The organism is Streptomyces racemochromogenes (genome assembly GCF_044129415.1).
GTDB lineage: Bacteria > Actinomycetota > Actinomycetes > Streptomycetales > Streptomycetaceae > Streptomyces > Streptomyces racemochromogenes_A.
The window spans coordinates 1-50,731 of the sequence record NZ_JBBDHD010000046.1 but is presented as its reverse complement, the minus strand read 5'-3'; the positions used below and the strand labels follow the sequence as shown (position 1 = coordinate 50,731).

The following is a 50,731-nucleotide window of genomic DNA, read 5'->3' as shown; positions in this document are numbered from 1 at the left end:
TGTGAATACGAGACCGGGCGAGGGGCGCGGGCCGGGGGGGGCCCGGGGCCGGCGGCGCCACCGCCGCGGGGGCGGCCGGCTCCTCGTCGACGGAGACGCCGAAGTCGGTGGCGATGCCCGCGAGCCCGTTGGCGTACCCCTGGCCGACCGCGCGCACCTTCCAGACGCCGCCGCGCTGGTAGACCTCGACGACCACCAGGGCGGTCTCCGTCCCGAGCCGGGGCGGGGTGAAGGTCGCGATCACCGCGCCGCCGCCCGCGGCGTCCCGCACGGTGGCCGTGGGCTCGATGCCCTGGAAGCTCTGCCCCGCGGCGTCGGGGCTGGCCGTGACCACGATCCGCTCGATGCCGGGCGGCAGCGCGCCGGTGTCCACGGTGATCGAGTCCGGCGCCGTACCGCCGCCGGACCGGTAGCTGACACCGGGCCCGGTGGGCTGGTTGTAGAAGATGAAGTCGGCGTCGGAGCGCACCTTGCCGTCCGCCGCGAGCAGCAGGCCCGACACGTCGAGCCGGACCGGCGCGGCCACGTCCACCGTCACGCGGGTGGTGTGGAGCGGCAGGTTGGAACCAGGGGTCATAGCGGTCATGCCGGGAGAACGAGCGGCGCCGCTTTGCCGTTCCCTTACCCTCGGCGCGATTTCAGCGACGGTTGCGGGGGTGCTCGCGGGCCGTACGCTCGTTGCCGAACCGGTAGGAACCGGTCCAGCGCGCCATCACCAGCTGGGCGTCCCCGGACTCCGCCTCGGCGAGGAACTTCGCGGCCCGGCCGCCCCGCAGGGTGGCCGCGGCGCGGCCCCGGTGCGTGATGACGACCGTGCCGTCGCCGTGTACCGCGTACGCGAATCCCTGTGGTCGGCCCATGGGGCGCAGCCTGCCCGGCCGGGGGCGGGCGGGCAACGGGTTTACCGGGGCCCGAGCGCCGCGCCCCGCCCGGGCGGGGGCCGTCTCAGCCGCCGGTGACCCGGCGCGGCACGCCCAGCGGATTGCCCTCGCGCAGCTCCGGCGGGAGCAGCGCGTCCGGCACCGACTGGTACGCCACCGGGCGCAGCCAGCGCTCGATCGCCGTGCCGCCGACGGAGGTGGAGTGCGAGGTGGCGGCCGGGTACGGGCCGCCGTGGTGCTGGGCCGGGGCCACCGCGACCCCGGTGGGCCAGCCGTTCACCACGACGCGTCCGGCGAGTTCCGTCACCTGCGCGATCAGCGCGGCGGCCGGGCCCGGGGCGCCCTCGGTCTCGGCCCGCGACAGCTGGAGGGTGGCGCTCAGGTTGCCGCCGAGCCGGGCCAGCACGGCGGCGGCCTCGTCCGTGCCGCGGTAGCGGACGACGACGGTCACGGGCCCGAAGCACTCCTCCAGGAGCAGCTCGTACGGGCCGCCTTCCAGCAGCCGCGCCGCCGCGACGCCCAGGTAGCCCGCGGCGACGGTGTGCTCCCCGCCGGCGCCGGGCGGGACGGGGGCGGTGACCCCGTGGAGGGCGGAGCGCTCGCGGACCCCGGCGACGAAGCCGTCCCGCATCCGGTGGTCGAGCAGTACCCCCGGTCCGGATTCTCCGAGCTGCTTGGCGAGCGCGGCGGCGAGCCGGTCGCCGTCCGCGCCCTCCGGCACCAGGACCAGGCCGGGCTTCACGCAGAACTGGCCGACGCCCAGGGTGACGGAGGCGGCGAGTCCGGAGCCGATCTCCTCCGCGCGCTCGGCGGCGGCCGCCGGGGTGACCACGACGGGGTTGAGGGAGCCGAGCTCGCCGTGGAAGGGAATGGGCACCGGCCGGGCGGCGGCCGCGTCGAACAGGGCCCGCCCGCCCCGGACGGAACCGGTGAAGCCGGCGGCGGAGACCAGCGGGTGGCGGATCAGTTCCAGACCGGCGTCGAAGCCGTGGACCACCGTCACCACGTCCGCCGGCAGGCCGCTCGCCACGGCGGCCCGGCGCAGCAGCTCCCCGCACAGCTCGGAGGTGGCCGGGTGGTCCGGGTGGGCCTTGACCACCACCGGGCAGCCGGCGGCGAGGGCGCTCGCGGTGTCCCCGCCGGGCACGGAGAAGGCCAGCGGGAAGTTGGAGGCGGCGTACACGGCGACCACGCCCAGCGGCACCTTGTAGCGGCGCAGCTCGGGGCGGGGCGGGGTGAGGGAGGGGTCGGCCCGGTCGATGCGGACGTCGAGGTAGGCGCCCTCCTCGACCACGTCGGCGAAGGCGCGCAGCTGGCCGGTGGTGCGGGCGAGCTCGCCGGTGAGCCGGGCGGTGCCCAGGGCCGTCTCGGCGTCCGCGCTCTCCACGACCTGCGGGGCGGCCCCGTCGAGCAGGCCGGCGGCGGCCCGCAGGAAGGCGGCGCGCACGGACGCGTCCGCGAGGGCGCCGCGCGCGGCGTGGGCCGCGCGTACGGCGCGGTCCACGTCCGGGGCTGTGGCTTCCACCGCAACCCGTTCGCGCTGCTTCCCGGTGCGGGGGTCCACACTCCAGACTGGATTCGCCGTCATGGCCCGCTCCTCCTCGGATCGTTCAGTATTCTGAACGCCGTTCCGGTGGATGAATGATCACTTCTGCTGCGGACTCTAGGTTCCGCGTCCACCGGGTGACAAGAGGCGACCAGGGCCGACCACGAGGGGAAGCAGGCGGATGACGACAGCCGAGACGGCGGGGACGGCCGGGACAGCAGGGACGGATCGGGCGGCGGAGGCTGCGGGGACGTCAGAGACGGCCGGCCCTCCGGCACAGGCCGGCCCGGGACTGCCCGCGGCGGCGCCGCCGGTGAAGTCGGCCGTGCGCACGGTCCTCCTGCTGGAGCACTTCGCGGCCCACCCCGGACTGCACAGCCTCGCCGACATCCAGAACGACCTCTCCCTGCCGAAGTCCAGCCTCTACATGCTGCTGCGCACCCTGGTGAACCTGGGCTGGGTCGAGACGGACGCCACCGGCACCCGCTACGGCATCGGCGTACGGGCCCTGCTCGTCGGCAGCTCCTACATCGACGGCGACGAGGTGGTCGCGGCGGCCCGGCCCAGCCTGGACCGGCTCTCCGACGACACCACCGAGACCATCCACCTGGCCCGGCTCGACGGAACGAGCGTCGTCTACCTCGCCACCCGGCCCTCCCGGCACTACCTGCGCCCCTTCACCCGCGTCGGGCGGCGGCTGCCCGTCCACTCGACCGCCCTGGGCAAGGCACTGCTGGCCACGCACACCGACGACGAGGTGCGCAGGATGCTCCCTAGGCGGCTGGAGGCCGTCACGGAGCACACCATCACCGACCGGGAGCGGCTGGTGGAGGAACTGGCGCTGGTCCGGGAGCAGGGGTACGCGGTCGACCGGGAGGAGAACACGCTCGGGCTGCGCTGCTTCGGGGTGGCCGTCCCGTACCGCACGCCCGCCCGGGACGCGGTGAGCTGCTCGGTGCCCGTGGCCCGGCTGACGGAGGACCACGAGCGGACGATCAAGGCCGCGCTGTTCGAGGCGCGCGACCGGCTGTCGGTGGTGACGCGGCGCATGTGAGGCGGCGCATGTGGGGCGGTGGGGGCGGGAGTTCCTCCCCCGTGCGGGGGAGACGGTTCCCCATCGCGGGGGAGGTGGCGCTGTGCCGCGCACGGGACCGTTGACCCATGAGCACACAAGCCGTCCACGCGACGCACGCGATGAGCACGACGAGCACGACGCCGCCGTCGGTCCCCCGGCCGGGGACCGGGCACCGCATCCTGCGGGCCACCGCCCTGGCCGCCACCCTGCCGTACCTGACCCTCAAGGCGGCCTGGCTGGGCGGGAGCCGGATCGGGATACCGGAGGGCAGCGTCCTGTTGAGGGCCGGGGCGGCCCTGACCGTGGGCAACGCCGTCACGCTCGCCATGGACGCCTGCGTGATCCTGCTCGTTCTGGTGCTGACCAGGCCCTGGGGCATGCGGGTCCCCGGGTGGCTGCTGACCGTGCCGGTCTTCGTCGCCACCGGGCTGCTCACCCCCATAGTCCTCGGATACCCGGCCCAGCTCCTCGTGAAGGCCCTGGGCATGGGCGCCGGCGAGGCGGCCAGGGCGGCCCGCGAACCCTTCCTCGAACCCTGGGTGTTCGCCGTGGTCTACGGCGGCTTCATCATCCAGGCCATCGCCCTGGCCGGACTGTTCGTCCCCTACGCGAGGCGGCGCTGGGGCCGGCTCTGGCAGGGCGCGCCGGGGCGGCGGCTCCCGTCATCCACGGGGGTGGTGGCGGGGGCCGCGGCACTGGCGGGCGCGACGGCGGCAGCGGCGCAGGCGTACTGGGCCTTCGGCGGGACCGCCGGGCTGCCCGCCGAGCGGGCGGCGGCGTACTCGGCGGAGACCGGCGTGGTCTCCGGGGTGCACGCGATGTGCGCCGTGGCCGCCGCGGCGGGGGCGGTGATGCTGGCCCGGGGCGGGGCGCGCCGGGCGCGGTGGTCGCCCGCCCTCACCTGGATCGGCTCCTCCGCCGCGCTGAGCTGGGGGGCGTGGACGCTGATCGCCGTCCTGGGCGTGAACCTCGGGGAGGACGAACCGTCCACCACCGCCTTCTTGCTGGCCTACGCTGACCAGATGATCACCGGACTGCTGGCCGGGGCCGTCCTGGTCCGCCACCTCCGCGCCCCGCGCGGGGGGCTGGGCCGGGGAGGGGGCCGGGCGGCCGGGTAGCGGCGCCGGGAGCGCCGGCGGGCCGGGGAGCCTACGGGGAGTGGCATGGACGGGGGAGGGGGACAGCCGTGCGCGGGTCCGGTGGAGGCCGGCCGGTCAGGCCGGGTGCGGCGGCGCCGCGGTGGGCCGGGCGGCTGGTGGGAGCGCGGGCCAGGCTGCGGTGGGTGCACCTGGTGCTCGGCGGCGCCCTGCTCATGCCGTACCTGCTGCTCGCCCAGGTCGGAGTCGGCGCGGCGGTCGGCGGGGCCAATGTCCTGGCCTCCCTCCCGCTGACCCTGCTCTCCTACGCGGCCTCCCTGCCCCTGATCGCGGTGACCGGGCTGTTCGGGCTGGTCAGACCGCTGTCCGTGACGGCCGTGCGGGTCCTGACCGGGGTGCGGGGGGACCTGCTCGCGGACGGTCCGGCCCGGTCCTGGGGAGCCCGCTGGCGGGCCTCCGCCTGGTGGACCCTGCACCTGGGCGTCGGGGCGGTGGTCAGCGGGGTGAGCCTGGCGGTACCGCCCCTGGGCGTCGTGCTCGTCGCCATGCCGTTCTCCGGGGCCCTGCGTGCCTCGGTATGGGGCGCGGGCCTGGCGGGCGAGACGGATCCGTACGTCGCCCCGCTGATCGGGGTCGCGCTGCTGACCGCGCTCGCGGCCGTCTGCGCCGGGGCGGGGGCACTGCTGGCCCGGCTCGCACCCGTGCTGCTCGGGCCGACCGCGGCGGACCGGCTGGCCGCCGCCGAGGAACGCGCCGCCGACCTCGCCGTGCGCAACCGGCTGGCCCGCGAACTGCACGACGCCGTGGGCCACGCGCTGAGCGCCGTCACCCTCCAGGCGGGGGCGGCCCGGCGGGTCCTCGACAGCGACCCGGAGTTCGTCCGCGAGGCGCTCGCCGCGATCGAGGAGACCACCCGGCGCACCGTCGGCGAGCTCGACGCCGTCCTCGGCCTGCTGCGCGACGGCGACCCGGCCCGGGCCGACGCCATGCCGGCCCCGACCCTGGCCGGAGACCTCGACGGGCTGCTGGCCCGCACCCGGGCCGGGGGCACCGCCCTCACCGCCGAGCAGGACCCCGGCCCGGCCGGGGACTGGTCGCAGCTCCCGGCCATCACCTCCCGCGAGGCGTACCGGATCGTCCAGGAGGGCCTGAGCAACGCCCTGCGCCACGGCGACGGCCCCGTCTCCCTGCTCATCCGCGTCCACGCACCCGACGGCCACCGCGAACTGGAGATCACCATGACCAACCCGCCCGCCCAGGACCCGCCCGCCCCCGAAGCGGGCCCACGGCGGACCACCGGCGGCCGCGGACTGCGCGGCGCCGCCGAGCGGGCCGCCCTGCTCGGCGGCCGCGTCGAAGCCGGACCGCACGGCGGCCGCTGGCGGCTGCGGGCCGTCCTGCCGCTCGGCGCCGCCGCCCAGGTCCCGGGAGGCGGGCGATGAGCCGGCCCCCGCTGCGCGTGGTCGTCGCCGACGACGAGCGGATGGTCCGCACCGCCCTGCGCGTCATCCTCGACGCCGAAGCCGATCTGGAGGTGGTCGGCGAGGCCGCCACCGGCGCCGAGGCCGTCTCCCTGGTCCGCTCCCTCGCCCCCGACGTCGTCCTGATGGACGTGCGGATGCCCGAGATCGACGGCATCCGGGCCACCGAGCAGATCCTCGCCACCATGGCCCACCCGCCCAGGGTCGTGGTCGTCACCACCTTCGAGAACGACGCCTACGTCTACGACGCGCTGCGCGCGGGCGCGTCCGGGTTCCTCCTCAAGCGCGCCGACCCGGACGAGCTGATCGGCGCGGTCCGGCTCGTCGCCCGCGGGGACTCCCTGCTCTTCCCGGCGGCCGTCCGCACCCTGGCCGCCGCCCACTCGGCGGCCGCCCCGCCCGCACCCCCGGCCTGGGCGGCCCGGCTCACCGACCGCGAGGCCGACGTCCTGCGGCTGATGGCCACCGGACTGTCCAACCACGAGATGAGCGAGCACCTCGGCGTCGGCCCGCAGACCGTCAAGACGCACGTGGCCGCCGTCCTCGCCAAGACGGGCTCCCGCGACCGCACCCAGGCGGTCATCGCCGCCTACGAAGGGGGCTTCCTCATGAGGAAATCCTGAGAACCCCGCCACAATCGGGGCAGAGCGGAACGCCCGGGGCCTGCCGAACGTCCTTCTGGGGGATGAACAAGACGATCAGGCGTGCGTCGGTCTTCTGTCTGCTTCTGGTGCTGGCCCTCCTGGTGCGGGTCACCTGGGTGCAGGCGTACCAAGGCCAGGCCCTCGCAGACAACAAGAACAACCGCCGCAACCTCATCGGGCAGTACGAGAACCCGCTGGGCAACATCATCGTGGGCGGGACGGCGATCACCGGATCGACCAGGACGGGAGGCAAGGACTTCGGTTACAAGCGCACCTACACCGACGGCCCCCTCTACGCGCCGATCACCGGCTACAGCTCCCAGGCCTTCGGTACGAGCATGCTGGAGGGCGTCTACAAGAACGTGCTCAACGGCTCGGACAGCCGGCTCAAGACGGTGATGGACATCCTCACCAACAAGCGGGCCGCCCCGGGCAACGTCCTGACCACCATCGACAAGGACGTCCAGAAGGCCGCCTACGACGCCCTCGACGGCAAGCAGGGCGCCGCCGTGGCCATCGACCCGGCGACCGGTGAGATCCTCGCCGTGGTCAACAACCCCTCCTACGACCCGGGCCGCATCTCGGGGGCCGGTGACCAGGCCGCCTGGGACGAGCTCTCCGCCGACAAGGGCAAGGCCATGGAGAACGTGGCCCTGCGCAAGCCCCAGGCCCCCGGCTCCACCTTCAAGCTGGTCACCCTGGCCGCCGCGATCGAGAACGGGCTGGTCACGAACATCGACCAGCCGACCGGGGTCCCCGGCAACTACACGATCCCCGGCACCCGCACCAAACTGCCCAGCGAGGCGGGCGACGAGGCCTGCAACAACGCCTCTCCCCGCACCGCCCTCCGGCTGTCCTGCAACAACGTCTTCGCGGAGCTGGCCTCCAAGCTCGGCCAGGACAAGATGCGGGCCATGGCCGAGAAGCTCGGCTTCAACACGCAGATCGACACCCCGGTCCGCACCAACCCGCCGAGCAAGTACCCGACGAAGAAGCTGTCCGTCGACCAGGTCGCGCAGACCGGTATCGGCCAGTTCGACGTCCAGGCCACCCCGCTCCAGATGGCCATGGTGACCGCCGCCATCGAGAACGGCGGGACGCTCGTCGCCCCGCACATGGTCTCGGAGGTGACCGACTCGGGCGGCACCGTGCTGGAGAGCTTCAAGGAGCCCAAGGCCCAGCAGGTCCTGAACCCGAAGACCGCCTCGATGCTCCAGGACGCCATGCGCACCGTCGCCACCGAGGGCGGGGGCAAGCCCGCGCAGGTGGCGGGCGCCGAGGTCGGCGGCAAGACGGGCACCGCCCAGCGCGGCGTGAACAACAACATCCCGCCCCTCGCCTGGTTCACCTCCTATGGCAAGGCGGGCGGCAAGCAGATCGCGGTGGCGGTGATGATCGAGAACTCGGACACCGACCGCTCCGAGATCGGCGGCGGCAAGCTGGCCGCGCCCATCGCCCAGAAGATGATGGCGGCGTGGCTGAAGAAGTAGCCACCGCCTGAAGGGCCGCGACGCGCCGGGAACCGACGGGGTTCCCGGCGCGTTCCCCTTCCCATGATCAGGACCGCACTCCTCGAAGACCTGGACGCCATCGCCGCCCTGCACGCCCGGGCGCGCGCCACCTACTACCGGGGCCGCGTCCCCGAGCAGGCCTACGCGGGCGAGGCCGAACTGGCCCGCTCCCGCGAGGGCTGGTCCCGCGCGGTGAGACGGCCGGAGGCCCAGGGCCGGGTCTTCTGCGCCGAGCGGGACGGGGAGATCACCGGGGTGGCCGCCTTCCTCACCGCCGACGGCGAGACCACCCTCACCCAGCTCCACGTGGACCCCGCCCACTGGCGCCGGGGCACCGGGGCCGCCCTGCACGCGGCCTGCCTCGCCGCCTGGCGCCGGGCCGGGGTCGAACGGGTCCGCCTGGAGGTCTTCGAGCACAACCTCCGCGCGCAGGCCTTCTACGCCTCCCACGGCTGGCGCCCCGACCCCTCGGCCGTCCCCTCCGGCTCCCACCGCACCCTGTGGCTGGAGGTGGACGGGGCTCCGGAGGAATGAGCGCGTCCGACGCATGGAGGCGTCCGGGGTAATGAGGGCGGCCGGGGTAATGAGGGGGTCCGGGGAATGAGACGGAACGGCGAATGGTTGAACCACAAACCGTTTCGCCCGGCGAAACCCCGCCCCACCCCCCACCCGGAATCCGGAGAGAAGAAGGATCATGCGCGTCGAGATCTGGAGCGACATCGCCTGCCCCTGGTGCTACATCGGAAAGGCCCGTTTCACGAAGGGCCTGGCCGAGTTCGCGCACCGCGACGAGGTGGAGGTCGTCTACCGCTCCTTCGAGCTCGACCCCCACAGCGCCAAGGGCGTCACCGCCCCCGTCCTGGAGATGCTCGCCCGCAAGTACGGCCGCACCCTCGACGAGGCGCGCGGCATGGAGGAGCACGTCGCCGCCAGCGCCCGCGCCGAAGGGCTGGAGTACCGGACCGACGGCCGCGACCACGGCAACACCTTCGACATCCACCGCCTCCTGCACCTGGCCGCCGCCCGGGGCCGCCAGGTGGAACTCCTCGACCTCGCCTTCCGGGCCAACTTCGCCGAGGAGCGGTCGGTCTTCGACACGGAGGTGCTGCTCGCCCTCGCGGTGGAGGCCGGTCTCGACGAGGCGGAGGCCCGCGCGGTCCTCGCCGACGACTCCGTCTACGCCGCGGAGGTCCGGGCAGACGAGCGCGAGGCGGCCGAACTGGGCGCCAACGCCGTCCCGTTCTTCGTCCTCGACCGGCGTTACGGCATCTCCGGCGGCCAGCCCGCCGAGGTGTTCACCCGGGCCCTCGAACAGGCCTGGGCCGGACGCGAACTGCCCGAGCCGGCCGCCGACGCCGAGGCCTGCGAGCCGGACGGGGCCTGCGCCGTCCCCGGCGCCTGACCGGCGGCCCCTCGGCCCGGGGCGCCCCCGTACCTCCCGTACCGGGCGCCCCGCGGCCCCGCCCCCGTCCGCCCGGCGCGCTCGCCCCGCGACCCGGCCGTAGGCTGGACGTACACGCGCACGGCGAGCGACCGCGCCTGCTCGCGGCGCGTCAGATCGCTTCCGTTTCAACCAGCTCGGGGAACCCGACTCCTTTGCGGAAGGAGACCCCGATGACCGCCAAGAAGCGTACGTCCGCCGCCTCCGGGGCCGCCACCACGGCGGACGGGCAGGAACAGCTCATCGCCTCGGCCAAGCAGTACATCCGTACCCACGGGTCCGGATTCCTCAAGGACCCCAACATCTCCTCGATCGGCATCGGCTACCGGGAGACGAAGGGCAGGCGGACCAAGGAGCTCACCCTCCAGTTCACCGTCGACACCAAGGTGACCCCGGAGGGCCTGGCCCCCCTCAACACCACGCAGATCCCCCCGGTCATCGACCTCGGCGGCGGCCGGACCCTGCGCGCTGAGCATGCAGGTGGCGCCGTCGTTCTTGTCGAAGACGATGCAGCCGAGGGTGCCCGCGTGCAGGTGGACGCTGCTGACGCTCACTCCGGGGCGGACCGGGTCGACGCGCTTCTGCCGCTCCGGGATCTGTGCCTCGGGGACGACGAGGAAGTGCGGCTGGTAGCTGCGTTCGATCACGTCGGTGCAACTGGCACGTGCTGAACGGCCGCGACGGCAGGACGGGCGACGAGGTCGTCCAGCCGGGAACCGACGACGACAGCCGGTTCGCCGCCAACCGCCTCGGCGTCCTGCGGCGCGCCCACCTCGGCACCGCCGGCGACTGCGCCGTCTCGACCATCACCGAACGCGGTGTCGACGCCGGCATCCTCGACCTCGGTGTCACGCCGAAGCAGCTCGGCGAGCCGCACATCGACGACAAGGTCGTCAAGTCCGGCCGTACCACCGGCGTCACGCACGGCATCGTCACCCGGCCGTTCGCCAAGGTCCGCGTCCCCTACGGTCCGCCGATCGGGACCAAGGAGATCGAGTGCTTCGAGATCGGTCCCGACCCCCGCCACCCCGCGGCCGGCGGGGAGATCAGCACGCACGGCGACTCCGGCTCGGCCTGGATGTTCAAGACGCGGGCCGGCAGGCCCTCGGACGTACTGGCCGGCCTGCACTTCGGCGGCGAGGACGAGTCCGACCCCGTGGACCGGGCGCTGGCCTGCTTCCCGCGCGCCGTCTTCGAACAGCTGAAGATCACCCTGGACCCGCCGGCCGTGGCCTCCCTGGAGTCCGTGGCCGCCGGGTACGACCCCGGGTTCCTCTCCGTGCCGGTGCCCACCCCCTCGCTCAACCCCTCGATCAAGGACACCGCCGTACGCGTCGACGGCTCCGAGGTGATCCCGTACACCCACTTCTCCCTGGCGCTGAGCAAGCCGCGGCGCTTCGCGATCTGGGTGGCCTGGAACATAGACGGCGGCGCGCTCAAGGCCCTGAACCGCAAGGGGATCGACTTCGTGACGGACCCGCGCGTGCCGGCAGGCGACCAGGTCGACAACGCCCTGTACAAGGGCGCCGCCAACCGGCTCGACCGCGGCCACATCGCCCGGCGCGCCGACCTGTGCTGGGGCCCGCTGCCCGAGGCCGAGAAGGCCAACCACGACTCGTTCTTCTACACCAACATCACTCCGCAGATGGACGACTTCAACCAGAGCAAGCGGAACGGCCTCTGGGGAAGGCTGGAGGACGCGGTGTTCGAGGACGTCGACGTCGAGCACCTCAAGGTGAGCGTCTTCGGCGGGCCGGTCTTCCAGGACGACGACCGGGAGTTCCGCGGCGTGCGGATCCCCCGCGCGTTCTGGAAGATCATCGTCTTCTCCGAACAGGGCACGTTCAAGGCCAAGGCGTTCCTGCTGGCGCAGAACCTGGTCCTGCCCGAATCCCTCGAACTGGACGAGTTCCGCGTGTTCCAGGTCAAGGTCGACGAGGTCCAGAAGCAGGCCCACATCCGCTTCCCCGCCGTGATGACCGCCGCCGACACCCTGGTGGTCCCCGAGTCGCTGGAGGAGCGGCAGCCGTTGGAGAGCCTGGCGGACATCGACTGGAGCTAGGGCCTGTCGTCACACTCCCCTCTGGGCGACGAGGGGAGTATGACGACAGGCCCTAGCGCCAGGCCGCCGAGGCCGCCTCCAGCGCCGCCGCCGGATCCGCCGACAGGGCCGAGGCCAGGGCGCGCAGCGATGCCGCGACCGCCTCCGGCGAGGCCGCCCGGCCGTAGTGGTTGACCCGGACCATCTCCTGCGCGAGCGCCCCGCCGCCCGCCGCGAGCGGGGCCGACGCGTCCGCCGCCAGGGCCCGGGCCACCACCGCTGCGGCCTCCGGCACCCGCAGGGTCGTCGCCACCGGGGCGGCCTGCGCCGGGTCCCCGACCCACGGGGCCAGGCCGAGCGCGGCCGCACCCGCCCGGGTGGCCCGGGCCGCCGCAGCGTGCCGGCCGAGGACGCCGTCCAGGCCCTCCTCCGCGATCCGGTCCAGGCAGGCCTCCAGCGCCAGCATCTCCAGCTGCGCCGGGGCGTGCGGCAGCGCCTTGCGGCCCCCGTCGATCCAGCGCTCCTTCCAGTCCAGCAGGGAGAGGTACGAGCGCCGGGGCGCGGCCGGGTTGGCCGCGAACCGTTCCCACGCCCGCTCGCTCACCGACACCGCCGAGACCCCCGCCGGGCCGCCCATCGCCTTCTGGCCGCCGATCACGCACAGGTCCACGCCCCACGCGTCCGGCAGCAGCGGTTCGGCGCCCACCGAGGCGACCGCGTCCAGCATGAACAGCGCCCCGTGGGCCCGGACGGCCTCGCCGATCTCCGCGACCGGGTTGGTGTTCCCGGTGGCCGCCTCGGCGTGCACCAGCGAGACGAAGTCGATCTCCGGGTGCTCGGCCAGCGCGCGGGCCACCTGCTCCCCGCTCACCGCCGTGTCGAAGGGCACCGCCAGGTCCACCACCTTCGCCCCGGCGTCGCGCAGCCAGTTGCCGAACGTGGTCCCGTACGGGCCGGTGACGACGTTCAGCGCGGTCGAACCCGGCCGTGCCCCCGAGCGGATGCACCCCTCCAGCGGCAGCAGCGCCTCGCCCTGGGTGACCACCACGTCGTGCCGGGTGTCCAGCAGCCGTGCGACGCCCCGCTCGATGGCGGCGAAGCGCTCGGCGGTCAGCGGCGGAAGGTCCAGCAGGGGGTGGGTCACGGTGGTGCTCTCTTCGTCCGGGGTCACCGGCCGAGCCTACCCAGCGCGCACGTACAGTGCGGACATGAGTGATCACAAGGGTGTGCTCCATGTGAAGGGACGCGTGCTCGTCGGGCCCCACGAGGTCCGCGACGAGCTCTGGGTCGTCGGCGGACGGATCACCTACGAGCGGCCGGCCGCCGCCCGCGAGGTCACCACCGTCACCGGCTGGGCCCTGCCGGGACTCGTCGACGCGCACTGCCACGTCGGCCTCGACGCCCACGGCCCGGTCGACGCGGCGACCGCCGAGGCGCAGGCCCTCACCGACCGGGACGCCGGCACCCTGCTCATCCGCGACGCGGGCTCCCCGTCCGACACCCGCTGGATCGACGGCCGCGAGGACCTCCCGAAGATCATCCGGGTGGGCCGGCACATCGCCCGGACCCGCCGCTACATCCGCAACTACGCGCACGAGATCGAGCCGCCGCAGCTCGTCGAGTACGTGGCCCGGGAGGCCCGGCGCGGCGACGGCTGGGTCAAGCTGGTGGGGGACTGGATCGACCGCGAGGCCGGCGACCTGACGGCCTGCTGGCCGCGCGCCGAGGCCGAGGCGGCCATTGCCGAGGCGCACCGGCTGGGCGCCCGGGTCACCGCGCACTGCTTCGCGGAGGACTCGCTCCGCGACCTCGTCGAGGCGGGCATCGACTGCATCGAGCACGCCACCGGGCTCACCGAGGACACCATCCCGCTCTTCGCCGAGCGCGGGGTCGCGATCGTGCCCACGCTCGTCAACATCGCCACGTTCCCGAAGCTCGCGGCGGGCGGCGAGGCCAAGTTCCCCCGCTGGTCGGCGCACATGCGCCGGCTCCACGAGCGGCGCTACGACACCGTCCGCGCGGCCTGGGACGCGGGCGTCGGGGTGTACGTCGGCACGGACGCGGGCGGCTCCCTGCCGCACGGGCTCGTCGCCGCCGAGGTGCAGGAGCTGGTGAAGGCGGGGATCCCGTCGCTCGACGCCCTCTCGGCGACGGCCTGGGCGGCCCGTGAGTGGCTCGGCCGGCCCGGCCTGGCCGAGGGCGCGCCCGCCGACCTGGTGGTCTACGGCTCCGACCCGCGCGAGGACGTACGGGTGCTGGCGCAGCCGGAGCGGGTGGTCGTGGACGGGGCGGTCCGCGCCTGAGCCGGTACGGCGGGCGGGCGGCGGCACGGGGTTGACGGAGCGTTACGCGGCGCCCCCGGCCCTCGTTGAAGTTGTCCGAAAAGCGGCGGCGGCCACCCTGATCACGAGACCTGAGGGAACTCGTGTGCCGTGTGGGGCGCAACAAATCGAATACGCGCATGGAAACCACCCGTTGGGGTGAACTCACCTCAGGTGGCCGCCCGTTCACTCAGAGTGCGTAAAGATTTCGGGCGTCGAAGCCGTCGGCGTGCGCGATGTCCCCCATTGGCGCCGCGGCGGCACCCATCTCCCCGGGGGTTCCACCACTTTGAACAGCAACACCTTCCGCCTGCCCGCGGCCGTCCTGCTCGCCACAGGGGCGGTCGCCCTGCTCGCCGCACCCCCCGCCCTCGCCGCCGACGGCGGCGGCAGCGGCAGCGGCAGCGGCCAGGGCACCTCCGGAGCCGTCGTCCTGCGCACCGGACTGGACGTCGGCCTGCTCAACAAGGCGGTGCACGTACCGCTGAAGGCCACCCTCAACGAGGTCAGCGCCCCCGCCACGGCCCAGAAGACGGCCCTCACCGTGACCCTCGACGGAGCCGAGCAGGGTCAGCCGGTGAACGTCCTCACGGCGGACGCCGCCACCGCCAAGGCGACCGCCGACGCCCAGGGCGCCCGGGCCGAGGCGAACCTCGCCCACGCCCGGGTCCACGTCCCGGGCCTGCCCGCGCTCTCCCTCATCGAGGTGCAGCAGGTCACCTCCAAGGCCGTCTGCGAGGCGGGCGCCAAGCCGGTCGCCACCTCCGACGTCCTCGGCACCGTCACCGCCCTGGGCAAGAAGGTGACCCTGACGGCCGGCGGCCCCACCAAGGTCGAGGTGCCCGGCGTCGGCCTGCTCTCCCTGGAGCTCTCCGACACGCAGACCACCTCCACCACCGCCGCGGCGGCCGCGCTGCGCCTGAAGGTGTCGGTGAACCCGCTGAACCTCAACGTCGCGCAGGTCGACGGCGAGGTCGTCCTGGCCGAGGCGCACTGCGAGTCCCCCAAGCCGGCCGCGAAGCCCGCGGTGAAGCCGGACGTGAAGGCGCAGACCGCCGTCTCCACTCCCGCCCAGGCCAACCTCGCCGAGACCGGGGCCGGTTCGGTCACCCCGTGGGTCGCGGGCGGCGCGCTGCTCCTGCTCGGCGCCGGTGCCGGGGCGCTCGTCCTGACGCGGCGCGGGCGCAGCTCGTAACGAGGACGACCTCCTGCTCCACGCGGGCGTACCCGGTCCGCCCGGCGGCCGGGGCGCCGGCGCCGTCCGCCTCCGCGCAGGAGGCGCACACGACGCGGAAGGGCGTTCCCCTGCCCGAGGACCGGGTCGGGCACGCGGCCTTGACCCTCTCCCGGCCGGCCCGGCCGCCGCGCGCCCTCCGGGCCCCGGGCCCCGTAGCGCCGTCGCGCCCGCGGGGTCCGGGACCGAAGCCCCGGCCGCTCCCCGGTCCGCCCCGCGGGGTCACGTCACGGCGCGGCCAGCGCGAGCGCGTGGTCCAGGGCCTGGAGGAGGCGGCCCGTCGTCGCCCGGTCGCGGACCGCCAGCCGCAGCCACGACCCGTCCAGCCCCGGGAACGTGTCCCCCCTCCGCACCGCGAAGCCCAGCGCCCGCAGCCGCGTGCGGACCTCCGTCGCGCCGGCGACGCGGATCAGGACGAACGGCCCCTCGGCCACCCCTACGACCGTGACCTCATCGAACTCCGCCAGCCCCGCCAGCAGGTGCGCCCGGTCCACCGCGATCCGGCGTGCCGCGGCCTCCGCTTCCTCCAGTGCCTCCGGCGCCACACACGCCTCGGCCGCCACGAGCGCCGGCGTCGACACCGGCCACAGCGGCTGCGCCGCCGCCAGCTTCGCGATCACCTCCGGCTCGGCCAGCACGTAGCCGATGCGCAGCCCCGCCAGCCCCCACGTCTTGGTCAGGCTCCGCAGCACCACCAGCCCCGGCACGTCCATCCGCCCGGCCAGCGCCTCCCGCTCGCCCGGGACCGCGTCCATGAAGGCCTCGTCCACCACCAGGATCCGCCCCGGCCGGGCCAGCGAGGCCAGCGTCGCCGCCGGGTGCAGGACCGAGGTCGGGTTGGTGGGGTTGCCCACCACCACCAGGTCCGCCTCCTCGGGCACCGCCGCCGGGTCCAGCCGGAACCCGTCCTCGGCCCGCAGCACCACCCGCTCCACCCGGTGTCCGGCGTCCCGCAGGGCCGCCTCCGGCTCGGTGAACTGCGGGTGCACCACCACCGGCCGCCGCGCGTCCAGCGCCCGCGCGATCAGTACGAACGCCTCCGCCGCCCCCGCCGTCAGCAGCACCCGCTCGACCGGCAGCCCGTGGCGCCCCGCCACCGCGGCCCGCGCCGCCCGGCCGTCCGGGTAGGCCGCGAGGTCGCCGAGGGAGGCCGCGATCCGCTCCTTGAGCCACGCCGGCGGCGTGTCCGACCGTACGTTCACCGCGAGGTCCACGAGCGCGCCGCCCGCGTCGGCCACCTCCGCGTCCCCGTGGTGGCGCAGGTCGTGCTCCTCCGCGGTGGCCACCGCGCAGGTCGCCGCCACCGAACGCCGCTTGGGCACCAGGAGCTCCCCGCCCCCCGCCAGCGCCGCCGCCTCCGCCACCGAGGCGGTCCCGGCGGCCTCGCGCACCGCCGGCGACGGGTGCGGTACGGGGATCCGCGCCAGCTGCTCGGCCGGGTAGCCGATCAGCGGCACGCCGAAACGTTCCGCCGCACCGGCGATCCCGGGCTCCAGGATCTTGGAGTCCACCGTCGCCAGTGCCGCCACCGCCCCGTCGGCCAGCCCTGCCCCGCGCAGGGTCTCCTCGACCAGCGCGCAGACCTCCGCCACGGAAACCCCCGCGCGCCCGCCGACTCCGACCACCAGCCGCGTCACGTACTCGCCCACCGGCGTCCTCCCTCCGTACTGGTGTCCGTCGTCTGTCGTCATCACCGTGACGCCCCCCACCCGCGCGGCGGAAGGGCGCCCGGCGCCGCTGAGCGGACGGACCCGTCCGGGATCACGGCCGGGCCGCTGGAGCCGCCGCGAAGCCCGCCGCGGCCGCGGCGAACCGGGAGGCCACGGACGGCTGCGCCGCCCAGTGCGTGTGCAGGTAGCTGGCGTGCACGTTCCCCCGGACGAAGCCCTCGACGCGGCGTTCGGGGTGCGTGAACCCCCAGGCGGGGGCGGCGCCGGCACCCGGCTCGACCACCGTCCGGTGGAACTCGTGCCCCCGCAGCCGGGTGCCGGCCGCCGCGAGCGGGCTGTCCGACACCGCCACCGCCTCCCGGTAGCCGAGCGTCAGCCGCTCCGACATCCGGGCGTCGGCGTCGAGCACCCCGCACATGGGCTTGCCGTCCAGCGACCGTGCCAGGTACAGCAGCCCGGCGCACTCCGCCGCCACCGGCCCGCCGGCCGCCGCGAAGGCGGCGACGGCCGCGCGCAGGGGCTCGTTCGCCGACAGTTCCGGGGCGTAGACCTCGGGGAAGCCGCCGCCGATCACGAGGCCGCTCGTGCCCTCGGGGAGCGTCTCGGCGTGCAGGGGGTCGAACGTCACGACCTCCGCGCCGGCGGCACGCAGGAGCTCGGCGTGCTCGGCGTAGGAGAAGGTGAACGCGGGGCCTCCGGCGACGGCGACGAGAGGCCCCCCACCCCGCCCCTTCCCGAAACCGGGGGCGCCGCCCCCGGGCCCCCGCGCCTCGAACGCCGACCGGGCCGGATCTGCCCGCCCATCCGGCGAGGCCGGCTCCGCCGCGAGCGCCGCCCCCGGCGACCACGCCTCGCACTCCAGCGCCGGCGCGGAGCGCGCCAGCGCCAGCAGGGCGTCCAGGTCGCAGCCCGCGCGCACCTGGTCCGCCAGGGCCGCCACCGCGGCCAGCGCGTCGGCACGCCGCTCCGCCACCGGGACCAGGCCCAGGTGCCGGGACGGGGTCGCCACCTGCGGAGCACGCCGCAGGACGCCGAGGACCGGCGTCCCCGCCTCCTCCAGCGCCTCCCGGAGCATCACCTCGTGCCGGTCGGAGCCCACCTTGTTCAGGATCACCCCGCCCAGGCGCACCTGGGGGTCGAACGAGGCGAAGCCGTGGACCAGCGCCGCCACCGAACGGGACTGCGAGGAGGCGTCCACCACCAGCACCACCGGCGCCCGCAGCAGCTTCGCCACCTGCGCCGTCGACGCCAGCTCGCCCCGCCCCGCAGCCCCGTCGTACAGCCCCATCACGCCCTCGACCAGCGCGAGGTCGCACCCCGCGGCCCCGTGCGCGAACAGCGGGGCCACCCGTTCCGGCCCGCACATGAACGCGTCGAGGTTGCGCCCCGGCCGGCCCGTCGCCAGCGCGTGGTAGCCGGGGTCGATGTAGTCGGGCCCGGCCTTGTGCGGGGACACGGCCAGGCCGCGCCCCGCGAAGGCCGCCATCAGGCCCGTCGCCACGGTGGTCTTGCCGCTGCCGGAGGACGGCGCGGCGATGACCAGCCGCGGCACACTGGACGAGGTCACCACTCGATGCCCTTCTGGCCCTTCTGGCCGGCGTCCATCGGGTGCTTGACCTTGGTCATCTCGGTGACCAGGTCCGCGAACTCCACCAGCTTCCCGGGGGCGTTGCGGCCCGTGATGACCACGTGCTGGGTGCCGGGCCGGTTCCGCAGCACCTCGATCACCTCGTCGACGTCGATCCAGCCCCAGTGCATCGGGTACGCGAACTCGTCGAGCACGTACAGCCGGTGCGTCTCGGCGGCCAGGTCCCGCTTGACCTGCTCCCAGCCCTCCTTCGCCGCCTGCTCGTTGTCGAGCTGCGCGTCGCGCTGCACCCAGGACCAGCCCTCGCCCATCTTGTGCCAGACGACGGAGCCGCCCTCACCGGAGGCGCCCAGCACCTTCAGCGCGTTCTCCTCGCCGACCTTCCACTTCGCCGACTTGACGAACTGGAACACCCCGATCGGCCAGCCCTGGTTCCAGGCGCGCAGCGCCAGCCCGAAAGCCGCCGTCGACTTGCCCTTGCCGGGGCCGGTGTGGACGAAGACGAGCGGACGGTTGCGGCGCTGACGCGTCGTGAGCCCGTCGTCGGGAACGACGGTCGGCTGTCCCTGCGGCATTACGCGGCCCTCCTGGTGGGTTCGTTGGTCACTGCGGTACGTACGTTCTTGACGAGCCCGGCCAGCGAGTCGGCCCGCAGCCCGTCGAGGGTCACGGCGGGCGCGCCCAGATCGGCCGCCAGCACCCCCGCGAGCCCCAGCCGCACCGGCCCGGACTCGCAGTCCACCACCACCGACGCCACGCCCTCGGCGGCCAGCAGCCGGGCGCTGCGGCCCGACAGCTCGCGCGGGTCGCCGCCGACGGACCCGGCCGAGGTGGCCCGCCCGTCGGTGACGACCACCAGCAGCGGACGGCGCGAGGGGTCCCGCAGCCGCTCGATGCGCAGCACCTCGTGGGCCTTGAGCAGGCCCGCCCCGAGGGGGGTGCGGCCGCCGGTCGGCAGCTTCTCCAGCCGGGCCGCGGCCGCGTCCACCGAGGAGGTGGGCGGCAGCGCCAGCTCGGCACCCGCGCCGCGGAAGGTGATCAGGCCGACCTTGTCCCGGCGCTGGTAGGCGTCGAGCAGCAGGGAGAGCACCGCTCCCTTGACGGCGCTCATCCGCTGCCGGGCCGCCATCGAGCCGGAGGCGTCGACGCAGAACAGCACGAGGTTGCCCTCGCGGCCCTCGCGGGTCGCCTGCCGCAGGTCGTCCTTGCGCACGACGAGACCGGGCCCGGAGCGCCCGCGCGCCTTCTGGTGCGGGGCGGCCGCGTGCACGGTGGCCGCCAGGTGCAGTTTGGTCAGCTGCCCCCGGGGGCGCTGCGCGCCGGTGGTGCGGCCGTGCGCGGTACGGGCCCGCGAGCGCCGGCCGGCCGCGCCCTCACCGAGGCCGGGCACGCTCAGCATCTTGGTGCGGAACGGTTCGGCGGCCGCCACCGCGGCCTGTTCGGCCGCCCCGGCCCCGGCCCCGCCCTGGGGGGCGGAGGGCTGTGTCCCGGCGGACTCCTCCTGCCGCGGTGCGTCGGGGGTGTGCCCGGTCTCGGGACCACCGCCCTGCGGCGGAACCCCGCCGCCGTCCCCGCCCGGGCCGCCGTCCCCGCCGCCGTTGTCGTCCGGGCCCTGCGGCTCCGGGTCGGGCTCGGGCTCCGGCTCCTCGTCGGGGAAGCCGTCCAGGATCTCGTCGAGCTTCTTCTCGTCCAGCCCGGGCGCGTCGAAGGGGTTGCGCCGGCGGCGGTGCGGCAGCGCCAGCAGCGCCGCCTGCCGGACGTCCTCCTTGAGGACGGAGGTCCGTCCTGCCCAGGCCGCCAGGGCGGTGGCCGTACGGGCCATCACGATGTCGGCGCGCATGCCGTCGACCTCGAACCCGGCGCAGGTGGCGGCGATCTGGAGCAGCGCGGTGTCCCCGAGCGCCACCTGCGGGAGCAGCGCCCGCGCGGCCACGACCCGGGCGCGGACCTCGCTCTCGTCGCCGGCCCAGCGGGCGGCGAACCCCGAGGGGTCGTCCTCGTACGCGAGCCGGCGGCGCACCACCTCGACGCGCTGCGCGGGCTCCCGGGAGGCGGCGACCTCCACGGTCAGGCCGAACCGGTCGAGCAGCTGCGGCCGCAGCTCGCCCTCCTCGGGGTTCATGGTGCCGACGAGGAGGAAGCGGGCCGCGTGGCGCACGGAGACGCCCTCGCGCTCCACGTACGAGGCGCCCATCGCGGCCGCGTCGAGGAGGAGGTCGATCAGGTGGTCGTGGAGGAGGTTGACCTCGTCGACGTAGAGGATCCCGCGGTGCGCGTCGGCCAGCAGGCCGGGCTCGAAGGCCTTCACGCCCTCGGCGAGGGCCCGTTCGATGTCGAGGGCGCCGACGAGGCGGTCCTCGGAGGCGCCGACGGGCAGCTCGACCATCCGCGCGGGGCGCCCGGCGCCGGGGCCGGGCTCGTGCGGGCCGTCCGGGCAGGCCGGGTCGGGCGCGGCGGGCGCGCACGAGAACCGGCAGCCGGGGACGACGTCGACGTGCGGGAGCAGCGCGGAGAGAGCGCGCACGGCGGTGGACTTGGCGGTCCCCTTCTCGCCGCGCACGAGCACACCGCCGACCGCCGGGCTCACGGCGTTGAGCAGGAGCGCCAGCCGCAGGTCGGCCTGGCCGACCACTGCGGTGAACGGGTAGGGCGTGCTCATGGGTTGCTCACTCCTCGGATGTGCGTGTGTTCGGGGGCGGAGCCGGGGGTGCCGCTGCGCGGAGCCGCATGCCGGCGGGGCTGACGATCCGGCCCGTCCGGCGTTCGAGGACCGGGGGTCCGGGGGCGGAGCCCCCGGTTTCGGGAAGGGGCGGGGTGGGGACCGGCCGCCCGCCGGGCCGGCCCCCTCACGGGGCGCCCGGGGGGAGGAAGGGGAGGCCCGTGGGGGCGCCTCCCTCGATCAGCCGCAGCAGCGCGTCCGTATCGGCGTGCTCCTCGATCAGATCGCCCAGCAGGTCCAGCTGCTCCTCCCGCAGCGCGGCGAACGAGGTGTCCGGCGCCGGGACGAAGCGGCGTCCCGCGGCGGCGGCGACCTCGCGGAGGAACGCCCGGCGGAAGCCGTCCGACTCCAGCGAGCCGTGCCAGTGCGTGCCCCACACCGCCCCCACCCGGCACCCGTCCAGGAACGGCTCGCCGCCCAGGACGTCGGCCACCCCGTGGTGGATCTCGTAGCCCGAGACCTCTTCGCCCAGGGCGGTGCCCACCGGCCGGGCCAGGGTCTTCTCCACCGCGAAGCGCACGCGCACCGGAAGCAGCCCCAGCCCGGCCACCGAGCCGGCCTTCGACTCGACCTCGTCCTCGATGTGCTCGCCGAGCGCCTGGAAGCCGCCGCAGATGCCCAGCACCGGACGCCCCTCGGCGGCGCGCCGGGCCAGTGCGCCGGCCAGCCCCCGCTCCCGCAGCCACTCCAGCGCCTTCACCGTGCCGCGCGTACCCGGGACGACGACCAGGTCCGCGTCGGCCAGTTCCTCGGCCCGGTCCACGAACCGCACGACCACGCCCGGTTCCGCCGCGAGCGCGTCGACGTCCGTGAAGTTCGACATCAGCGGCACCGCGCACACCGCGACCCGCAGCACGTCCTGCCCGACCGGCGGGGCGACGACCGACTCGCGGACCGCGCCCCGCAGGGAGACCCGCAGGCCGTCCTCCTCGTCGATGCCCAGCCCGTGCCGGAACGGGAGGACCCCGTACGTCGCACGCCCGGTGAGGGACCGCAGCATCTCCATGCCCGGCTCCAGCAGGGACACGTCACCGCGGAACTTGTTGACCACGTACCCGGCGATCAGCGACTGGTCCTCGGGCGACAGCAGCGCCGTCGTCCCGAAGAACGAGGCGAAGACCCCGCCCCGGTCGATGTCGCCGACGACGACCACCGGGAAGCGCGCGGCCCGCGCGATGCCCATGTTCACGATGTCGGTCCGGCGCAGGTTGATCTCGGCCGGACTGCCCGCCCCCTCGCAGATCACGGCGTCATACGTGCCCCGCAGCTGCTCCAGGCAGTCCGTGACGATGCCGAGGAGCTGCTCCTGGCGGCCGCCGTGGTAGCCGCGGGCGCTCATCTCGCCCACCGGCTTGCCCAGCAGCACCACCTGGCTGCTGCGGTCGCTGCCGGGCTTGAGCAGCACCGGGTTCATCAGGGCCGTCGGCTCCACCCGGGCGGCCTGCGCCTGCATCGCCTGCGCCCGGCCGATCTCCGCGCCCTCGCGGGTCACGAAGGAGTTCAGCGACATGTTCTGCGCCTTGAACGGGGCCACCTTCACGCCCCGGCGGGCGAGCCAGCGGCAGATGCCCGCCGTGACCACGCTCTTGCCCGCGTCGGAGGTCGTCCCCGCGACCAGCAGGCCGCCGCCGCGCCGAGTGCCGCTCATGCCCGTCCCCTTTTCGTCTTCGCGGTCTTCACCGCGGCCGCCACGGCGCAGCGGGCCGCCACACAGGCGCCCAGCGCCAGCCAGGTCACCCGCCGCGACAGCCGTACCGCGCGTTCGATGTCGGCGACCTCCACCGGCCGCCCCCGCTCTCCGTTGAGCACGGCCCGGTGCTCGACCCGTCCCGCGTAGGACAGGGTCCCTCCGAGCCGGACGCCGAGCGCACCGGCGAAGGAGGCCTCGACGGGGCCCGCGTTGGGGCTCGGGTGGGCGGCGGCGTCGGCGCGCCAGGCACGTACGGCGCCCCGCCGGTCGGGGCCGGCGGCCACGGCGGCGAGGGCCGTCAGCCGGGCCCCGGGCCAGCCGGCGAGGTCGTCGAGCCGGGCGGAGGCCCAGCCGTAGCGCAGGTAGCGCGGCGACTTGTGGCCCACCATCGCGTCGAGGGTGTTCACCGCGCGGAAGGCCAGCAGCCCGGGCACCCCGGCGGCGGCCCCCCACACCAGGGCTCCGACGACCGCGTCGGAGGTGTTCTCGGCGACGGACTCCACGACGGCCCGGGCCATCTCCCGGTCGTCCAGGGCCTGCGGGTCGCGCCCGCACAGGTGGGGCAGGCGCTCGCGGGCCACCTCGGTGTCCCCGGCGGCGAGCGCACCGCCGATGGCGCGGGCCTCCCGGCCGAGGGTGGTGCCGCCGACGACGGCCCAGGTGGCCGCGGCGGTCAGGGTGATCCGGGCGGCCGCGGGCCGGGAGCGCACGGCGCGCGCGCCCAGCGCTCCGACGGCGGCGGCCGTGCCGGCGCATACGAGGGTGTGCAGGACGCCCCGGGCGCGGTCGTCGCGCCACAGGGCGCGCTCCACGGCGGCGGCGGCTCGTCCGAAGGCGGCCACGGGGTGCCCCCGGCGGGGATCCCCGAGGATCCGGTCGCCGATCAGCCCCGCCGTGACGCCGTACGCGAAGACGCGGTCGGCACGCATGGTGGCAGGTATGTCCTCACTCAGGGTCCGCGCCCTGGTTCGACGTGTCCGGCGGCGAGAGTTCCTGGCTCCCGGGGCGCACGCGCCGCGTGCGTTCCGGTGACAGTGGCGGGACCGCGCCGGATTCGCACCGGACTTCCTCTCCATGCCGCCGTGTTGGCTCGGGCAGTCCACCACGGTCCGAGAACGCCCGTCAACTTACCGTTGACCTGCGGTGGGACGGGGGAGGGCCGGCGAGCGGCCGGGGCCCGGCGGGGCCGCGGGTACGCGAAAACTCCCCCCGGGGATGACCGGGGGGAGTTCGGGTACGCGGGGTCGCCGCGCCGGGGCGGGGTGGGCCTCAGCTGACGATCAGGTAGATGGCGTAGGCCACGGCCGCGGCGCAGAGCGCGAAGCAGGCGTAGGCGCCGCTGCGGGCCAGGGCGGCGGTGCCGCCCTGCTCGGTGGCGGCCTCGTGCTTGGAGAGGCCCACCAGGCCCAGGCTGAACAGGGCCACGAGGGCGACGGTCGCGGAGAGGCTGACCCCGAAGACGGAGCCGAGTGCTGCCCAGTCGATCTTCATACTGCCGATTCCTCTGTCGTTCTCGGGATCAGACCGCGGCGGCCGGAGCCGTCGGGGCGGCCGGGTTCGCCGTGGCGGCCGGGATGGTGGCCTTGAGGTCCTCGTCGGTCACCGCGGCGGTGGTGCCGGCGGCCGCGGCGGCGGTCGGCGGGACGGTGACCGCCGCGATGGCGGTGGTGACCACGCCGGGCTCCTCCGCCTCGGAGACGGCGGCCGTCTCGTTGACGTTGGTGTGGTCGACGACCTGGCGGCGCGAGACCAGCCAGATGGCGAGGCAGGAGCCCACGAGGAAGACGGTGACGGCGGCGACGCCGATGTCACCCGTGCGCATGACCAGCTCGGCGCCCGCGGAGACCAGGGCGGCGGCCGGCAGGGTCAGGCCCCACGCGACGAACATGCGGGTGGCGGTGGACCAGCGGACCACACCGCCCTTGCGGCCCAGACCCGCGCCCATGACCGCGCCGGAGCAGGCGTGGGTGGTGGAGAGGGAGAAGCCGAGGTTGGAGGAGGCCAGGATGACGCTCGCGGCCGAGGTCTGGGCGGCGAAGCCCTGCTGCGGCTGGAGGTCGGTCAGGCCGCTGCCCATGGTGCGGATGATGCGCCAGCCGCCGATGAAGGTGCCGAGCGCGATCGCGGTGCCCGCGGAGACGATGACCCACACGGGCGGGTTCGCGCCGGAGTCCAGGGCGCCGCCGGCGACCAGGGCCAGCGTGATGATGCCCATCGTCTTCTGCGCGTCGTTGGTGCCGTGCGCGAGGGAGACGAGACCGGCGGAGGCGATCTGACCCGCGCGGTAGCCCTTGGTGGCGGTCTTCTCGCCGACCTTGCCGTTGAGCTTGTACGTGACCTTCGCGGCCAGCATCGCGGCCACACCGGCCACGATCGGAGCGGCGACCGCCGGGATGAGCACCTTGGTGACGACGACGTCGCCGTTGACCGCGCCGAGGCCGGCGGAGGCGACCGCGGCACCGATCAGGCCGCCCATCAGGGCGTGGGAGGAGCTGGAGGGGAGTCCGACCAGCCAGGTGACCAGGTTCCAGAGGATCGCGCCGACGAGCGCGGCGAAGATCACCTCGGGCTGGATGCCCTGTTCGTTGACGAGCCCCTTGGAGATCGTCTTGGCGACCTCCACGGACATGAACGCGCCGACGAGGTTGAGCACGGCGGACATGGCCACCGCCGTCTTGGGCTTGAGGGCGCCGGTCGAGATGGTGGTCGCCATCGCGTTGGCTGTGTCGTGGAAACCGTTCGTGAAGTCGAACACGAGAGCGGTGATGATCACGATCCCGAGGAGAAGCGTTATGTGCTCCATTTACCCAGGCTTCTGTTTGGCGTCAGTGGCACGGCGACCGTAGGCAACCTGGGTGAACGGAAGATGAACTGGCTTGGGCGGGGTGGTGTCCCCCGTGGGCCTCCCATCAGGTCCTTCGTCCCGATTCTTTCGTAGTTATCGCCATTCATGCACGTCAGGACCGGGTAAACGGAACCTCTCGGCGGGGCTCGCGGACCCGTTCGCGGCCCCCTGCGCGGCGGTGAAAGAGAGGTAGATCACTCCGCCTCGGGAGCGCCCTCCGGTGGCCGCCGTGACCCCCCGCGCCGACACTGGAACGGTGCGTACCGCCACTGCGACGGCCGCTGCCGTCACCACGACCCTGATCGGTGCCGGAGCGGCCGCGGCCCTGGCCGGCCGGTACGCCGCCGACGCCGCCCTGCGGCCCGCCCCCGGCCGCCCCCTGCCCGGCGGCCCGCGCCTCAGCGTCCACTCCGCCGACGGCGAGCGGGTGGTGCTCACCCGCTCGCTGGGCTCCCTGCGCCCCGGCGTCCACGGGCTGACCGCGCCCGGTGTGCACGCCGCCGTCGGTCCGGTCCTCGACGGGGTCCCGCACGACCCGGACACCGTCGTACGCCGCCTCCTGCGCGTCAGCCACGGCGTCCTCGAACCCGGCACCCGCGTCACCCTCACCCCGCAGGTGTACTCGGGCAACCCGCGCACCGCCCTGGGCCTGGAGCACGCCGACGTGGACGTCCCCGGCGAGCTCGGCCCCCTCCCCGCCTGGTTCGTGCCCGGGGACCGGCAGACCTGGGTGATCACCGTCCACGGCCTCGGCGCCGGCCGGGAGCACCCGATGGTCGTCATGCCCTTCCTGCACCGCCTCCGGCTGCCCGTGCTCTCCCTCGGCTACCGCGGCGACCTCGGCGCCCCCGCCTCCCCGGACGGCCTCGGCCACCTGGGCGAGTCCGAGTGGCGCGACCTGGACGCCGCCATCCGCTACGCCCTGCGCTACGGAGCCCGCCGCGTCGTCCTGCACGGGTGGTCCACCGGCGCCGCCATGGCCGTGCGCGCCGTCGAGCGGTCGGCGCTCGCCGGCCGGATCTCCGGGCTGGTGCTCGACTCGCCGGTCCTCGACTGGCACACCACGCTCCGCAACCTCGCCGCGGCCCGCCACACCCCGGCCCCGCTGCTCCCGCTCGCCGTCCGCGCCGCCGAGGGCCGCGCCGGGCTGCGCGCCGACCACCGGGCGCCGTTCGCGGACCCGGGTGCGCTCCGCGTCCCCGTCCTGCTCTTCCACGGGCCCGACGACACCCTCGCGCCCTGGGGGCCCTCCCGCGCGCTCGCCGCCGCCCGGCCCGACCTCGTCATCCTGCACACCGTCCGGGACGCCGCCCACGGGGCGATGTGGAACGCCGACCCGGCCCTTTACGAGGAGGCGCTGCGGCGCTTCCTCACCCCCCTCATGTGACCTTCACGCGGTACCGCCGAGGCTCCACAGAAGAGGCGTTACGGGAGGCGTCTTGTGGCGCTGGAGTGAAGGCGGTGTGGCGGACGGGACCGGGTGGGTGGTCTGTCCCGGTTCCTCCACCCCGTGACCTGTGGAAATGACCCGTTCCGTTTGGGCTTTCGGCCAGTGACGGGCGAGACTGCTTCCGTGACGTCCCGAAAGCCTGATGAGCAGTTGGCTCGCGACTCCAGACTCCGACTCGTCTCCCCGCGCTCCGTGGCCACGGCGCGCAAGGCGGTGACCGACCGGCGAACCCGGCCGGCCACCCGGCCCCCGGCGGGCACCCCCGCCAGGGCAGACCTGGCGAACCGCGCCCGAACCTCCCTGGCCGACGCGGTACGGCTGGCCCGCTGGGCCGAGGTGAACCTCGGCACCGGCGACGGCGGCCGCCCCGCCCCGGCCGGAGCCCTGCCCGCCGTCGACGTCGAGCGGGCCGCCGCGGAACTGGGCCTGACGCACGGCCAGATCCGCGTCGGCTGGGACCGCGCCCGGCTCTCCGGCCTCGTCGAGGTCCACGGGGGCCAGGCCCGCCCCGGCTGGCGGCTGCGGGCCTGGGACCGGGACGACACCGCCGTGCTGCGCGGCTGGGTCGCCCTCTTCGACGCCTGGTCCCTCGTCCACCCGGCGCCCGCCGACATCACCCCCTCGGCCGTCGCCGAGGTGGTCGAGGCGATGCCCCAGCTGCTCTCGCTGCTCCAGCTGTCGGCCGGCCCGGTCACCGTCCCGGACCTGCTCGACCTCCTCGGACAGCGGGTCACCGAACTGCGCGACGAGCGCTGCGAGGTCCCCTACGAAGCGGAGCCCGCCGCCGCTCCGGCCGCCGCCTCCGCCCCCGCGGAGCAGCGGGCCCTCCCGCTCGCCCGGCTGCTGCGCTGGGCACTGGGCGGACTCGCCGCCGTGGACGCCGTCACCCTGGGCCCCGCACAGGCCGCCCTGACCCCGCTCGGCAGCTGGGCCGTCTGGGTCAAGCTGGAGCAGATCTGCGTCGCCGCCCAGAGCCCGGCCGGGAACATCGAGCAGTCCGCCGCCGCCATGCTCCACGGCTGCGCCGGCCTCACCCCCGGACCGGCCCGCGCCGAGTACCGGGCCTGGCTCGCCGCGCGGCCCGTCGGCCACGCGGTCAGCGAACTGCTGCACGCCGCCCGGGGCGAGGACGCCCTGCTGCGGGGCCTCGCCTTCGAGGCCCTGCGCGTGGTCGGCGCCCCCGCCGAGCCCGAGGTGCGCGCGGCCGTACGGGAACCCGCCCTGCGGCCCTACGCCCTGCTCTGGCTGGCCGAGCACGACGGGGTGGACCCGGAGGACGCGCAGGACGTCCTCACTCCCGAGGAGGCCACCTGGCTCTGGGTGGACACCGCGGCCGCCATCGCCGACCACGGCGAGGCCGATCTGCTCGCCCGCCACCTCGACTCCGCGGTCCGCACCACCGTGCCGCGGCTGCTCGACGAGGTGCGCGCCGTCGGCCATCCGCGCACCGTGCAGGTGCTGGTCGCGCTGGCCGCCGCCCATCCCGACCCGGCCCTGGCCAAGGCCGTCCGGCGGGCCGCGTTCCAGGTCCACACCGGCGGGGTGTGAGCCCTGGCCGGGCGGTTACGGGACCCCGCGCCCCGAGGGGGCTGCGCCGGCCGGCCGGTCAGAGCTGGGGGGCGTAGGTGCCGAAGCTCCAGACGTTGCCCTCGGCGTCGCGGGCCATGTAGTCCCGCGAGCCGTAGTCCTGGTCGGTGGGCTCCATGAGGATCTCCACGCCGTGCTCGGCCGCCCGCCGGTGATGGGCGTCCACGTCGTCGACGACGATGTAGACCCCCGCCGGGCCGGCCGTCTCCATGACCTTGTCGAAGACCCCGCCGCGCCCCTTGCTCCCCAGCATCACCGCGCCGTTCCCGTAGGCCAGCTCCGCGTGCATCACCGAGCCGTCGTCGCCCTCGTAGACCGCGACCTGGGTGAACCCGAAGGCCTCGGTGAGCTGCTGGATCGCTGCCTTCGCGTCGCGGTAGAGCAGGGCGGGGTAGATGGACGGAACGCCTGCCATGACGATCACTCCCTCTCGTGACGGTGGCCCAAGTGACCCGCGTCACAGCATGGCAGGCTCCGCCGACACTCAGCGGAAGGTGTTGCACCGGGCCATGTCGCCCGTGCGGTAGCCCTGGTAGAACCACTGCTGCCGCTGCTCCGCCGAACCGTGCGTCCAGGACTCCGGGGTGACCCGGCCCTGGAACTTCTCCTGGATCCGGTCGTCGCCCACCGCCGCCGCCGCGTCCAGCCCGTCGCGGATGTCCTCGTCGGTCAGGCTCTTGATCAGCGGCCGTCCCGACTCGTCCGGGGTCCGCGTGGCGTGGTGCGCCCACACCCCCGCGTAGCAGTCGGCCTGGAGCTCGACCTTCACCGCGTTGCTGTTCGCGCCCGTCTGGCCGTTCTGGGCCCGCGCGAGCGTCCCCGTCAGGTTCTGGACGTGGTGCCCGTACTCGTGCGCGATCACGTACGCCTGCGCGAAGGGGCCGCCGGTGGCCCCGAACTTGGTCCGCAGGTCGTCGAAGAAGCCCAGGTCCAGGTAGACCTGCCGGTCGGCGGGGCAGTAGAAGGGGCCGACCGCCTTGCTCGCCGCCCCGCAGGCGGTGTTCACCTGGCCGGAGAAGAAGACCGTCGACGCCGGGGAGTACGTGCCGCCGCGCCGCTGGAACTCCTGCCGCCAGAAGTCCTGTGTGCTGTTCACCACGGCGACGAGCCGGCAGTCCTCCCGGGTGTTGGCGTCGCGGCCCTTCCTGCAGGCCTGCTGCACCTGGGCGGCCGAGGAGGTCGTCGAGACCGGCTGCGGACTCCCGTCGGACAGCCCCAGCTGGTCCGGCCCCACCCCGAAGAGCAGGCCCAGGACCAGCGCGATCAGCCCGACGATCCCACCGCCGACCGTGGCCCGCCCTCCCGGGATGCGGCTGCCGCGCACGTCCTTGACCTCGGACGTGTCCAGATCGGCGTCGTCGTCGAACTGCATGCCGCACCGCCTCCAGGCTCGGTCAACCCCTTCATCCTGATACGTGCCCCGCCCGCCCGGTGCGGCCCCTGGGCCGAACGGGTGAGGGCCGGGCCCCGCAAAGTGGTTGCGCACCCCCGTTAGAATGGCTTCATGGCAAATCTCCTCGCGGATTAGCGGCGTCGAAGAACGCGCGTCCGACCCCTCTTCCGCCGTCCATACCGCCCTGGAGTATTTCCGTGATCACCGCCACCGGCATCGAGCTGCGCGCCGGCGCCCGCGTCCTCATCGAGTCCGCTTCCTTCCGCATCGCCAAGGGCGACCGCATCGGCCTGGTCGGCCGCAACGGAGCGGGCAAGACCACCCTCACCAAGTGCCTGGCCGGCGAGGGCCAGCCCGCCGGCGGCACCATCACCCGCTCGGGTGAGGTCGGCTACCTCCCCCAGGACCCCCGCACCGGCGACCTCGACGTCCTGGCCCGCGACCGGATCCTCTCCGCCCGCGGCCTCGACGTCCTGCTCAAGAAGATGCGGATGAACGAGGAGCGCATCGCCAACGGCTCCGGTGCCACCCGCGAGAAGGCCCTGCGCCAGTACGAGCGCCAGGAGACCGAGTTCCTGACCAAGGGCGGGTACGCCGCCGAGTCCGAGGCGGCGACCATCTCCGCCGCCCTCAGCCTCCCCGACCGGGTCCTCGGCCAGCCGCTGCACACCCTCTCCGGCGGTCAGCGCCGCCGCGTCGAGCTGGCCCGGATCCTCTTCTCGGACGCCGACACCCTGCTCCTCGACGAGCCCACGAACCACCTCGACGCCGACTCGATCGTCTGGCTGCGCGACTACCTGAAGAACTACCGCGGCGGCTTCGTCGTGATCTCCCACGACGTCGACCTCGTCGAGACCGTGGTCAACAAGGTCTTCTACCTCGACGCCAACCGCTCGGTCATCGACATCTACAACATGGGCTGGAAGCTCTACCAGCAGCAGCGCGAGGCGGACGAGAAGCGCCGCAAGCGCGAGCGCCAGAACGCCGAGAAGAAGGCCGCGGCCCTGAACTCGCAGGCCGACAAGATGCGCGCCAAGGCGACCAAGACCGTCGCCGCCCAGAACATGGCCAAGCGCGCCGAGCGCCTGCTCTCCGGCCTGGAGGCGGTCCGAGTCTCCGACAAGGTCGCCAAGCTCCGCTTCCCGGACCCGGCGCCCTGCGGCAAGACCCCGCTGACCGCCGAGGGGCTGTCGAAGTCCTACGGCTCGCTGGAGATCTTCACCGACGTCGACCTGGCCATCGACAAGGGCTCCCGCGTGGTCATCCTCGGCCTCAACGGAGCCGGCAAGACCACCCTGCTGCGCCTGCTCGCGGGCGCCGAGCAGCCCGACACCGGCCAGGTCACCCCCGGCCACGGCCTCAAGCTCGGCTACTACGCCCAGGAGCACGAGACGCTCGACCCGGACCGCACCGTCCTGGAGAACATGCGCTCGTCCGCCCCCGACCTGGACCTGGTCGACGTACGCAAGACGCTCGGCTCCTTCCTGTTCTCCGGCGACGACGTGGACAAGCCCGCGGGCGTGCTCTCCGGCGGCGAGAAGACCCGTCTGGCCCTGGCCACCCTGGTCGTCTCCTCGGCGAACGTGCTGCTCCTCGACGAGCCCACCAACAACCTCGACCCGGCCAGCCGCGAGGAGATCCTCGGCGCGCTGCGCACCTACAAGGGCGCGGTCATCCTCGTCACCCACGACGAGGGCGCTGTGGAGGCCCTGGAGCCGGAGCGGATCATCCTGCTCCCGGACGGGGTCGAGGACCTGTGGGGCCCGGACTACCGGGACCTCGTCGCCCTCGCCTGACCCCTCCCGCCGGGTTGATCCAGTCCCGTATGGATCATTCGGCGCAGACGTGATCCATCATCTGAGTGAGACGGTCTCGTACCGTTGCGCTCTGTACAGCGGCCCCGGCCGCATCCTCCGGGATGCGCGACCGGGGCCGGCCGCTTTCCGCGTCCGGCCCCTGACCTGGAGATTCCTCTCGGTGACGGGGGAATGTGACGGAGGTCATGCAGCGGAAGAGGAGATTCCGTTCTGCTCGGGCGTCCACGGGCCGGGAAATGCCGCCGTACCGACCTTGCTGAATGGGTGGCCAGGAAGCCGGGGAGGGGTGATCATGAGAAGCACAGAGCGCACTTCCCATGAGGAGGCACGGGTGGCCGAGACTCTGAAGAAGGGCAGCCGGGTGACCGGCGCCGCGCGCGACAAGCTCGCGGCAGACCTGAAGAAGAAGTACGACTCCGGTGCGAGTATCCGGGCGCTGGCCGAGGAAACCGGCCGGTCCTACGGATTCGTCCACCGGATGCTCAGCGAGTCCGGAGTCACGCTGCGTGGTCGCGGTGGCGCGACCCGCGGCAAGAAGGCGGCCGCGGCCTGACCCTGGCCGCCAGGCCGGGGCCGGTGCCGAGGACCGTCCGACGGCTCCGTTCCGTTCCACGCATGGTTCTTCCGGTGACCCCCGGTCGGCTCCGCGGCCGACCGGGTGGTTACTGTGCAGTCACTTAGGCCGGGCGTCCGGCCACGACTGCACACCGGAGGCACCTGATGGCTCTGCTCGACAAGGATGGCGTACGGCTCACCATCGACGACACGGTCGCCACGGTGACGCTGACCAATCCGGCCAAGCGAAACGCTCAGTCCCCCGCGCTCTGGCGGGCGTTGGCGGAGGCCGGACGGTCGCTGCCCGGCACGGTCCGGGTCGTCGTGCTGCGCGGTGAGGGCAAGTCCTTCTCCGCAGGGCTCGACCGGCAGGCGTTCACCCCCGAGGGCTTCGAGGGCGAGCCGTCCTTCCTCGATCTGGCGCGCGGTTCCGACGAACTGCTCGACTCCACGATCGCCGAGTACCAGGAGGCTTTCACCTGGTGGCGGCGCAATGACATCGTCTCCATCGCCGCCGTGCAGGGGCACGCCATCGGCGCCGGCTTCCAGCTCGCACTCGCGTGCGACCTGCGGGTCGTCGCGGACGACGTGCAGTTCGCCATGCGCGAGACCAGCCTGGGCCTGGTGCCCGACCTGGCCGGCACCCGGCCGCTGACCGACCTGGTCGGCTACGCCCGCGCGCTCGAAATCTGCGCGACGGGGCGGTTCGTGCACGCCGAGGAGGCCGAGCGGGTGGGCTTGGCGAACCTGGTGGTCCCGGCCGGTGAACTGGACGCTGCCGTCCAGGACCTCACCAGCGCCCTGCTGGCGCCGCCGCGGGACGCCGTCATCGAGACCAAGGCGCTGCTGCGGGGGGCGGGGGGCCGTACCTACGACGACCAGCGGGTCGCCGAACGCGCCGCCCAGGCCCGTCGCCTCCGCGACCTGGCGGGGCTCTCCGACTGATTCCTTTCGCAGCGCGCCGCTCGCGCCGCGGCCGGCCTGCCCGGCTTCGCGGCGCCGCGCCGAACTCCGTCCGGCGGTGGCCGGCCGGGGTCCGGTGCCGTCTGCGGACCCTTGCCGCTGCGCGGGGCCTCTCCCCGTCCCGCCCGTCCTGCGTTCCCCGGGCTGGGCCCCGGACCCCGCGCCGGCGCCGCGTCCGCGGCCGCACCGGCGATTGAGGTGGGAACGGAGGAAGGGCGGGGCGGGGACACGGCTCCGCGCAGCGGTACCCCGGGGCCCGCACCCGCGGCAAGGTCAGAAGCCGTGCCGGAAGCCGCCGTCGACCGGGAGCATCACGCCCGTGAGGTACGACGCCGCCGGCGAGAGGAAGAACGCCGCGGTGCGGCCGAACTCCTCCGGCGTCCCGTACCGCCGCAGCGGGATCCGGGACTCGTGCAGCGCCCGGGCCGCTCCCGCGTCGCCGGACAGCGCGTCCAGCTCCCGCACCCGGTCGGTGTCGATCCGCGCCGGCAGCAGCCCGATCACGCGGATCCCGCGCGGCCCCAGCTCCACCGACAGGGACTTGGCGAAGCCCGCCAGGCCCGGCCGCAGGCCGTTGGAGATGGTCAGGCCGGGGATCGGCTCGTGCACCGAGCCCGAGAGGACGAAGCCGATGACCCCGCCCTCACCCAGCTCCGCGGCCGCCGCCCGTGCGAGCCGGACGGCGCCCAGGAACACCGACTCGAACGCCGCCGTCCACTGCTCGTCGGTGGTGTCCGCCGTGCCGCCCGGCGCCGGCCCGCCGACGCTGATGAGGATGCCGTCGAGCCGCCCGAACCGCTCCTTCGCCTCCGCCACCAGCCGCTCCGCGGCCCCCGCGTCGGCGTTGTCGGCCGCCAGGCCCACCGCGTCCGGCCCCAGTTCGGCGGCCGCGTCCGCCGCCCGCTTCCCGTCCCGCCCCGTCAGTACGACCTTCGCGCCCTCGGCGGCCAGTTCCCGTGCCGCGGCGAAGCCCAGCCCGCGCGTGGCGCCGGTGACGAGGTAGACGCGGTCCTTCAGTTCAAGATCCATGCGGGCCAACCTACGCCGAGGCGGGCTCCCGCTCCACCGTGGCCACCGCGGCCGCCGCCTCGCGGTCGCGCCGCTCCCGGCGCACCAGGACCAGCCACCCCACCGGCACGGCCGCCGCGAACAGCCACCACTGCACGGCGTAGGCCATGTGCGGGCCGATCGAGTCGTGGTCCGGCTCCGCCACGGCCTCGGGTCCGCCGCTCGGCGGCAGCGGGGAGGTGAGTTCCAGGTAGCCGCCGAGGACGGGCTTGCCGAGGTAGGCGGACTGCTGCTCGCTGTTGACGAGCATCACCTGGCGGTCGGGCAGGCCCTTGCGGTCCTTGATCCCGCTGCCGCCGCTGGTCTCGTCCGCCTTGAGCCGTCCGGTGACCGTCACCTCGCCCGACGGCGCGGCCGGCACCGGCGGGTAGGCGGTCGGGTCGTCACCGCCGGGCACCCAGCCCCGGTTGACCAGCACCACCCGGCCGTCCCCCAGCACCAGGGGGGTCACGACCTGGAAGCCGACCTTGTCGTCGTTCGAGGTGCGCATCCGGACGACGACCTCGTGCGCGGAGTCGTACGTGCCGGTCGCCGTGACGGCGCGCCAGTAGTCGGCGCGCGGGACGGTGTGGCCGGGCGAGGTGACCTCGGTCATGGGCGCGGGCTTCGCGGAGAGGTTCTTCGCGATCAGCTCGTTCTGGGCGACCCGGTGCTCATGGCGGTGGTACTGCCAGAACCCCAGCTTGATCATCACGGGGATGAGGACGAGGGCGATGAGGGTGAGGCACACCCACTGCCGGGTCAGCAAGAAGCGGTACACGTCCATGACGGTACCCGCAAGGGAAAGGACCCCGGAGGGCGGGTGGCCTTCCGGGGATGGAGGGGGAGGAAAGGGGACGGGTCAGACGCGGTCGACGATGCCCACCTTCCCCTCCGCGCGGGCGCAGTGCCCGCCGCAGAACCACTGCCCCTCGACCTCGACGCCCTGTCCGATGATCTGGACCCGGCAGTGCTCGCAGATGGGCGCCATGCGGTGGATGGCGCAGGAGAAGCAGTCGAAGACGTGCACCGCGCCCTGCGCGTGCACCTCGAAGGACATGCCGTAATCGTTTCCGCAGACCTCACAACGTGCCATGCGCCGCATGGTTCGCGGGCCGGCGGGCCGGAACAAGATCCGCCGGGGTGAGTCGCGGCGCCTGCACCCGCCCGGAGCAACGGCCGCGCTACTTCTCCTCGGCGGGCGCCACGTCCCGCAGCAGCTGGGTGAAGGCCGCCTCGTCCACGACGGGGGTGCCGAAGGCCTTGGCCTTGACCGTCTTGGAGGTCGCGGAGTCGGGGTCGTTGGTGACCAGCAGGCTGGTGAGCCGCGACACGCTCGTCGCGACGTGCAGCCCGGCCTCCACCGCCCGGTCCTCCAGCAGCTCCCGGTCCACGGAGGTGTCACCGGAGAACGCGACCCGCATGCCCTGCTTCAGCGGCTTGCCGTCCTCGAACCGCCCCGGGTTCGGGTAGGGGGAGGGCGTCAGCTTCCGCGAGGCGCGCCAGCTGCCGCCGCCCCGGTACGAGGCCTGGTAGCCGACCCGGGGCGTGGCGGGGGAGTCCGACCACTCCGTCAGCGGGCGGCACTCCAGCAGCGGCAGCCGTACGCCGTCGCGGGCGGCCGCGTGCAGCGACGGGCGGAAGGCCTCGGCCAGCACCCGGGCGTCGTCGAGCGCGTGGTGGGCGCGCTGCTGCACCACGCCGTAGTGCGCGGCGAGGGACTCCAGCTTGTGGTTGGGCAGCGGGAGGTTCAGCTCCTTCGACAGGGCGATGGTGCACAGCCGCTGGCGTACCGGCGCGGCCGACGAGGCCCGCGCGTACTCCCGGGCGATCATCTGCCAGTCGAAGATGGCGTTGTGCGCGACGAGGACCCGGTCCGCGAGCCGCTCGGCGAACTCCCCGGCGATGTCCTCGAAGAGGGGCGCGTCCGACAGCATCTCGCTGGTCAGGCCGTGGATCCAGACCGGCCCCGGGTCGCGGCGCGGGTTGACCAGGGTGTACCAGTGGTCCTCGACGTCGCCCCGGGCGTCGAGCCGGTAGACGGCCGCGGAGACTATCCGGTCGTCGCGAGCGAGCCCGGTCGTCTCCACGTCGACGACCGCGTACCCCTGGGGGTACGCGGTCGGCCACGTCGTGTCTGCGGTCGTACGGTCGTCGAGCATGGTCATAGAGGATACGGGCCCTCACGGACAGTCCCGGTCCGCCGCCGGTTCATCCGCCCGCCAGCAGGGCTTCCGTCAGGGTCCGCACCGAGAGGACGAACAGCCGCTCCGGGTCCGCCGGACGGGCCAGCTCCCGGGCGAGGGCCGGGTCGCCGGGTGCGTCGGCGGGGTCCCACAGCTCGCCCTCGCCGGGGGACTGGACGGGGGAGCGCTCGCGGTTGCGTTCCACCAGGACGAAGCCCACCACCTGGAACTGGACGGCGCGCACGGCGTCGGCCGCGCGGGCGCCGCGCAGTCCCGCCGCGCGCACCTCGGCCACCAGGGCCCGCTGGGCGGGCAGGAACATCCGGTCGGTCAGCCCGCGTTCGTGGACCATCGCGATCAGGTGCGGGCGCTCGCGCAGTTCGCGGCGCAGGCCGCGGGCGATGGAGACGACGCGCTCGGCGGGGGTGCGGCCGACGGGCCGGATGGCCCCCATGTCCTCGACGGTCCGCTCGACCAGGGCGTCGAGGAGCTGCTCGCGGTTGCCCACGTGCCAGTAGATGGAGGTGACCGCGGTCCCCAGCTCGGCGGCCAGTTTGCGCATGGTGAGGCCGTCCGGGCCGTGCTGCCTGACCAGCGCCGCGGCGGCCGCCAGTACCGCCTCGCGGGTGAGCGGGCTCCTCGCCATCGGCGTCCTCCCCGGTCCGATCGATCCGACGCACCGTCAGTTTTCTCTGTGCGGCCCTCTTTACCCTTCATCGGCAGCGGTGTAACTGTGTTACAGAACCCTCCTCCCGGGCTCCGTCCGGGGGGACCCCCAGAAGGGTGGTGCGGAACATGGCACGCGTACGGTACGGAGCGCGCACCGGAGCGGAGATCGCCGCGTCGCGCGAGAAGAGCTCGAACCTCCCCGACATCTGGTCCACCGGAGTCGTGGCCGTCTGGGAGACCGACCCGGACGTGGTGGCGGCCGTCCTGCCGCCGCCCCTGAAGCCCGCCGAACGGCCCCTCGTCCGGGCCAACATCAGCAAGGTCGACCTGCCCGGCTACCCGCTCGGCGCCGGCTCGGTCGCCGTCGCCGCCCGGCACGGCGGGGTCGAGGGCTGGTACCCGCTGGTCATGCCGATGACCCACGAGCGTGCCCTGACCGGCGGCCGCGAGGTGTTCGGCGAGCCCAAGAAGCTGGGCGAGGTCACCGTCGAACGCGAGGGGCTGGTCGTGCGCGCCTCCCTCGCCCGGCACGGCATCGCCTTCGTGGAGGTGCGCGGGGCCGTGGACCGGGAACTGCCCGTGCCCGAACCGGCGAGGAAGACCGACTTCTACTTCAAGTTCCTGCCGGCGGTCGACGGCTCCGGTTTCGAGGACGACCCGGTCCTCGTGCACTGCACGCGCAACGAGAAGGTCCGCAAGCTGGAGCACCTCACCGGTGACGTGGTCCTGCGGGAGTCCATGTTCGACCCGGTCGCCGACCTGTCCGTACGCCGTCTCGTGGAGCTCACCATCGGCGAGAAGACCAGCGACCAGCAGGGCCGGGCCGTCGAACGGGTCAGTGCCCAGGCCCTGCTCCCCTACCTCCACCAGCGCTACGACGACCCGCAACAGGCCTTCGACGGCCCGCCCGAGGGGGGTGCGTGACATGAGGATCGAACCCGGACAGGTGGCCGTCGTCACCGGCGCCGCGAGCGGCATCGGCCTGGCCCTGGCCCGCCGCTTCGCCGCCGAAGGCCTCAGGGTGGTCCTCGCCGACGTCGAGGAGGGCGCCCTGCGCAAGGCCGCCGACGAGCTGCGGGCGGACGGCGCCGAGGTGCTCGCCCACACCGTCGACGTCAGCGACCGCGACTCCGTCGTCTCCCTCGCCGATGCCGCCTACGAGGCCTTCGGTGCGGTCCACGTCCTCTGCAACAACGCCGGAGTCGGCTCGGGCGCCGAGGGCCGGATGTGGGAACACGAGCCGAACGACTGGAAATGGGCCTTCTCCGTCAACGTCTGGGGCGTCTTCCACGGCATCCAGGCCTTCGTCCCCCGCATGATCGCCGGCGGCGCCCCCGGGCACGTCGTCAACACCTCCTCCGGCGACGGCGGCATCGCCCCGCTCCCGACCGCCTCCGTGTACGCCGTCACCAAGGCGGCCGTCGTGACGATGACCGAGTCCCTCTACGCCCACCTCAAGGCCGAGGGCGCCTCCGTCGGCGCCTCCGTCCTCTTCCCCGGACCGCACATGCTGCGCACCGGGCTGTGGGAGTCGCACCGCAACCGCCCCGAGCGCTACGCGAAGGAGCGCCCGCGCACGTCCCCGTACCGCACCCTCGACCAGTACGAGTCCGCCATGCGCGCGGCCGGGCACGAGGTGCGCTTCACCCCGGTCGAGGAGGTCGCCGAGCACGTGGTCGACGGCATCCGCGCCGACCGGTTCTGGATGCTCCCGGCCAGCGAGCACAGCGACCGGCAGATCCGCGCCCGGTCGCAGTCGATGCTCGACCGGGCCAACCCCGCCTACCTGGAAAGCTTCATCCTCGACTGAGGAGAGACACACCGTGAGCGCGTACGAAGACCCGTACCTGATCATCTCCTCCGACTGCCACGCCGGGCTGCCCACCGAGCAGTACCGCCCCTACCTCGACTCCCGTTTCCACCGCGCCTTCGACGAGTTCCTCGGCCGGCGCGACGCCCGCCGCGAGGAGGCCACCCGCCTGGGCATCCGCAACGAGGCCTTCGCCGAGAAGTGGTTCCACGACCACGAGGAGGGCCTCAAGGGCGGCTGGGACCCGGCCCAGAGGGTGAAGGAGCTCGACGGCGACGGAGTCGCGGCCGAGGTCGTCTTCCCCGACGCCGATGCCGTCGACAGCCAGACCGCGGCCCCCTTCGGGGTGGGCCTGGGCCTGTCCGGCGACCAGGACCCCGAGCTCGGGATGGCCGGCGCCCAGGCGCACAACCGCTGGCTCGCGGAGTTCGTCGCCCGCAACCCCGAGCGGCACTGCGGCGTCGCCCTGTTGCCCGTCACCGCCGAGCCGGCCAAGGTGGTCGCCGAGATCCACCGGGCGAAGGAGTCCGGCCTGGGCGCCCTGATGATCCCCTCCATGTGGGTGGACAAGGCCCCCTACCACGACCGCCGCTACGACCCGGTGTGGGCGGCCGCCGCCGAGACCGGCATGCCCGTCGTCACCCACTCGGGCGCCGCCCCGCGCCACGAGTACGGCGACCACCTGGGCATCTACGTCTCCGAGGTCACCTGGTGGCCCGCCCGCCCGCTGTGGTTCCTGCTGTGGTCCGGGGTCTTCGAACGCCACCCCGGGCTGAGGTTCGGCGTCGCCGAGTCGGGCTGCTGGTGGCTGCCGAACCAGCTGTGGTTCATGGACCGCCTCTATCTCGGCGCGCACGGCGGCAAGAAGCTCTCGCCCTTCGCCGAGCTGAAGCGCCCGCCGAGCGAGTACCTCGACCGGCAGGTCTTCGTCTGCGCCACCAACACCAAACGCCGCGAACTGGCCCAGCGCTACGAGATCGGCGTGGACAACATCCTGTGGGGCTCCGACTTCCCGCACCCCGAGGGGACCTGGCCCGACACCCGCGCCTGGCTGGCCCGGACCTTCCACGACATCCCGGTGGCCGAGACCCGCCGGATGCTGGGCCTGGCGGCGGCCGAGGTCTTCGGCTTCGACACGGGGAAGCTCGCCCCGATCGCCCGCCGGATCGGCCCCACCCCGGCCGAGCTGGGCCAGTCGCCCGACCAGGCGTCGGTGGAGGCCTCCTGGGCCCGCTCCCGCGAGGTGGGCCGGCACTGGCTGACGGACAACGACTTCCCGGTCCTGGGGGTCTCGTCATGACGGAGGACCGCTACACGGTCATCTCGGCCGACTGCCACGCGGGCGCCGACCTGCTGGACTACAAGCCCTACCTCGCCAAGCGCCACCACGACGCGTTCGACGCCTGGGCCGCCACCTACGTCAACCCGTACGAGGACCTCCTCGCGGACACCGCCGACCGCAACTGGAACTCGGCGCGGCGGCTGGCGGAGCTGGAGGCGGACGGCATCGTCGCGGAGGTGGTCTTCCCGAACACCATCCCTCCCTTCTTCCCGAAGGCCTCCCTGATGGCGCAGCCGCCGACGGCCGCCGAGTACGAGCTGCGCTGGGCCGGACTCCAGGCCCACAACCGCTGGCTGGCCGAGTTCTGCGCGGACGCGCCGGGCCGGCGGGCGGGGGTGGCGCAGATCCTGCTGAACGACGTGGACGCGGCGGTGAAGGAGATCCGCCGCACCCGGGAGGCCGGGCTGACGGGGGGCATCCTGCTGCCCGGCGTCCCGCCCGGCTCGACCGTCCCCGAGTTGTACTCGGACGCGTACGACCCCCTCTGGGCGGTCTGCGACGAACTGGACGTCCCGGTCAACCACCACGGCGGCTCGGCGTCCCCGCCGCTGGGCGACGAGCCGGCGGCCCGCGCCGTCTTCATGGTCGAGACCACCTGGTTCTCGCACCGCGCCCTGTGGCACCTGATCTTCGGCGGCGCCTTCCGCCGCCACCCGGGCCTGAAGCTGGTCCTCACGGAGCAGGGCTCGGGCTGGATCCCGGGCGTCCTCCGGATGCTGGACTACTACCACGGCCGCCTGGTCGCCGCCTCGTCCACGGCGGAGTCCAAGTTCGGGGCGGGGCTCGCCGAGGCCATGGGCAAGGGCCCGAGCGAGGTGTGGCGGGACAACTGCTTCGTGGGGGCGAGCTTCATGCGCCCCCACGAGGTCCCGCTGCGGGACCGGATCGGCCTCGACAAGATCATGTGGGGCAGCGACTACCCCCACGACGAGGGCACCACGCCCTACTCCCGCGAGGGCCTGCGGATCGCGTACGCGGGTCTGCCGAAGGAGGAGGTCGCGGCGATGGTCGGCGGCAACGCGGCCCGGGTGTACGGGTTCGACCTGGCCCTGCTGGACGCGGTGGCGTCGAAGTGCGGCCCCCTGGTCTCGGAGGTGGCCCAACCGCTGACGTCCGCCCCACCCGACGCCACCAGCCCGGCCTTCGCCCGAGGAGGCTCGGTCCGCGTCTGGTGAGGCGGTTCCCGCCGGGCGGATCACCAGGGGCTCAGCCTCTTGATCCGCTCCGGCGGGATCCGGTCCAGGCCGGCGGAGTGGGTATTCGCCCCGAGTGTGATCGTCAGCCGGTCCAGGTCGGCGAGCGGGGCCAGGTCACAGCCGCCGCTGAGCCGCCCGGTCAACCCCGGACGCGTGAGACCGCGCAGCCCGTGCAGGGCCGCGAGGCCGTTCGGGCGGCGGCAGGCGGTGAGGTCCAGCCCGGAGAGTCCGTCCTGGGACGCGGGTGTCCCAGCGCGGGCCGCCCGTCCGACGGGCCGTGTTGACGGCGAGCCACTGGAGCAGGGTGCTCTTGCCCGAGCCCGCCGGACCCTGCAGCACCGCCCGGTCGGCGGCTCCGAGGGCCTGCTCCGCCTTGACGGTGGTCGGGTGCGGTCCGGGTTCTCCCGGCTGGAGCCGGTACTCCTCGGCGCTGACCGCCAGGCCGATGTACGCCAGGTCCAGCGGCCACTCCTCCCGCGCCCGGCCGGTCGTCAGGCCGAACAGCCGGAGCCGGCCGTGGGTGTCGGCCATCCAGCGGGCGTACCGCTCCTCGAAGGCGTGCGCCGTCCCGTCGCCGCGTTCGGCCAGCCGGTCCACGGACCGCTGCAACGCCCCGGTGCGGCGTACCAGTTCCACGTCGGCCCGCGCCCCGAACGAGGGCAGCGTCGTCAGGTACTCCACCGCGTGCGCGCACGCCAGCCGGATCAGGTCCCGGGCCAGGGCCTCCGCCCCCGGGCTCAGTCCCGCCCCCGCGGGCACCGGCAGCAGCGCCGTCAGCCGCGCGGGGTCCAGGTCGGCGGCGAACAGGGCGTCCGCGCCGGCCCCGCCCAGTGCCGCGAACGCGTCGGCCACCGCGTCGAGCGCCGCCAGGCGTTCGTGCTCCGGTAACCCGGACCCGGCTCCGCCCAGCCGCTCCGCCGGCCCCTCGGCCGGCCTCCGCGCCTCCGGCGGGCCCAGCTCCTCCGGCCGGCGCCAGCGCGCGGCCGGCCGGACCGGCCGGTCCGTGAGCCTGGCGCCCGGCACCTGCCCCAGCCGGGTCCTCCACAGCCACCCCGCCGCCGTGCTGGCCGCCCTCAACACCGCCGTTTCCGCCCCTGCCATGCGCCCTCCCCCTTGTACCCCGGGTAACCCCGTCGGATACTGATCGGTAACAACCCCTAGCGGCACCCCGGAACCCGCCCTAAGGTGCGCCCATGCCCAATCTGCCCGATGTCGTGCTGTGGTCCATACCCGCCTTCGTGCTGCTCACCGTCATCGAGGTGGTCAGCTACCGGCTCCATCCCGACGAGGACGCCGCCGGCTACGACGCCAAGGACGCGGTCACCAGCGTCACCATGGGCATCGGGAGCATCGGCTTCGACCTGCTCTGGAAGATCCCGGTCGTCGCGGTCTTCACCGCCGTCTACGAACTGACCCCGCTGCGGGTGCCGTTCCTGTGGTGGACCGCCCTGCTGATGCTCCTCGTGCAGGACTTCCTCTACTACTGGCAGCACCGGCTGCACCACGTCATCCGCATCCTGTGGGCCTGCCACGTGGTCCACCACAGCAGCAGGCGGTTCAACCTCACCACCGCCCTGCGCCAGCCCTGGACCAGCGCGACCACCTGGTGGTTCTACCTGCCGATGGTCGCCCTCGGCGTCCACCCGGCCGCGATCCCGTTCTGCTACGGCATCAACCTGCTCTACCAGTTCTGGGTGCACACCGAGCGCATCGGGAAGCTGCCGCGCCCCTACGAGTACGTCTTCAACACCCCCTCCCACCACCGCGTCCACCACGCCTCCCAGGGCGGCTACCTGGACCGCAACTTCGGCGGCATCCTGATCGTCTGGGACCGGATGTTCGGGTCCTGGGTGGGGGAGACCGAGCGGCCCGTCTACGGGCTCACCAAGAACATCGGCACCTACAACCCGCTGCGCGTGGCCACCCACGAATACGCCGCCATCGCCCGCGACGTCCGCGCCGCCCGCAGCTGGCGCGAGCGGGCCGGGCGGATCTTCCGCGGGCCCGGGTGGCAGCCCGCCCCGGCCGCGGCCGCGCAGCCCGAGAAGGCGCCGGAGCCCGCCGCGTGAGTGCCGTCCAGTCCCGTATGCGGTCCGCACCGGGAAGCGCCGGTACCGCCGGGCGGGTGCTCCTCGCCGCCTTCGCCGTGGCCTCGGCGGCCGACCTCGTCTCGCTGCTCGCCGGCTGGCACCCCGGGCACCTGATCGCCAAGCCGCTGCTGATGCCGCTGCTGGTCGGGTACGTGCTGACGCTCGGCGCCCCCCGGCTGCTGGTCGCCGCGCTGCTGTTCGGCTGGGGCGGGGACCTCGCCCTGCTCTTCGACGCCGAGCCCGCCTTCCTCGTCGGCATGGGCTCGTTCGCCGCCGGGCACATCTGCTACCTGGTCCTGTTCGGGAGGGGCCGGACGAGCCCCGCGCTCGGGGGCGCGTACGCCCTGGCGCTCGTCGGGACCGTCGCGCTGCTGTGGGGGGACCTGCCGGCCGGACTGCGGATCCCCGTCGCCGGCTACAGCCTGCTGCTGGCCTCGATGGCCTACCGCTCCAGCGCCCTCGGCCGGGTCGCCGGGGCGGGCGGGGCGCTGTTCCTGCTCTCCGACAGCCTGATCGCCACCGGCGTGGCCGAGTGGCCCCAGCTCCCGCGCCCCGACTTCTGGATCATGGCCACCTACCTCGCGGCCCAGTACCTGCTGGCCCTTGGCGCGGTCCGCCCGGAGCAGGCGTACCGTAGGGAGGTCATACAAGACTGAACGATCTTCAACCGGAGGGCTGCACCACCATGCGCGCCACCGTCATCCACGCCCCGCACGACATCCGCGTGGAGGAGGTGCCCGACGCTGCGATCCAGCGCCCCGAGGACGCCGTCGTCCGCGTCCTGCGTGCCTGCATCTGCGGCAGCGACCTGTGGGCCTACCGCGGCGAGGCCCAGCGCCAGCCCGGCCAGCGCATCGGCCACGAGTTCCTCGGCGTGGTCGAGGAGACCGGCTCCGCCGTCTCCGGCCTGAAGGCCGGGGACCTGGTCGTGGCCCCCTTCATGTGGTCCGACGGCACCTGCGACTACTGCTCCGAGGGCCTGTACACCTCCTGCGTGCACGGTGGCTTCTGGGGCTCGGTCGGCTTCGACGGCGGGCAGGGCGAGGCCGTGCGGGTCCCGCACGCCGACGGCACCCTGGTGAAGCTGCCCGCCGCGGCCGCCTCCGACGACCACCTGCTGACCGGACTGCTCGCCCTCTCCGACGTCATGGGCACCGGCCACCACGCCGCCCTGGGCGCGGGCGTCCGCGCGGGCTCCACCGTCGCCGTCGTCGGCGACGGGGCGGTCGGCCTGTGCGGGGTCCTCGCGGCCAAGCGGCTCGGCGCCGAGCGGATCATCGCCCTGGGCCGGCACAGCGCCCGTACCGACATCGCCAAGCTCTTCGGGGCCACCGACGTGGTCGCCGAGCGCGGCGAGGCGGCCGAGGCGGCCGTCCGCGAGCTGACCGGCGGCCAGGGCGCGCACTCCGTCATCGAGGCGGTGGGCACCGAGCAGTCCATGCGCACCGCCGTGAACATCACCCGCGACGGCGGCGCCATCGGCTACGTCGGCGTCCCGCACGGCAGCGGAACCGGCCTGGACCTCGGCGTGATGTTCGACCGCAACATCAGCCTGCGCGGTGGCGTGGCGCCGGTCCGCGCGTACATCCCGGAGCTCCTGGAGGACGTGCTCAGCGGCGCGATCGACCCGGCGCCCGTCTTCGACCGGGCGGTGTCCCTGGACGAGGTCCCGGACGGCTACCGCGCGATGGACGACCGCAGCGCCCTCAAGGTCCTGATCAAGCCCTGACCGGGCGGATGCCGAAGGGGGCCGGCCGGGTGAGCCCCGCCCGGCCCCTTCCCGTCACCGCTTCACGGCCTTGAGGGCGTCGACCACGCCCGAGCCGTAGAAGCCGGTCTGCCCCCACTTGGCCTGGCAGGTGGTGGCGTCGACCAGGGTGCCGGTGGCGTCGTAGATCTTGTCCGGGCAGGCGGTCTTCGTCGCCTGGGCCTTGAGCATCGCCTGGAGCTGGGAGGGCGTCGCCCCCGGGTGGGTGCTCTTGAGCAGGGCCGCGACGCCCGCGACGTGCGGGGTGGCCATCGAGGTGCCCTGCTTGTAGCCGTAGCCGCCGCCCGGGAGGGTGGACAGGACCCGGCCGTTGGCGTCGGGGGTGGCGGGGATCTGCCACTTGTCGCCGCCGGGGGCGGCCACGTCGACGACGCCGAGGCCGTAGCTGGAGTAGTACGAGCGGAATCCCTTGTCGCCGGTCGCGCTGACCGTGACCACGCCCGGCAGCTGCGTGGGCAGGTCCAGGCAGACCTTCGGGTCTATGGTGCGCGGCGCGGGGGTGCCGTCGTCCGGGCTGGTGTCGTCGGTGATCGAGTCGGCGGCCAGGTCCCAGTTCTCGTTGCCGGCGGCGGCCACGTTCAGCACGCCCTTGCGCTCGGCGTACCGGCCGGCCCGGGTGAGGGCCTCGACCAGTGCCTTCTGGTCGTCGTCCGTCTTGCAGTTGAAGTACCAGGGGTCGACGTAGTAGCTGTTGTTGGTCACCGCGATCCCCTTCTCGGCGGCGAACATGAACCCGCAGACGACCGCCTCGGTGTAGAAGAGGCTGGTCCCGGGCTCGCTCACCTTGATCGCGGCGACCTTGACGCCCGGTGCCACGCCGCTGACGCCGAGGCCGTTGCGCGCGGCGGCGATGGTGCCCGCCACGTGCGTGCCGTGGTCGCTGCCGTCGGGGTACGGGCGCCACGCGCCGTCCGTGGTGTCCGCGACGCCGCCGACGCAGTTGGCGGACTGCTCCTTGGAGAAGTTCGGGGCGAGGTCGGGGTGGGTGTCGTCCACGCCCGTGTCGATGACGCCCACGGTGACGTTGCGGCTGCCCGCGTTCACCTTCTGGGCCTGGTCGGCCCCGATGGCCCGCAGGTCCCACTGGTTGGCTTCGAGGGGCTCCTGCCCCGGTTCGGCCGCCGCGGCGGCCCGCGCGGCGTCGGTGTCGGAGAGCCTCTGGGTGGTGCCCTCCTCGGTGGTCTGCACCGTCTGGAGAGGGGCCGTACGGGTGGCTCCGACGGACACGAACAGGTTCCGCTGGGCCCGCAGCCGCTTGGCGAAGTCCGGGTTCTGGGAATGTGCGACGACGACGCCGATCTGTCCGTAGACCGTCACCACCGTCCCGCCGGCCTCCTCGATGGCCTTCCCGGCCTGCTGGGCCGTCCCGTACGCGGTCAGGTTCGCCACGTACGAGAGCGCGGGGCCGGCGGCGGCTGTCGGCGCGGCCGTCGCCGAGCCCGCCGTGTCGCCCAGCGGCGCGGCCGAGGCAGCCAGCGAGGGCAGGAAGGCGAGTGAGGCCGTGAGCGCCAGGCCGACCGGAACGGTGAGGGCACGCCGGCGGCCGGATCCCAGAGGAGCCATGGGTTCTCCACATCATCCGTGAATGAGCAGTCCGCACGCGGTCGCGTCGGACGCGTTCATGACAAGGGAACCTAGCGTCGTCGTTCGCCTTTGCGCCATCAGTTCGAGGAATCAGCCGTTTCAAACGCAGGACCGCCGAAGAAACAGCCGGTGTTGAACCGACCCGGCGCGCCGCCCGTGCCGTTCACCGGGGGGCTCGGCACCACGCCCCCCACACGGAGGTTGTTTTGTCCGTCCCCACCGCACCCGCGTCACAAGGAGAACCCCCCGTGACCACGCAAGCAGCGCCGCCGCCCGGCGGCGCGGGACCGGCCGCCGCACAGGTGCCGGCCGAAGAGTTCGCGCGCGTCCAGCAGAGCCCCGAGTTCGCCGAACTGCGCGGCTCCTACCGTTCCTTCGCCTTCCCGCTCACCGTGGCCTTCATCGCCTGGTACCTGCTCTACGTCCTGCTGTCCAACTACGCGGGCGGCTTCATGGGGACCAGGCTCTTCGGCAACGTCAACGTCGCCCTCGTGCTCGGTCTCGCGCAGTTCGCGACGACCTTCCTGATCGCCTGGCTGTACTCGCGGCACGCCGCCGCCAAGCTCGACCCCAAGGCACGGGCCATCAAGGAGAGGCTGGAGGGCGGAGCATGAGCACCGTCCCGCAGCTGACGACCGCCGCCGGCGCCACCGAGCACCGCCCGCTGATCATCACCCTGTTCGCGCTGTTCGTCGTCGCCACCCTCGTCATCACCGTCTGGGCCGGCCGCCAGACCAAGGACGCCGCCGACTTCTACGCCGGCGGCCGCCAGTTCACCGGCTTCCAGAACGGCCTCGCCATCTCCGGCGACTACATGTCCGCCGCCTCCTTCCTCGGCATCGCCGGAGCCATCGCCCTCTTCGGCTACGACGGCTTCCTCTACTCCATCGGCTTCCTCGTCGCCTGGCTGGTGGCCCTGCTGCTGGTCGCCGAGCCGCTGCGCAACTCCGGCCGCTACACGATGGGCGACGTCCTCGCGTACCGGATGCGCCAGCGGCCCGTCCGCACCGCCGCCGGAACCTCCACCATCGTGGTGTCGATCTTCTACCTGCTCGCCCAGATGGCCGGCGCGGGCGTGCTCGTCTCGCTGCTCCTGGGCATCACCGCCGACGGCGGCAAGATCGCCGTGGTCGCCCTCGTCGGCGTCCTGATGATCGTCTACGTGACCATCGGCGGGATGAAGGGCACCACCTGGGTGCAGATGGTCAAGGCGGTGCTGCTCATCGCGGGCGCCATGCTGATCACCTTCCTGGTGCTGCTGAAGTTCGACTTCAACGTCTCCGCCCTGCTCGGCCAGGCCGCCGAGCACAGCGGCCAGGGGACGAAGTTCCTGGAGCCGGGACTGAAGTACGGCAAGGACTCGCTGACCAAACTGGACTTCCTCTCCCTGGGCCTCGCCCTGGTCCTGGGCACCGCCGGCCTGCCGCACATCCTGATCCGCTTCTACACCGTGCCCACCGCCAAGGCCGCCCGTAAGTCCGTGAACTGGGCCATCGGCATCATCGGCGCCTTCTACCTGATGACGATCGCCCTCGGCTTCGGCGCCGCCGCGCTGCTCGACCGGGACGCGATCATCAAGTCCAACAAGGCCGGCAACACCGCGGCCCCGCTGCTCGCCCAGGCCGTCGGCGGCGGACCCGACTCCACCGGCGGCGCGATCCTCCTCGCGGTGATCTCCGCCGTGGCCTTCGCCACGATCCTCGCCGTGGTCGCGGGCCTCACCCTGGCCTCCTCCTCGTCCTTCGCCCACGACATCTACGTCAACGTCATCCGCAAGGGACGGGCCACCGAGAAGGAGGAGATGCGCGCGGCCCGCTGGTCCACCGTGGTCATCGGCGCCGTGGCGATCTTCCTCGGGGCCCTGGCCCGCGACATGAACGTGGCGGGCCTGGTCGCGCTGGCCTTCGCGGTCGCCGCCAGCGCCAACCTCCCGACGATCCTCTACAGCCTCTTCTGGAAGCGCTTCACCACCCAGGGCGCCCTGTGGTCCATCTACGGCGGCCTGATCTCGGCGGTCGGCCTGGTGCTCTTCTCGCCGGTGGTCTCCGGCAAGCCCACCTCGATGTTCAAGGACGCCGACTTCTACTGGTTCCCGCTGGAGAACCCGGGCATCATCTCGATCCCGCTCGGCTTCCTCCTCGGCTGGCTGGGAACGGTGCTCTCCAAGGAGGAGGCCGACCCGCAGAAGTTCGCCGAGCTGGAGGTCCGCTCCCTCACCGGAACCGGGGCCCACTGAACAGAGGCTCCCCGAGACCGTACGAACACCGTGCGTGGCCGCGTCGTACTTCCGTACGACGCGGCCGTGTTACGTCTCGTTCATTCGGGCACCTCTCGGGGACACACCCGTCGCGTACGCTCGATCCATAGAACCTCTAGATCCGGACAGGGGAGGGGGCCCACAGTGCTTCTCGACACGTACGGCCGCGTGGCCACTGACCTGCGCGTCTCACTCACCGACCGGTGCAACCTGCGCTGTACCTACTGCATGCCCGAAGAAGGCCTGCAGTGGCTGGGGAAGTCCGATCTGCTCAGTGACGACGAGATCGTCCGGCTGATCCGCATCGCCGTCACGCACCTGGGCATCACCGAGGTCCGCTTCACCGGCGGGGAGCCGCTGCTGCGGCCCGGCCTGGTGGGGATCGTCGAACGGTGCGCCGCTCTGGAGCCCCGCCCCAAGATGTCGCTGACCACCAACGGCATCGGCCTCAAGCGCACCGCGCAGGCCCTCAAGGCCGCCGGCCTGGACCGGGTGAACGTTTCGCTCGACACCCTGCGCCCCGAGGTCTTCAAGATCCTCACCCGGCGCGACCGCCACCACGACGTGATCGACGGCATGGCCGCCGCCCGCGAGGCCGGCCTCACCCCGGTCAAGGTCAACGCCGTCCTGATGCCCGGCCTCAACGAGGACGAGGCCCCCGACCTGCTCGCCTGGGCCGTGGAGAACGAGTACGAGCTCCGCTTCATCGAGCAGATGCCGCTGGACGCCCAGCACGGCTGGAAGCGCGACGGCATGATCACCGCCGGGGACATACTCCAGTCCCTGCGCACCCGCTTCACCCTCACCGAGGAGGGCGCCGACGAGCGCGGCTCCGCCCCCGCCGAGCGCTGGCTGGTCGACGGCGGCCCGGCCACCGTCGGGGTCATCGCCTCCGTCACCCGCCCGTTCTGCGGGGCCTGCGACCGCACCCGGCTCACGGCCGACGGCCAGGTCCGTACGTGCCTGTTCGCCACCGAGGAGTCCGACCTGCGCTCCGCGCTGCGCTCGGGCGCCCCGGACGAGGAGATCGCCCGCCTGTGGAAGGTGGCGATGTGGGGCAAGAAGGCCGGCTCCGGACTCGACGACCCGTCGTTCCTCCAGCCGGACCGCCCGATGTCGGCGATCGGCGGCTGAGCTCCCGAAGGGACGGCCTAGCTGTTCTGTCCCGGGAGGTTGTGGACGGGTGACGCAGGTCTCGGCTGAGGGATCTTGAACGGGTGAGGGCCTTCCGGG

At 73.9% G+C, this 50,731-nt stretch carries 47 protein-coding genes, 1 pseudogene and 1 riboswitch; of the genes and pseudogenes, 26 read left to right on the top strand and 22 right to left on the bottom strand.

Annotated elements, in window-relative coordinates; all coding sequences use genetic code 11:
• The 3 genes from WDV06_RS19050 to WDV06_RS19040 form a co-directional block, all read right to left on the bottom strand.
• The coding region (locus WDV06_RS19050; protein WP_395510956.1) for a TerD family protein at positions 1–586 on the bottom strand (586 nt) is incomplete at its 3' end.
• A gap of 52 nt (positions 587–638) precedes the next feature.
• Positions 639–860 carry a hypothetical protein gene (locus WDV06_RS19045; protein ID WP_395510955.1) on the bottom strand — a complete coding sequence of 74 codons (222 nt, stop codon included), beginning with the start codon at positions 858–860 and terminating at the stop codon, positions 639–641.
• Between the two features lie 85 nt (positions 861–945).
• Entirely contained in the window at positions 946–2,469 is a 1,524-nt protein-coding gene (locus WDV06_RS19040; RefSeq protein WP_395510954.1) for an aldehyde dehydrogenase (NADP(+)), read from the bottom strand.
• A 250-nt stretch (positions 2,470–2,719) separates the two neighbouring features.
• Between WDV06_RS19040 and WDV06_RS19035 the strand changes: the two genes are divergently transcribed.
• The 9 genes and pseudogenes from WDV06_RS19035 (at position 2,720) to WDV06_RS18995 (ending at position 11,738) form a co-directional block, all read left to right on the top strand.
• A complete protein-coding gene (locus WDV06_RS19035; protein ID WP_395510960.1) occupies positions 2,720–3,481 on the top strand; it encodes an IclR family transcriptional regulator in 762 nt (253 codons plus the stop codon).
• Between the two features lie 107 nt (positions 3,482–3,588).
• Positions 3,589–4,620 (top strand): hypothetical protein, encoded by a 1,032-nt coding sequence (locus WDV06_RS19030; protein WP_395510953.1) that lies wholly within the window; start codon positions 3,589–3,591, stop codon positions 4,618–4,620.
• 194 nt (positions 4,621–4,814) lie between these two features.
• On the top strand, positions 4,815–6,041 hold the full coding sequence (locus tag WDV06_RS19025; RefSeq protein WP_395510959.1) for a sensor histidine kinase: 1,227 nt from the start codon (positions 4,815–4,817) through the stop codon (positions 6,039–6,041).
• Complete coding sequence (locus WDV06_RS19020; RefSeq protein ID WP_395510952.1) at positions 6,038–6,703, top strand: response regulator; 666 nt, start codon at positions 6,038–6,040, stop codon at positions 6,701–6,703. Before WDV06_RS19025 ends, WDV06_RS19020 begins: the two co-directional genes overlap by 4 nt.
• A gap of 62 nt (positions 6,704–6,765) precedes the next feature.
• Positions 6,766–8,214 (top strand): peptidoglycan D,D-transpeptidase FtsI family protein, encoded by a 1,449-nt coding sequence (locus WDV06_RS19015; RefSeq protein ID WP_395510951.1) that lies wholly within the window; start codon positions 6,766–6,768, stop codon positions 8,212–8,214.
• Between the two features lie 48 nt (positions 8,215–8,262).
• Positions 8,263–8,769: pseudogene (locus tag WDV06_RS19010) on the top strand (GNAT family N-acetyltransferase); the annotation flags it as partial.
• Positions 8,770–8,929: 160 nt separating this feature from the next.
• Positions 8,930–9,637 (top strand): DsbA family oxidoreductase, encoded by a 708-nt coding sequence (locus WDV06_RS19005; RefSeq protein ID WP_395510950.1) that lies wholly within the window; start codon positions 8,930–8,932, stop codon positions 9,635–9,637.
• Between the two features lie 212 nt (positions 9,638–9,849).
• A complete protein-coding gene (locus WDV06_RS19000; protein ID WP_395510949.1) occupies positions 9,850–10,347 on the top strand; it encodes a hypothetical protein in 498 nt (165 codons plus the stop codon).
• Positions 10,341–11,738, top strand: a complete 1,398-nt coding sequence (locus WDV06_RS18995) for a DNA/RNA non-specific endonuclease (protein ID WP_395510948.1) — start codon at positions 10,341–10,343, stop codon at positions 11,736–11,738. The genes WDV06_RS19000 and WDV06_RS18995 overlap by 7 nt, the downstream gene beginning before the upstream one ends.
• Before the next feature lie 52 nt (positions 11,739–11,790).
• On the opposite strand, the gene WDV06_RS18990 is transcribed toward WDV06_RS18995, so the two are convergent.
• Positions 11,791–12,861 carry a pyridoxal-phosphate-dependent aminotransferase family protein gene (locus WDV06_RS18990; protein ID WP_395510958.1) on the bottom strand — a complete coding sequence of 357 codons (1,071 nt, stop codon included), beginning with the start codon at positions 12,859–12,861 and terminating at the stop codon, positions 11,791–11,793.
• Between the two features lie 64 nt (positions 12,862–12,925).
• On the opposite strand from WDV06_RS18990, the gene WDV06_RS18985 reads away from it, so the two are divergent.
• A complete protein-coding gene (locus WDV06_RS18985) occupies positions 12,926–14,020 on the top strand; it encodes an amidohydrolase family protein (RefSeq protein ID WP_395510947.1) in 1,095 nt (364 codons plus the stop codon).
• 307 nt (positions 14,021–14,327) lie between these two features.
• Entirely contained in the window at positions 14,328–15,233 is a 906-nt protein-coding gene (locus WDV06_RS18980; RefSeq protein WP_395510946.1) for an SCO1860 family LAETG-anchored protein, read from the top strand.
• Positions 15,234–15,499: 266 nt separating this feature from the next.
• Here WDV06_RS18980 and cobC read toward each other — a convergent pair whose 3' ends face one another.
• From cobC to WDV06_RS18940, 8 genes are all read right to left on the bottom strand, one after another.
• Entirely contained in the window at positions 15,500–16,963 is a 1,464-nt protein-coding gene (cobC, locus tag WDV06_RS18975) for an Rv2231c family pyridoxal phosphate-dependent protein CobC (RefSeq protein WP_395510945.1), read from the bottom strand.
• A 70-nt stretch (positions 16,964–17,033) separates the two neighbouring features.
• A complete protein-coding gene (locus WDV06_RS18970; RefSeq protein WP_395510944.1) occupies positions 17,034–18,512 on the bottom strand; it encodes a cobyrinate a,c-diamide synthase in 1,479 nt (492 codons plus the stop codon).
• Positions 18,506–19,105: a cob(I)yrinic acid a,c-diamide adenosyltransferase gene (gene cobO / locus WDV06_RS18965; protein WP_356849307.1), complete on the bottom strand. Its 600-nt coding sequence runs from the start codon at positions 19,103–19,105 to the stop codon at positions 18,506–18,508. Before cobO ends, WDV06_RS18970 begins: the two co-directional genes overlap by 7 nt.
• Positions 19,105–21,189, bottom strand: coding sequence for a putative cobaltochelatase (locus WDV06_RS18960; protein ID WP_395510943.1), 2,085 nt, complete (start codon positions 21,187–21,189; stop codon positions 19,105–19,107). The genes cobO and WDV06_RS18960 overlap by 1 nt, the downstream gene beginning before the upstream one ends.
• 187 nt (positions 21,190–21,376) lie before the next feature.
• Positions 21,377–22,897 (bottom strand): cobyric acid synthase, encoded by a 1,521-nt coding sequence (locus WDV06_RS18955; protein WP_395510942.1) that lies wholly within the window; start codon positions 22,895–22,897, stop codon positions 21,377–21,379.
• Entirely contained in the window at positions 22,894–23,868 is a 975-nt protein-coding gene (locus tag WDV06_RS18950; RefSeq protein WP_395510941.1) for a cobalamin biosynthesis protein, read from the bottom strand. Before WDV06_RS18950 ends, WDV06_RS18955 begins: the two co-directional genes overlap by 4 nt.
• Before the next feature lie 58 nt (positions 23,869–23,926).
• Positions 23,927–24,010, bottom strand: a riboswitch (cobalamin riboswitch).
• Between the two features lie 198 nt (positions 24,011–24,208).
• Positions 24,209–24,430 carry a hypothetical protein gene (locus WDV06_RS18945; protein WP_344154622.1) on the bottom strand — a complete coding sequence of 74 codons (222 nt, stop codon included), beginning with the start codon at positions 24,428–24,430 and terminating at the stop codon, positions 24,209–24,211.
• 28 nt (positions 24,431–24,458) lie between these two features.
• Entirely contained in the window at positions 24,459–25,742 is a 1,284-nt protein-coding gene (locus tag WDV06_RS18940; RefSeq protein ID WP_395510940.1) for an inorganic phosphate transporter, read from the bottom strand.
• A 298-nt stretch (positions 25,743–26,040) separates the two neighbouring features.
• Here WDV06_RS18940 and WDV06_RS18935 point away from each other — a divergent pair, with 298 nt between their 5' ends.
• A complete protein-coding gene (locus tag WDV06_RS18935) occupies positions 26,041–27,171 on the top strand; it encodes an alpha/beta hydrolase (RefSeq protein ID WP_395510939.1) in 1,131 nt (376 codons plus the stop codon).
• Between the two features lie 186 nt (positions 27,172–27,357).
• Positions 27,358–28,782, top strand: coding sequence for a hypothetical protein (locus WDV06_RS18930; RefSeq protein WP_395510938.1), 1,425 nt, complete (start codon positions 27,358–27,360; stop codon positions 28,780–28,782).
• Positions 28,783–28,840: 58 nt separating this feature from the next.
• On the opposite strand, the gene WDV06_RS18925 is transcribed toward WDV06_RS18930, so the two are convergent.
• Together WDV06_RS18925 and ypfJ are read right to left on the bottom strand one after the other, a co-directional pair.
• Positions 28,841–29,236, bottom strand: coding sequence for a VOC family protein (locus WDV06_RS18925; RefSeq protein WP_395510937.1), 396 nt, complete (start codon positions 29,234–29,236; stop codon positions 28,841–28,843).
• Between the two features lie 69 nt (positions 29,237–29,305).
• Entirely contained in the window at positions 29,306–30,193 is an 888-nt protein-coding gene (ypfJ, locus tag WDV06_RS18920; RefSeq protein WP_395510936.1) for a KPN_02809 family neutral zinc metallopeptidase, read from the bottom strand.
• 218 nt (positions 30,194–30,411) lie between these two features.
• Between ypfJ and WDV06_RS18915 the strand changes: the two genes are divergently transcribed.
• The 3 genes from WDV06_RS18915 (at position 30,412) to WDV06_RS18905 (ending at position 33,531) form a co-directional block, all read left to right on the top strand.
• The gene (locus WDV06_RS18915; protein WP_395510935.1) at positions 30,412–32,010 is read left to right on the top strand and encodes an ABC-F family ATP-binding cassette domain-containing protein; all 1,599 of its coding nucleotides are present in this window, start codon (positions 30,412–30,414) and stop codon (positions 32,008–32,010) included.
• Between the two features lie 352 nt (positions 32,011–32,362).
• Positions 32,363–32,584, top strand: coding sequence for a helix-turn-helix domain-containing protein (locus WDV06_RS18910; protein ID WP_007263382.1), 222 nt, complete (start codon positions 32,363–32,365; stop codon positions 32,582–32,584).
• A 167-nt stretch (positions 32,585–32,751) separates the two neighbouring features.
• Positions 32,752–33,531: an enoyl-CoA hydratase/isomerase family protein gene (locus WDV06_RS18905; protein ID WP_395510934.1), complete on the top strand. Its 780-nt coding sequence runs from the start codon at positions 32,752–32,754 to the stop codon at positions 33,529–33,531.
• A gap of 291 nt (positions 33,532–33,822) precedes the next feature.
• Here the strand turns inward: WDV06_RS18905 and WDV06_RS18900 are convergent, their stop codons facing one another.
• The 5 genes from WDV06_RS18900 to WDV06_RS18880 form a co-directional block, all read right to left on the bottom strand.
• Positions 33,823–34,578: an SDR family oxidoreductase gene (locus WDV06_RS18900; protein ID WP_395510933.1), complete on the bottom strand. Its 756-nt coding sequence runs from the start codon at positions 34,576–34,578 to the stop codon at positions 33,823–33,825.
• Positions 34,579–34,588: 10 nt separating this feature from the next.
• Entirely contained in the window at positions 34,589–35,377 is a 789-nt protein-coding gene (locus WDV06_RS18895; protein WP_395510932.1) for an SURF1 family cytochrome oxidase biogenesis protein, read from the bottom strand.
• An 81-nt stretch (positions 35,378–35,458) separates the two neighbouring features.
• Positions 35,459–35,692: a hypothetical protein gene (locus WDV06_RS18890; protein WP_079431638.1), complete on the bottom strand. Its 234-nt coding sequence runs from the start codon at positions 35,690–35,692 to the stop codon at positions 35,459–35,461.
• 88 nt (positions 35,693–35,780) lie between these two features.
• Entirely contained in the window at positions 35,781–36,764 is a 984-nt protein-coding gene (locus tag WDV06_RS18885; protein WP_395510931.1) for a DEDDh family exonuclease, read from the bottom strand.
• 43 nt (positions 36,765–36,807) lie between these two features.
• Positions 36,808–37,428 (bottom strand): TetR/AcrR family transcriptional regulator, encoded by a 621-nt coding sequence (locus tag WDV06_RS18880; RefSeq protein ID WP_395510930.1) that lies wholly within the window; start codon positions 37,426–37,428, stop codon positions 36,808–36,810.
• 149 nt (positions 37,429–37,577) lie between these two features.
• Between WDV06_RS18880 and WDV06_RS18875 the strand changes: the two genes are divergently transcribed.
• From WDV06_RS18875 to WDV06_RS18860, 4 genes are read left to right on the top strand one after another with little or no spacing between them, the layout of a single operon-like run.
• Positions 37,578–38,375 carry an acetoacetate decarboxylase family protein gene (locus WDV06_RS18875; protein ID WP_395510929.1) on the top strand — a complete coding sequence of 266 codons (798 nt, stop codon included), beginning with the start codon at positions 37,578–37,580 and terminating at the stop codon, positions 38,373–38,375.
• A 1-nt stretch (position 38,376) separates the two neighbouring features.
• Complete coding sequence (locus tag WDV06_RS18870; RefSeq protein ID WP_395510928.1) at positions 38,377–39,261, top strand: SDR family NAD(P)-dependent oxidoreductase; 885 nt, start codon at positions 38,377–38,379, stop codon at positions 39,259–39,261.
• Positions 39,262–39,274: 13 nt separating this feature from the next.
• Positions 39,275–40,561, top strand: coding sequence for an amidohydrolase family protein (locus WDV06_RS18865; protein WP_395510927.1), 1,287 nt, complete (start codon positions 39,275–39,277; stop codon positions 40,559–40,561).
• Positions 40,558–41,778, top strand: coding sequence for an amidohydrolase family protein (locus WDV06_RS18860; protein WP_395510926.1), 1,221 nt, complete (start codon positions 40,558–40,560; stop codon positions 41,776–41,778). The genes WDV06_RS18865 and WDV06_RS18860 overlap by 4 nt, the downstream gene beginning before the upstream one ends.
• 20 nt (positions 41,779–41,798) lie before the next feature.
• Here the strand turns inward: WDV06_RS18860 and WDV06_RS18855 are convergent, their stop codons facing one another.
• The gene (locus WDV06_RS18855) at positions 41,799–41,942 is read right to left on the bottom strand and encodes a hypothetical protein (protein ID WP_395510925.1); all 144 of its coding nucleotides are present in this window, start codon (positions 41,940–41,942) and stop codon (positions 41,799–41,801) included.
• Entirely contained in the window at positions 41,914–42,900 is a 987-nt protein-coding gene (locus WDV06_RS18850) for an NACHT N-terminal Helical domain 1-containing protein (protein ID WP_395510924.1), read from the bottom strand. Before WDV06_RS18850 ends, WDV06_RS18855 begins: the two co-directional genes overlap by 29 nt.
• Positions 42,901–42,992: 92 nt before the next feature.
• Here WDV06_RS18850 and WDV06_RS18845 point away from each other — a divergent pair, with 92 nt between their 5' ends.
• From WDV06_RS18845 to WDV06_RS18835, 3 genes are read left to right on the top strand one after another with little or no spacing between them, the layout of a single operon-like run.
• On the top strand, positions 42,993–43,868 hold the full coding sequence (locus WDV06_RS18845; protein ID WP_395510923.1) for a sterol desaturase family protein: 876 nt from the start codon (positions 42,993–42,995) through the stop codon (positions 43,866–43,868).
• A gap of 17 nt (positions 43,869–43,885) precedes the next feature.
• Positions 43,886–44,545 carry a lysoplasmalogenase gene (locus WDV06_RS18840; RefSeq protein WP_395510957.1) on the top strand — a complete coding sequence of 220 codons (660 nt, stop codon included), beginning with the start codon at positions 43,886–43,888 and terminating at the stop codon, positions 44,543–44,545.
• Positions 44,546–44,574: 29 nt separating this feature from the next.
• Positions 44,575–45,618: a zinc-dependent alcohol dehydrogenase family protein gene (locus tag WDV06_RS18835; RefSeq protein WP_395510922.1), complete on the top strand. Its 1,044-nt coding sequence runs from the start codon at positions 44,575–44,577 to the stop codon at positions 45,616–45,618.
• A 54-nt stretch (positions 45,619–45,672) separates the two neighbouring features.
• Here WDV06_RS18835 and WDV06_RS18830 read toward each other — a convergent pair whose 3' ends face one another.
• Positions 45,673–47,220, bottom strand: coding sequence for a S8 family serine peptidase (locus WDV06_RS18830; protein WP_395510921.1), 1,548 nt, complete (start codon positions 47,218–47,220; stop codon positions 45,673–45,675).
• 269 nt (positions 47,221–47,489) lie between these two features.
• On the opposite strand from WDV06_RS18830, the gene WDV06_RS18825 reads away from it, so the two are divergent.
• The 3 genes from WDV06_RS18825 to moaA all read left to right on the top strand — a co-directional run bounded on the left by WDV06_RS18825 (position 47,490) and on the right by moaA (position 50,632).
• Positions 47,490–47,855, top strand: a complete 366-nt coding sequence (locus WDV06_RS18825) for a DUF485 domain-containing protein (protein WP_395510920.1) — start codon at positions 47,490–47,492, stop codon at positions 47,853–47,855.
• Positions 47,852–49,477, top strand: coding sequence for a solute symporter family protein (locus tag WDV06_RS18820; protein WP_395510919.1), 1,626 nt, complete (start codon positions 47,852–47,854; stop codon positions 49,475–49,477). The genes WDV06_RS18825 and WDV06_RS18820 overlap by 4 nt, the downstream gene beginning before the upstream one ends.
• Before the next feature lie 165 nt (positions 49,478–49,642).
• The gene (moaA, locus tag WDV06_RS18815; protein WP_395510918.1) at positions 49,643–50,632 is read left to right on the top strand and encodes a GTP 3',8-cyclase MoaA; all 990 of its coding nucleotides are present in this window, start codon (positions 49,643–49,645) and stop codon (positions 50,630–50,632) included.
• Positions 50,633–50,731: the final 99 nt, after the last annotated feature.

What these genes read in the sequence shown, in the direction of transcription:
- WDV06_RS19045 (WP_395510955.1), bottom strand. Translation starts at nt 860, where the DNA reads ATGGGCCGACCACAGGGATTCGCGTACGCGGTACACGGCGACGGCACG.
- WDV06_RS19040 (WP_395510954.1), bottom strand. Translation starts at nt 2,469, where the DNA reads ATGACGGCGAATCCAGTCTGGAGTGTGGACCCCCGCACCGGGAAGCAG.
- WDV06_RS19030 (WP_395510953.1), top strand. Translation starts at nt 3,589, where the DNA reads ATGAGCACACAAGCCGTCCACGCGACGCACGCGATGAGCACGACGAGC.
- WDV06_RS19025 (WP_395510959.1), top strand. Translation starts at nt 4,815, where the DNA reads ATGCCGTACCTGCTGCTCGCCCAGGTCGGAGTCGGCGCGGCGGTCGGC.
- WDV06_RS19020 (WP_395510952.1), top strand. Translation starts at nt 6,038, where the DNA reads ATGAGCCGGCCCCCGCTGCGCGTGGTCGTCGCCGACGACGAGCGGATG.
- WDV06_RS19015 (WP_395510951.1), top strand. Translation starts at nt 6,766, where the DNA reads ATGAACAAGACGATCAGGCGTGCGTCGGTCTTCTGTCTGCTTCTGGTG.
- WDV06_RS19005 (WP_395510950.1), top strand. Translation starts at nt 8,930, where the DNA reads ATGCGCGTCGAGATCTGGAGCGACATCGCCTGCCCCTGGTGCTACATC.
- WDV06_RS19000 (WP_395510949.1), top strand. Translation starts at nt 9,850, where the DNA reads ATGACCGCCAAGAAGCGTACGTCCGCCGCCTCCGGGGCCGCCACCACG.
- WDV06_RS18985 (WP_395510947.1), top strand. Translation starts at nt 12,926, where the DNA reads ATGAGTGATCACAAGGGTGTGCTCCATGTGAAGGGACGCGTGCTCGTC.
- cobC (WP_395510945.1), bottom strand. Translation starts at nt 16,963, where the DNA reads ATGACGACAGACGACGGACACCAGTACGGAGGGAGGACGCCGGTGGGC.
- cobO (WP_356849307.1), bottom strand. Translation starts at nt 19,105, where the DNA reads ATGCCGCAGGGACAGCCGACCGTCGTTCCCGACGACGGGCTCACGACG.
- WDV06_RS18960 (WP_395510943.1), bottom strand. Translation starts at nt 21,189, where the DNA reads ATGAGCACGCCCTACCCGTTCACCGCAGTGGTCGGCCAGGCCGACCTG.
- WDV06_RS18955 (WP_395510942.1), bottom strand. Translation starts at nt 22,897, where the DNA reads ATGAGCGGCACTCGGCGCGGCGGCGGCCTGCTGGTCGCGGGGACGACC.
- WDV06_RS18950 (WP_395510941.1), bottom strand. Translation starts at nt 23,868, where the DNA reads ATGCGTGCCGACCGCGTCTTCGCGTACGGCGTCACGGCGGGGCTGATC.
- WDV06_RS18945 (WP_344154622.1), bottom strand. Translation starts at nt 24,430, where the DNA reads ATGAAGATCGACTGGGCAGCACTCGGCTCCGTCTTCGGGGTCAGCCTC.
- WDV06_RS18940 (WP_395510940.1), bottom strand. Translation starts at nt 25,742, where the DNA reads ATGGAGCACATAACGCTTCTCCTCGGGATCGTGATCATCACCGCTCTC.
- WDV06_RS18925 (WP_395510937.1), bottom strand. Translation starts at nt 29,236, where the DNA reads ATGGCAGGCGTTCCGTCCATCTACCCCGCCCTGCTCTACCGCGACGCG.
- ypfJ (WP_395510936.1), bottom strand. Translation starts at nt 30,193, where the DNA reads ATGCAGTTCGACGACGACGCCGATCTGGACACGTCCGAGGTCAAGGAC.
- WDV06_RS18905 (WP_395510934.1), top strand. Translation starts at nt 32,752, where the DNA reads ATGGCTCTGCTCGACAAGGATGGCGTACGGCTCACCATCGACGACACG.
- WDV06_RS18900 (WP_395510933.1), bottom strand. Translation starts at nt 34,578, where the DNA reads ATGGATCTTGAACTGAAGGACCGCGTCTACCTCGTCACCGGCGCCACG.
- WDV06_RS18890 (WP_079431638.1), bottom strand. Translation starts at nt 35,692, where the DNA reads ATGGCACGTTGTGAGGTCTGCGGAAACGATTACGGCATGTCCTTCGAG.
- WDV06_RS18885 (WP_395510931.1), bottom strand. Translation starts at nt 36,764, where the DNA reads ATGACCATGCTCGACGACCGTACGACCGCAGACACGACGTGGCCGACC.
- WDV06_RS18880 (WP_395510930.1), bottom strand. Translation starts at nt 37,428, where the DNA reads ATGGCGAGGAGCCCGCTCACCCGCGAGGCGGTACTGGCGGCCGCCGCG.
- WDV06_RS18875 (WP_395510929.1), top strand. Translation starts at nt 37,578, where the DNA reads ATGGCACGCGTACGGTACGGAGCGCGCACCGGAGCGGAGATCGCCGCG.
- WDV06_RS18870 (WP_395510928.1), top strand. Translation starts at nt 38,377, where the DNA reads ATGAGGATCGAACCCGGACAGGTGGCCGTCGTCACCGGCGCCGCGAGC.
- WDV06_RS18860 (WP_395510926.1), top strand. Translation starts at nt 40,558, where the DNA reads ATGACGGAGGACCGCTACACGGTCATCTCGGCCGACTGCCACGCGGGC.
- WDV06_RS18850 (WP_395510924.1), bottom strand. Translation starts at nt 42,900, where the DNA reads ATGGCAGGGGCGGAAACGGCGGTGTTGAGGGCGGCCAGCACGGCGGCG.
- WDV06_RS18845 (WP_395510923.1), top strand. Translation starts at nt 42,993, where the DNA reads ATGCCCAATCTGCCCGATGTCGTGCTGTGGTCCATACCCGCCTTCGTG.
- WDV06_RS18840 (WP_395510957.1), top strand. Translation starts at nt 43,886, where the DNA reads ATGCGGTCCGCACCGGGAAGCGCCGGTACCGCCGGGCGGGTGCTCCTC.
- WDV06_RS18835 (WP_395510922.1), top strand. Translation starts at nt 44,575, where the DNA reads ATGCGCGCCACCGTCATCCACGCCCCGCACGACATCCGCGTGGAGGAG.
- WDV06_RS18830 (WP_395510921.1), bottom strand. Translation starts at nt 47,220, where the DNA reads ATGGCTCCTCTGGGATCCGGCCGCCGGCGTGCCCTCACCGTTCCGGTC.
- WDV06_RS18820 (WP_395510919.1), top strand. Translation starts at nt 47,852, where the DNA reads ATGAGCACCGTCCCGCAGCTGACGACCGCCGCCGGCGCCACCGAGCAC.